Source organism: Streptomyces sp. NPDC025806 (assembly GCF_055558275.1).
This window is the reverse complement of sequence record NZ_JBVHMU010000003.1, coordinates 414,741-471,302: the sequence shown is the minus strand read 5'-3', so window position 1 is coordinate 471,302 and position 56,562 is coordinate 414,741. Positions and strand designations below refer to the sequence as shown.

The window sequence follows — 56,562 nt, the reverse complement described above, 5'->3', positions numbered from 1 at the left end:
CGAGGAACGTGACGGCGCGGTGGGACAGCTTGAACCGGGACATGGTGAAGCTCCATTCGGGGTGCGGAACCGAAGCGTCGGAGGGAGAGAACCCTCCGCCCTGCCACGACCGATCCTGCTCGGCATCCGCCGCGCACACGTCAGTCACCGGTCGCGACCTCGTTCCGCCGCGCGGCCGAGCCTGCCGGTGGACCGGTCCCTCTCCCGACGTACGCGACGGCGGCGTCCTCCCGGCGGGCGGGGCTACTTCGGCGCCGGCTCCGAGGCCCCCGGTCTCGAACCCCGCCGCGCTGCCGCGTCGAAGAGCCCGGCCAGCGTCAACGTGAGCGCCAGCGCCACGCACCAGCCACCCAGGACGTCCGTCGGGTAATGCGCGCCCAGCGCGACCTGCGCCCACCCCATCGCGCCGCCGGCCACGAGCGCCGCACCGAAGACGACCCCGCGCCGCCCGGTCACGACCAGCGCCACCCCGACGGCCAGCGCCGTGAAGAAGGCCGTGTGCCCGCTCGGGTACGACAGGTTCCCGTCCCCGTGGATCGTGCGGCCCACCACGTGCTTGAGCAGGGTGGCCACAGCGACGGCCACACCACTTGCCGCGACGAGGAACACCGCGCCCCGCCGGCGCCCCCGCAGCAGGCACCAGCCCACGACGGCGCCCACCAGCACCACGGCCCCCACCGGCTCCCCGAGGAAGTCCAGCGTCAGGGCGACCCCGCGCCAGGGCTGCCCGACCGTGTCGTCCGTCGCATCGACGAACCACCGGTCCACCCGCCCCGGCTGCCCGTGCCCGGCGTACAACACCCCGATCACCGCGACGACCAGCACGGCCACCGCCCCGGTCACCGCCGCGAACCCCCGCAGCGCCGGAGGCAGTAGCACCCGCTCCCCCGCCGCACCGTCCCTCCCCGACTCGGACTCGGATTCCCCCACCGACGTGCCCCCTGTCATGTCCGCCGCCCTGGTCCTGGGCGACGGTTCCAGTATCGAGCCCGCTCCGGAGACCCGCATCCAGAGCGCCCGTGCGATCATCATGCCTCGCCGAAGATCAGGAGGAGTGCGTGAACTCGGGTGGGGACAAGGGCGGTTCGTCCGTTTCGGACGAGGAATGGGAGCGCTTCCTCAGGGAGTCCGAGGAGGGCGTGCACGACGCGCCGAAGGAGCCCTCGGCGCGGGCCCGGACGGTCACCCGCCGCCTCCAGGAGGAGAACCTCCGAAACAGCGACGGCGACGGCTGGCGGACGTACCGCCCCGACCACCCCCGCAGCCGCAGCCGCAGCCGCACCGGCTGGTACGTGGCCGGAATCCTCGCCGCCCTCGCCGCCCTGCTCTGGGCCCTGGCCCCGGACCGGGTGACGAACCTGCTCGGCGCGGGCGGCGCACCGGACGCCACCCCGCTCGGCGCGGAGACGGCACGCCCGTCGGGCCCGCCCCCGTCCGCCGGAACCCTGCGCGGCACACGCGCCGAACCGTTCCGGGGTTCGCCCGCCGCCCGCTGGGCCGACGGCGCGGCCGGCATCACGGTCCCCGCGCCCCGCGCGACGGCCTGGATGGACGAGGCGCAAGTCGCGAAGGCCCTGGACCGCAGCCGTGACTTCCTCGTCGCCTCCAGCCTCGACCGAGAGGTCCTGCGCGGCGAACGCCCGAGCGAGGCCGTCGCGTACATCAATCCGAAGCAGCCGAAGGAGCAGGAGTTCATCGAGACGGCCCTGCGCTCCCCCAGCGAGAAGTACAACCCGCTGGTGCTGTTCAGCCGCTTCGACCCCGACAGGACGTCGCTGGTCGGGGACGTCGTCAAGGTCCGCGGCCGGCTCTCGTACGAGGAGGGGCCGGGCCCGCACCACGCGCTGCGGGTGACCAGCGACGTGACGTACGTGTACCCGGTCGTGGCCACGGCCGGCGACCCGAACGAGGTCACCCGGGTCATCGTGCGGCGCCAGGTGGTCATGGACTGGCAGAACCCGGAGAAGGTCGTCACCAAGGACGGCACGTTCTCCGTGCACAGCAACATGGTCCACACCACGAACGCGGGCTGCCGCACCTACAACGGCTTCCTCACCCCGACCTTCGGCGAGACCGAGGCGTCGGACGGGCCGACCTCGGACCCGTACGACCGTAGCGCGCCGGTGGTCTCCGAGCAGCACGACGGCGAGTGCGGCACCGCCACCCGCTCCTAGGGCGTGTGTCGAAAGTCCCGTCGTCCGCCCGAAGGGCGGGCCCCGCGGTGTCCGGTGCGTGCGATCGCAAGGCGCCGGAGCGTCCTCATAGCGGAGCTATTAGGTCGTTTCGGCAACGCCGCGAGCGTGCGTGCCGGGCGCCGCGGGGCAGGCGGGACTTTCGACACACGCCCTAGGGCCCGTCCCCCTGGCCCCTACTCGTCCTCGAAGGCGCGCAGCAGATCGGCGGCGACGCTCACCGCGATCGTCGCCGGTTCCTTGCCGGTGATCTCGGTCAGGCCGATCGGGGTCTTGATCCGGGCGATGGCCTCGTCGGCGTGCCCGCCCTCGTCGGCGAGGCGGCGGCGGAAGCGGGTCCACTTGGCGGCCGAGCCGATCAGGCCGATCGAGCCGAGATGGCCGGTGCGCAGGGCGGCGTCGCACAGGGCGGCGTCCTCGGCGTGGTCGTGCGTCATGATCAGGACGTGTGTGCCCTGCGGCAGTCCCTCCAGGACCTCCTCGGGCAGCAGCGGTGTGTGGTGGGTGTGGACCTGGGCGACCGCGTCGGAGGTCAGCACGGCGAGCCGTTCCTCGGTGAGGAGCTCGGCGCGGCTGTCGACGAGGTGGAGGTCCAGGTCCTGACGGGCCAGGATCCGGGCCAGTTCGAAGCCGACGTGACCGACGCCGAAGACGGCCACCGCCCGGACCACGGGCAGCGGTTCGAGCAGGACCTGGACGGTGCCGCCGCAGCACTGGACGCCGTGCCGGTTGGTGACCTTGTCGTTCAGGGCGAAGTCGATCAGTTCGGGCGCGGTCGCGGCGCCGGTGATCATCTCCCTGGCGCGGTCGATGGAGACGGCCTCGACGTTGCCGCCGCCGATCGACCCCCAGGTGGCGCCGGCGCCCACGACGAGTTTGGCGCCGGCGTCGCGCGGGGCGTGGCCGCGCACGGCCGTGACGGTCACGAGCACGCCGGGCTCCCGGCGTGCCCGCAGCCGCGCGACCGCGGCGACCCAGGCCATGTCAGGCACCGACCGGCGCTTCCGCCTCGGCCCGGACCTCTCGCGGGCCGCCCGCGCGGGCGGCCTCGATCGCCCAGAACACGGCCTCCGGCGTGGCGGGCGAGGCCAGTTCGACCGCCGTGCCCGGCGTGCCGAACGCGGCGGCCGCCTGGCGCAGCGCCTCGCGCACCGAGAACGCGAGCATGAGCGGGGGTTCGCCGACCGCCTTGGAGCCGTAGACGGCGCCCTCCTCGGTCGCGTTCTCCAGCAGCTCGACGTGGAACTCCTCGGGCATCTCGGAGAAGCTGGGCAGCTTGTAGGTGCTGGCGGCCTGGGTCTGGAGCCGGCCCCGGTGCGGTCCGTCGCCGGTGTCCCAGCGCAGGTCCTCCAGGGTCAGCCAGCCCGCGCCCTGCACGAAGCCGCCCTCGACCTGCCCGATGTCGATCATCGGGGAGAGGCTGTCGCCGACGTCGTGCACGATGTCCACGCGCCGTACGCGGTACGCGCCGGTGAAGCCGTCGACCTCCACCTCGGCGGCGGCCGCGCCGTGCGAGAAGTACTTGAACGGCGAGCCGTGGAACGACTTCGCGTCCCAGTGCAGGCCCTCGGTGCGGTAGAAGCCGGCGGCCGACAGCTGCACCCGCTGGAAGTACGCGGTGCGCACGAGGTCGTCCCAGGCGAGCTCACGGTCGCTGCCGAGGACGCGGGCGACGCCCTCGACGATGCGGACGTCGGCGGCGCTCGCGCCGAGCTGTGTGCCGGCCACCTGGCGGAGGCGTTCGCGCAGTTGCTCGCAGGCGTTCTTGACGGCGGCGCCGTTGAGGTCGGCGCCGGCGCTGGCGGCGGTGGCCGAGGTGTTGGGCACCTTGTCGGTGCGGGTGGGGGCGAGCCGGACCTTGTGCAGGGGGATGCCGAGCGTGGTCGCGGCCACCTGGAGCATCTTGGTGTGCAGGCCCTGGCCCATCTCGGTGCCGCCGTGGTTGATCAGGACGGAGCCGTCCTTGTAGATCAGTACGAGGGCGCCGCCCTGGTTGAAGGCGGTGAGGTTGAAGGAGATGCCGAACTTGATCCCGGTGACGGCGAGGGCCCGCTTGGTGTGCGGGTGCGCGGCGTTGAACGCCTCGATCTCGCGCCGCCGTTCGGCGACGGCCGCGTTCTCCCGCACCTTGTCCCAGACGGCCCCGATGCGTTCGGGCTGGGCGAGCGGCTGCCCGTACGGGGTGGTGTGGCCGCGCCGGTAGAAGTTCCGCTCGCGCAGCTCCATCGGGTCGAGGCCGAGCAGCGGCGCGCACCGGCCCATGATGTCCTCGATGACGAGCATGCCCTGGGGTCCGCCGAAGCCGCGGAAGGCGGTGTTGGAGACCTTGTGGGTGCGGGCGATGCGGCCGGTGACGCGGGCGTGGGGGATCCAGTACGTGTTGTCGATGTGGCACAGGGCGCGGGCAACGACCGGTTCGGACAGGTCGAGGCTCCATCCGCCGTCGGCGGTGAGTGCGGCGTCCAGGGCCTGGATGCGGCCCTCGGCGTCGAAGCCGATGCGCCAGCGGGCGTGGAAGCCGTGCCGCTTGCCGGACATGGTCAGGTCCTGGGTGCGGGTGAGGCGCAGCCGGACGGGGCGGCCGGTGAGCTTCGCGCCGAGCGCGGCGACGGCGGCGAAGCCGTGCGGCTGCATCTCCTTGCCGCCGAAGCCGCCGCCCATGCGCAGGCACTGCACGGTCACCTCGTGGCTGCTGAGCCCGAGGACGTGCGCGACGATCTCCTGGGTCTCGGAGGGGTGCTGGGTGCTGCTCTGTACGAAGACCTGGCCGGCCTCGTCGATCTGCGCGAGCGCGGCGTGCGTCTCCAGGTAGAAGTGTTCCTGGTCGGAGAACTGGAACTCGCCGCTGAACACGTGGGCGGAGTCGGCGAATCCGGCGTCGATGTCGCCGGTCTCCATGACGGGCCGGGCGCCGTGGAAGCTGTCGGCGGCGATCGCCTCGTCCAGCGTGATCACGGAGGGCAGTTCGTCGAGGTCGACCTCCACGGCCTCGGCGCCGAGCCGGGCGGCTTCCAGGGTCTCGCCGAGCACCCAGGCGACGGCGTGGCCGTGGAACATGACCTCGTCGGGGAAGACCGGCTCGTCGTGCTTCATGCCGGCGTCGTTGACGCCGGGCACGTCGGCCCCGGTCAGGACGCGGACCACGCCGGGCACGGCGAGCGCGGGCTCGGTGCGCAGGGCGGTGATCCGGCCGTGGGCGTGCATCACCTGGACGGGGTGGGCGTGCAGGACGTCCTTGGTGCGGGCGACGAGGTCGTCGGTGTAGAGGGCGGTGCCGGTGACGTGCTGGACGGCGCTCTCGTGCGGCAGCGACAGGCCGACGACGGCCTGCTCCGGGCGCTCGGACAACTGGCTCATGCCGACACCTCCGCGGTGGTCTGTGCGTACAGCTTCTTCAGGCTCTGGCCGAGCATCGCGGAGCGGTACAGGGCGCTGGCCCGGTGGTCGCTCATGGGGGTGCCCTCGCCGCGCAGCACACGGGCGGCGGCCTCGACGGTCGCCTCGGTCCAGGGCTCGCCCTCCAGGGCGGCCTCGGTGGCGAGCGCGCGGACCGGGGTGGCGGCCACCCCGCCCAGGCCGATGCGTGCCTTGCGCACGGTGCCGTCCCGGACGTCGAGCGCGAAGGCGACGGCGACGCTGGAGATGTCGTCGAAGCGCCGCTTGGCGATCTTGTGGAAGGCGGTGACGGGCGACAGCGGCAGCGGCACGCGCACGGCGCGGATCAGCTCGCCGGGGCGGCGCACGCTCTGCCGGTAGCCGGTGAAGTACTCGGCGAGCGGCACGACGCGCTCGCCGTCGGCGTCGGCGAGCACGACCGACGCCTCCAGGGCGAGCAGCGCGGGCGGGCTGTCGCCGATGGGCGAGCCGGTGCCGAGGTTGCCGCCGAGGGTGGCGCCGTTGCGGATGAGGCGGGACGCGAACTGGGGGAACAGGTCGCCGAGGAGCGGTACGGAGCCGTCGAGTCCGCGCTCGATCTCGCTGAGGGTGAGGGCGGCGCCGATCTCGACGTGGCCGGACTCGGCGCGCAGTTCCCGCAGTTCGGGCAGTCGGTCGACGGCGATCACGCAATCGGCCCTGCGGGAGCGGATGTTGACCTCGACGCCCCAGTCGGTGGACCCCGCGACGACCGTGGCGTCGGGCCGCTCGCGCAGCAGCCGCAGCGTCTCGGCGAGCGTGTCCTTCCGTACGAAGGTCCGCTCGCCCTGCGTGTAGGCGGTGGCGACGGGCGCGGGCGGCGCCTCGTCGCGGCGGCGGGCCAGGGTGTCGTCCTCGCCGGGCGCGCCGACGGCGAACGCGGCGTCGCGGATGGGCCGGTAGCCGGTGCAGCGGCACAGGTTGCCGCTCAGGGCGTGCAGGTCGAAGCCGTTCGGGCCGTGCTCGGCGTCGCTGTCCGCCGCGGGGTGCTCGCAGCGGCCCGGCCGGTAGTACTCGGCGGCCATGCTGCACACGAACCCGGGGGTGCAGTATCCGCACTGGGAGCCGCCGCGGACCGCCATCTCCTCCTGCACGGGGTGGAGTTCACCGTCGGCGGCGCCCGCGGCGAGGCCCTCCGCGGTGACGATCTCCTGGCCGTCGAGCGCGGCGGCCGGGATCAGACAGGCGTTGACGGCGACCCAGTCGGTGGGCCGGTCCGTGCCGGGGCGGGCCACGAGCACGGAGCAGGCGCCGCACTCGCCTTCCGCGCAGCCCTCCTTGGTGCCGGTGAGGCCGCGCTCGCGCAGCAGGTCGAGGGCGGTGGTGTGGGGCGGGGCCGGTGCGAGCGGGATGTCGGCCCCGTTGACCGTGAGTTGAACGTGGTTCGCCAAGGTCCAGGCAGCTTTCTGTGTGCGCGCCGGATGTCGGGGAAGGGCGCGGGAGGGCACGCGGGAACGGCGTGCCGAAAGGCGGTGGAGACGGGAGACCCGGAAGGAGTGAGGGGGTGGGCCGGCGACGGGCACCCCAAACGGCCGGCAGGCCGGAAGGGCGCGGTCAGCAGCCGTGCGCGATGCGGCCCGGCGCCCAGGCGGTGCGCTGGGCGAGACGACCGAGATCGGAGCAGGTGTTCATCCGCCGGTCGCCTCCCTTCGTTCCGCCACATGTTCGCCGTGCGCGTTCCGTCACGCACGGGCCGATGGCACCCGGACGCTAATCGCTCGGGCCGCGAGGGGTCAAGACCCCTCCGCACTTCGGACACACGCGCGCTAGCAGCGCCGCGACCTGCGCACAAGACCCGATCGGCCGACACCCCTGTCCCCCGCCCGGCCGGTCCCCCGCTCCTGCGGTGGCTCAAAGATGGCCGGTTAGAGGCGTGCAGGACAACGAGTTCGAAGGGCCATCCCCATGAATAACCCACAAGTGGCTGACGTTCCCTGTCACCCCGTGGATGAGAAACTCCCCGCACGAAAGCTCCTTCCGTCGGCGCTCCAGCACATCGCCGCGATGTACTCCGGGGTGGTCGCCGCTCCTCTCGTGATCGGCCCGACGGTCGGTCTCAGCGCGGGCAACCAGGTGCTGCTCATCTCGGTGAGCCTGTTCATCGCCGGTCTCTGCACGCTCACCCAGACGCTCGGCGTCGGCAAGGTCCTCGGCAACCGGCTGCCGTTCGTCAACGCCGCCGCGTCCGGCGGCATCGCGCCGCTCCTCGCGATCGGCCAGAACACGGCCGAGGGGCACGAACTCCAGACGATGCTCGGCTCACTGCTCGTGGCCGGTGCCGTGTGTCTGGTCATCGGCCCGTTCTTCGGCAAGCTGATGCGCTTCTTCCCGCACCTGGTGACCGGCGTCGTCATCACGCTCATCGGCGTCTCGCTGATGCCGGTTCCGGTGCGCTGGGCGCAGGGCGGCGCGGGTGCCGAGAACTTCGGCTCGACGTCCAACCTGACGCTCGCCGCGTTCACGCTCGTCATCATCGTGGCGATGCAGCGCCTGTTCACCGGGTTCCTGCGGCAGCTCTCGCTGATCCTCGGCATGGTGATCGGCACGCTCGCCGCGATCCCGTTCGGGATGCTGAACACGAAGACGTTCGAGTCCGCGCCGCTGGTCTCGATCCCGACGCCGTTCCACTTCGGCATGCCGGAGTTCCAGGTCGCCGGGATCATCTCGATGACCATCATGATGCTGGTGCTGATGACGGAGAGCGCGGCCGGCATGCTCGCCGTCGGCGAGATCTGCGACCGTCCCGTCGACGGCCGCACGATCAGCAGCGGTCTGCGCGTCGACGGCCTCGGCACGATGATCGGCTCGCTCTTCGGCGGCTTCGCCATCAGCGCGTTCGCCCAGAACATCGGCGTCGTCTCGCTCACGAAGGTGCGCAGCCGGTTCGTCGTCGCCACGGCGGGCGCCGTCCTGCTCGTCCTCGGCGTCTTCCCGGTGCTCGGCGCGGTCGTCTCGCTCGTCCCGATGCCGGTGCTCGGCGGCGCGGGCCTGGTCCTGTTCGGCACCATCGCGATCAGCGGCGTGCGCACCCTGTCCCGCGCCCACCTCGACGAGGGCGCCAACATCGTGATCGCCGCGGTCTCCCTCGGTGTCGGCCTCATCCCGCTCGCGGCCCCCGAGATCGTCGCGAACGGCAAGGTCGTGCAGCCGGGCATCTACCACGCGTTCCCGGACTGGGCGCAGACGATTCTCGGTACGGGCATCTGCGCGGGCGCCATCACGGCGGTGCTGCTCAACATCGCCTTCAACCACCTCGGCAGGAAGAAGCCGCAGCCGGAGACGGAGGTGCAGGCCGGGGAGCCCGCCACGACCGCCGAGACCGTACCGGCGGCCGGCGAAGCGGTGGCCGGCAGGAGCTGAGAGGCGAAGGGGGGAGGGACGGACGCGGCACGGACCGCCGCGCCCGCCCCTGAGCGTCCACAGCACCTGAGAAGCACCTGAGCACCACACGCCCCTGACCACGGCGTGCCGAAGGCCCCGCCCGCTCCGACCGGAGCGGGCGGGGCCTTCACCCTTCGCCGGGCACGATGCCCCCGGTCAGCCCCAGAAGGCCTCCGCCAGCGTCGCGCCCAGGAAGGCCGCGCCGAGACCCCCCGCGATGCTTCCGAGCACGTTCACCGCCGCGTAGAAGCGCGCCCCCGTCTCCGCGAGCCGCAGGGTCTCGTAGGAGAAGGTGGAGTACGTGCTGAGGGCGCCGCACAGGCCGGTGCCGAGGAGGAGTTGGACCTGGGAGGACGCGGCGCCCGCGGCCACCGCACCGGTGACGAGGCCGAGGATCAGGGATCCCGCGACGTTCACGGCGAAGGTGCCCCAGGGGAACACGGAGTCGTGCCGGGTCTGGACGGTGCGGTCGGTGAGGTAGCGCAGCGGGGCGCCGACCATGGCGCCCGCGATGACGAGGAGCCAGTTCACGCCGTGTCCTCCCCGGTGCGGCCCACGTAGCGGTGGACCTCGCAGTCGTCGAGGATCACCAGCCCCTCGGTGACCAGCTCGTCGAGCTGCGGCAGGAACGCGCGGACGCGCTCCTCCGTGTCCACGATGAAGATCGCGACGGGGAGGTCCTCGCTGAGCGAGAGCAGTCGGTGGGTGTGGATGAGTGACCCGGCGCCGAAGCCCTCGATGCCGCGGAACACGGAGGCTCCGGCGAGGCCCGCCTTGTGCGCGCGGTGCACGATCTCGGCGTAGAGCGGCTTGTGGTGCCAGGTGTCGTTCTCGCCGACGAAGATGGTCACGCGCAGCGCGGGGCCGCTCAGCGGGCGGGCGGCGCGGGCGGGCTCCGGTGCGGTCATCGTGGGGTCCTCCGTTCGACGGCACGGCGGGTCAGGTGGGCGGCCGTCCACACCGCGGCGAGCGCGGTGACGGCGGTGAGGGCCAGGTAGCCGAGCGCGGTGCGGGCCGCGCCGGCGTCGGTGAGCTGCCGGATGTCGACGGCGTAGGTGGAGAAGGTGGTGAAGCCGCCGAGGACGCCGGTGCCGAAGAAGGGGCGCACGAGCCGGTGGGCGGCCCACACGTCGGTGATCAGAACCATGAAGACGCCGATGACGGCGCAGCCGATCACATTGACGACGAGGGTGGTCCACGGGAAGGCGCCGGGGGCGGTGGGCCAGATCAGGGCGGCGCCGTAGCGGGCGCAGGCGCCGATCGCGCCGCCGGCGGCCACGGCCGCGAGCACCGGTCCCTGGCCGCGCAGGATCGCGGGCCGCCGGGCGGCGGGCGCCGGCGCGGCGTCGGGATCGACCGGTTCCTCGGTCATGGACGTGCGGGCCTCTTCCACGGGTGCGTCTCCTACTCGCCGGACGCCCGCGCCCGGTGCGGGCGGGGCGTGCGTGGTCGCAAGTAGGGGCCGTCGGCGGCGCCTGTGCCGCGGTGGGGTACGGCGGGCCCCACCGCCGTACGGTGCGCGCCCGGCCGCGTGGGCCGACGTGATCACCGCCCGAAAATCCTACCCCGCCCGTCCCGGGGGCCGCCTGCCGGAGGCCCGCTCACAGGTCGGCCCCGAGTCCGCCTCCCCCGGCCACGACGTAACTGCACTGCGTGTACGTGTAGCCGGGCTGGATGCGGCCGCCGGCGGCCCGGCCGCGCGCGGTGGTGCTCGCGCCGCCCGGCTTGTGCAGGAAGTGGTAGGTGCCGGCGGGCAGCCGCAGGGTCTTCTTCGGGTACGCCCGGCCGCTCGCTTTGCAGGCCTTGCCGCGTCCGGCGGCCTCGCTGGAGTACGTCGAGCAGGAGCCGCAGGCGCCGACGGTGATCCGGCCGGTGACGGGTCCGGTGTAGAGGATCTCGACGGGGTCGGGGCCGTCGTTGCTGATGACGAGTTCCATCCGGGCCCCGCCGGGTGTGCCGGTGGGCGGCAGGCGGTCGCCGGCCGCGGGGCGCAGTTCGGCGATCTCGGCGGCGGTGGCGACCTGCCGGGCCCGCGCCCCGCGCCGGTCGCTCTTGTAGGTGCCGGCGAAGTCGGTGAGCGTCTTGCGCGCCTCGGTGAACTTCTTGTCCTTGAACTGGTCGATGCCGCACGCGTACGTGCCGTCGCGCACGGCGTCGGCGACGCGGGCGCGCAGATGGCCGGGCACGGGCGCGGGCAGGGCCTTCGCGGTGTCCCCGATGCGCCGCAGTCGGTCGGCGGCGCGGCAGGGCTCGGCGCCCCTCAGGTCGCCGACGCGCCGGTCGACGGCGGCGCGGAGGGCCGGTTCGACCCGGTCGGCCTGCGCCGAGTCGGGGAACGTGCGCAGGAGTCGGCCGAGTTCGCCGCCCTCGCTGTCGCTCTCGGCGGTGCCGAGCTTGCCGGTGCCGCAGTCGAGGAGGGAGGTGGCGAGGGGCTGGTCGGGCCAGGTCGCGAGGTCGCCGAGGACGTCGCGGTCGATGGTGTCGGGAACGTCCCGCAGGTGTTCGAGCGGGGCGATCGCGGCGCAGCGGTCCTTCTTGCGGTAGGGCGCGGAGACGGCCTTGTAGTAGGCGTCGAGGCTGGCGTGGACGCGGTGGGCGGCGCGGGATCCGGGGTGGTCCTCGGTCAGGTCGCGGTAGCGGCCGAGGGCGGTGAGGTAGGTGCTCCTGGACCGGGCGAAGTCCTGGCCCGCGGCGCCCTGGACGAGGGCGTCGGTGGCGGCGAGCCGGTCGAGCAGCATGTCCTCGACGGCGTCGTCGCGCAGTCCGTCGTACGCGTAGGCGCCGCCGGCCGGGACGGCGAGCAGCACCAGGCCGAGTGCGGCGGCGAGGAGGGGCCGGACGGCGGGGGCCGTGGGCCCGGAGCGCAGTCCGCGGCGGGCCCCGTCGAGGGCGGCGAGCAGCAGCAGCGCGCCGTAGCCGGCGAGGGCCCAGGCGGGCACGCCGTCGGGGTCGGCGGGCAGGGCGACCACGGCGAGCGCGACCGTCGCGGCGAGGCAGACCAGGGCGGGCAGCCATCGGCGCAGCAGGACGTAACCGAGGCCCAGGCCGCAGAGGTTGAGCAGCGCCACGGCCACGGCGCGCAGCGGCTCGGCGGGTCCGGGCGGCGCGGGAGGCGGGGACGGCGGAGGCGGCGGCCCCCAGGACGGCGGTGGCCCCGGCGGCACGGGCGGGGTGCCGGGCGGCATCGGGGGCGAGGCGTCGGGTGGGGGTGGAGGCGGAGGCCCGAAGCCCGTAGCGCCCACCGGCCCTCCGGCCTGACCCTCTGCTCTGTCGGACGCGTCCCCCGGCCACCTCATAGCGGTCCCCCAACCGTCAGGTGTCACACCCAGGTTGTCACGATCCGGGGTGTTTCGGCGCCTGTCAATCAGCCGGAGGGCACCACTTTCCCGCCGCCCGCGGGCCACTTTTCGGTCACCGGAAGAACAGCAGCTCAGGGCACTCTGCACCCCGGGTATACACGCGGCGTATACACACTATGTATAGTGCGCGCATGTCTGCCGCACCCGTGAAGACGACGAAGATACGAAGGGGGTTGCGCGCGGCCGCGTTCGCGCTGACCGCCTCCACCCTGACCCTCGCCCTGAGTGGCTGCACGCAGTACGACACGACGAAGCCGAGCGCCGCCCGCAAGGCGGCCCCGGTCGACGTCGGTGACGCGCGGGCGGTCGATCTCGGCGACCGCGCGCGGGACTTCGGCACCGTCGACTGCCGGCGCGCGAAGTGCGTGGCGCTCACCTTCGACGCGGGCCCGAGCGAGAACAGCCCCCGCCTGCTGGACATCCTGAAGGAGCGCAAGGTCCCCGCGACGTTCTTCCTGCTCGGCAAGAACCACATCGCGAAACACCCGGAGCTGGTGCGGCGCATGGCGCGCGAGGGCCACGAACTGGCCAGTCACACCTGGGACCACAAGATCCTGACGGACCTCGGGGACGACGAGATCCGGGACGAGCTGCGGCGCACCGACGACGCCGTCGAGCAGCTGACCGGCCGGCGGCCCACGCTGATGCGGCCGCCGCAGGGCCGCACGAACGACCACGTGAGCGCCCTCGCGAAGGAGGAGGGCCTGGCGCAGGTCCTGTGGGACGTGACCTGCAAGGACTACGCGACCACGGACTCGGCGCTGATCCGCGAGCGGGCCGTGGACCAGACCCGGCGGGACAGCATCATCCTGCTGCACGACCTCTACAAGGGCACCGTGCCGGCCGTCCCCGGCATCATCGACGCGCTCAAGGAGAAGGGCTACGTCTTCGTGACGGTGCCCCAGCTCCTCGCACCGGGGAAGGCCGAACCGGGCCGGATCTACAAGCCCTGAGCCCTGAACGGGCGTGCCGCAGCGGCTACTTCAGCCGGACCGGCAGGCTCCCGTACCCGTAGCCGATGAACGACTCGACATGCGCGGCGCCGTCCTCCAGGGCGAGGCCGGGGAAGCGGTCGAAGAGGGCCGGCAGGGCGATCGCCGCCTCCAGCCGGGCCAGCGGGGCGCCGAGGCAGAAGTGGACGCCGTGGCCGAAGGCGAGGTGCTCCTTGTCGGCGCGGGCGATGTCGAAGCGGTCCGCGTCCGGGCCGTGCCGGCGCGGGTCGCGGCCGGCCGACGCGTACGAGGCGAGGATCGCCTCGCCGGCCGCGATCCGGGTGCCGTCGGGCAGGTCGATGTCCTCGACGGCGTAGCGCAGCGGGAGATTGGCGATCGAGGGCGCCCAGCGCAGGGTCTCCTCGATGACCTCGCTCCACGGGATCTCTCCGGAGCGGACCCGGGCGAGCTGCTCGGGGTGGGTGAGCAGGGCGTGCGCGGCGTTCCCGATGAGGTTCACGGTCGTCTCGTGGCCCGCGCCGATGACGAGGAGGAGGGTGTCGATCAGCTCCTGCTCGGTGAGGCCCGAGCCCGCGTCGTCGCGGGTGGCGATGAGGGCGCTGGTGAGGTCGTCGCCGGGCTGCGCGCGCTTGGCCTCGACGAGGGCGCCGAGGAGCCGCTGCACCTCCTGGAGGATGGCGAGGGCCTGTTCGGGCGTCACCGTGGTGTCCATGATCCCGGCGACGAGCCGGGCGGCGTCGGCCCGCTGTTCCTCGGGCACGCCGAACAGTTCGCAGATGACCTGCATCGGCAGCGGGTGCGCGTACGCGGAGCGCAGGTCGGCGCGGCCGTCGGGGGCCGCCGCCATGGCGTCGAGCAGTTCGGCCGCGATCTGCTCGATCCGCGGGCGCAGCACGTCGGTGCGGCGCTTGGTGAAGGCGGGCGCGATCAGGGTGCGCAGCCTGCGGTGGTCGGCGCCGTAGGCGTTGAACATGTTGGAGACGCCGACCCAGTTGACGATCCAGGACTGGCGGTGCTCGCCCGCGATCCACTCGGGCCAGTGCTGGTTCGGGTCCTTGGACACGCGCGCGTCGGCGAGCAGCCCCTTGAGGACGTCGTACGAGGTGGGGGCCCAGGCCCGTATGCCGCCGGGCAGTTCGAGCAGGGCGGCACAGGGATGGGCGGCGCGCAGCCGGTCGTTCTCGGCGTGCAGGTCGCGGCCCGCGGGGTCGAGGACGGTGGGGGTGACGGGTGCGGTCATGAGGTGTCTGCTCCTGTGGGGGCGTGGCGGGGCGGGCGCCGGCTGACGGGGCGCCCGGCTTGCTTCATGATCGTTTACATAACTGACCGTAGGGGCCCACCAGTTGATGCCCCGCCGTGCGACACGCTCACCCGTTCACGGACGTGGCGCAGCTCACCGGGCGCGGCGCGTCTACCATCGCGCCATGGCCGCCGATATCCGGATCGTCCGCGAAACGCCGCTTTCCCCCGCCGAGGCCTGGCGCCGGATCACCGACTGGGAGCGGCACGGCACGGTGGTGCCGCTGACCCGGGTCACCGTCCTCACCCCGCCCCCGACCGCGGCCGGCACCGCCTTCGTGGCCCGCACCGGCCTCGGCCCCCGCTTCGCCTTCGACGACCCGATGGAACTGGTCGCCTGGCAGCCGCCGCGCCGCTGCCGCATGGAGAAGCGCGGCCGGGTGGTCCTGGGCTGGGCCGAGTTCGAGGTACGGGCCCTGGTGGGCGGCGGGGCGCAGGTGGAGTGGCGCGAGGAGCTGCGGGTGCGCGGGGTACCGGCCGTGACGGACCCGCTCCTGGCCGCGGCGGGCCGCCTGGTCTTCGGCCGGGCGCTGAACGCCCTGTTGTCCGACATGAGTTGACGCCCCGCGCCCCGTGGGGGGCGCGGGGAACTGCGCGATCAGCCACGACGACGCGGCACCCGGCGACGGCGTTCGCCGCCTGCGGCGCCGGCCGCGCCGGCGCGGCCCGCACGGACGCGCTCAGGCCACCGAGTCGATGCGGCGGGGCTCGGTCGGGTCGTGGTGGATCGGGGTGTGGGCGCCGGTCAGGGAGACGCCGGTGCCGCCGCGGCGGTTCGCGACGATCTCCGAGGCGATGGAGAGGGCCACCTCCTCCGGCGTGCGGGCGCCGAGGTCGAGGCCGATCGGGGAGCGCAGGCGGGCCAGGTCCAGTTCGGTGACGCCGACCTCGCGCAGGCGCTCGTTGCGGTCGAGGTGGGTGCGGCGCGAGCCCATCGCGCCGACGTAGGCGACGGGCAGGCGCAGCGCGAGTTCGAGCAGCGGCACGTCGAACTTGGCGTCGTGGGTGAGGACGCACAGCACGGTGCGGCCGTCGACCTCGGTGCGCTCCAGGTACCGGTGGGGCCATTCGACGACGAGTTCGTCGGCCTCGGGGAAGCGCGCGGCGGTCGCGAAGACGGGCCGGGCGTCGCAGACGGTGACGTGGTAGCCGAGGAACTTGCCCATCCGCACGAGCGCGGAGGCGAAGTCGATGGCGCCGAAGACGATCATGCGCGGGGGCGGGACCGAGGACTCCACGAGGAGGGTGAGCGGGGCGCCGCAGCGCGAGCCCTGTTCGCCGATCTCCAGGGTGCCGGTGCGGCCGGCGTCGAGGTAGGCACCGGCTTCGGCGGCGACGGTGCGGTCGAGCTCGGGATGGGCGCCGAAACCGCCGTCGTACGTGCCGTCGGGGCGGACCAGGAGGGCGCGGCCGAGCAGGTCGGCCGGGCCCGCGACGATCCGGGCGAGGGCCGCCGCCTCCGCCGAGGCGGCGGCCCTCAGCGCGGTCTCGACCACGTCCCGCAGCGCCGGGTCCCCGGCGCGTACCGGCGTGACGAGGATGTCGATGACGCCGCCGCAGGTCAGCCCCACGGCGAAGGCGTCGTCGTCGCTGTACCCGAAGCGCTCCAGGCGGGTGACCCCGTCCGCGAGCGCCTCCTGGCACAGCTCGTAGACCGCCCCTTCCACGCAGCCGCCGGAGACCGAACCGATCGCGGTGCCGTCGCTGTCGACGGCGAGCGCCGCGCCGGGCTGCCGGGGCGCGCTGCCGCCGACGGCCACCACGGTGGCCACGGCGAAGTCGCGTCCCCGCTCGACCCATCGGCTGAGTTCTGCCGCGATGTCCAGCATGTCTCGGTCTCCTTCGGCGATGACGTGGAAGGGGCGGCGGGCGTCAGTGGACGCCGAGCCAGCCCTCGATCGGGTTGAGGGCGAAGTACACGAGGAAGATCGCGGTCAGGCCCCACATGAAGGCCCCGATCTCCCGCGCCTTGCCCTGGGCGATCTTGATGGCGACCCAGGAGATGACGCCCGCGGCGACACCGGTGGTGATGGTGTACGTGAAGGGCATCAGGACCACGGTGAGGAACACCGGGATCGCGGTGGCGCGGTCGGCCCAGTCGACGTGCCGGGCGTTCATCATCATCATGGCGCCGATGACGACGAGCGCGGCGGACGCGACCTCCTGCGGGACGATCGCGGTGACCGGCGTGAAGAACAGGCAGGCCGCGAAGAACAGGCCGGTGACGGCGGAGGCGAGACCCGTGCGGGCCCCCTCGCCGACGCCGGTGGCGGACTCGACGAAGACGGTCTGGCCGGAGCCGCCCGCCACACCGCCGATGGCGCCGCCCGCACCGTCGATGAACAGCGCCTTGGACAGGCCCGGCATGCGGCCCTTGTCGTCGGCGAGCTTGGCCTCGGTGCCGACGCCGATGATGGTGGCCATCGCGTCGAAGAAGCCGGCGAGCACCAGGGTGAAGACGATCATGCCGACCGTCATGGCGCCGACCTGGCCCCAGCCGCCGAACTCGACCTTGCCGAAGAGCGAGAAGTCCGGGGTGGAGACGGCACTGCCGTGCAGTTCGGGCGCTCCGTTGGCCCACTGCTTGGGGCTGATGACACCGGCCGCGTTGAGGATCATCGCGACGACGGTGCCGGAGACGATGCCGATCAGGATCGCGCCGGGGGTGTTGCGCGCCTGCAGCATGAAGATCAGGAGGAGCGTGCCCGCGAAGAGCAGGACGGGCCAGCCGGCGAGTTCGCCCGCGGGGCCGAGCGTGAGCGGGGTGGCCTTGCCGACGTGCACGAAGCCGGACTTGTAGAGGCCGATCAGGGCGATGAAGAGGCCGATGCCCATGGTGATGCCGTGCTTGAGCGCCAGCGGGATCGCGTTCATGATCATCTCGCGGAGGCCGGTGACGACCAGGAGCATGATCACGACGCCGTACATCACGCACATGCCCATGGCCTGCGGCCAGGTCATCTGGGGGGCGACCTGCGAGGAGATCACACCCGAGACGGACAGGCCCGCGGCGAGCGCGAGCGGCACCTTGCCGACGAAGCCCATGAGGAGCGTGGTGAACGCTGCGGCGAAGGCGGTCGCGGTGATCAGGGCCTTCTGGCCCAGGGTGTCACCGGCGGCGTCCTTGCCGGACAGGATCAGCGGGTTGAGCAGCAGGATGTACGCCATGGCCATGAAGGTCGTGACGCCACCGCGCACCTCGCGTGCGACGGAGGATCCTCGTTCGGATATGTGGAAGTACCGGTCGAGCCAAGACCTGCCGGCGGGCTGGCGCGTTCCCGCGCCCGCGTCGTCGGCGGTGGTCTTCGGCTCCACAGACTGCTGGGTCATGGTGCCTCGTTTCCCAAGGTTCAAAGGGGCACCCGCGCGATACTCGTGTTCAGGCGGGTTTTGGGATGGCTGCACGACCCGGGGGACGGCCCGAGGCGCAAGGGGTTCTGGAGGACTGCGTGCTGCCGGGTCCTTCAGGGGTTCACCGGTCCGGCCCCCGCGGGGGCCGGACCGGCCGACGGATCAGGCGGAGACCGTGCCCGTCAGGTGCTCGGGGCGGACCGGGGTCCGGTCGAGCGCGAGACCCGTCGCGTTCCGGATCGCCGCGAGGACGGCCGGGGTGGACGACAGGGTGGGAGCCTCACCGATGCCGCGCAGCCCGTACGGGGCGTGCTCGTCGGCGAGTTCGAGCACGTCGACCGGGATGGTCGGCGTGTCGAGGATGGTGGGGATCAGGTAGTCCGTGAAGGACGGATTCCTGACCTTGGCGGTCTTCGGGTCGACGATGATCTCTTCCATCACCGCGACGCCGAGGCCCTGGGTGGTGCCGCCCTGGATCTGGCCGACCACGGAGAGCGGGTTGAGCGCCTTGCCGACGTCCTGGGCGCAGGCCAGTTCGATGACCTTGACCAGGCCGAGCTCGGTGTCTACCTCGACGACGGCGCGGTGCGCGGCGAACGAGTACTGGACGTGCCCGTTGCCCTGCCCGGTGCGCAGGTCGAAGGCCTCGGTGGGCCGGTGGCGCCACTCCTCCTCCAGCTCGACGACCTCGTCCTCCAGGACGTCGACCAGGTCCGCGAGGACCTCGCCGCCGTCGGTGACGACCTTGCCGCCCTCCAGGAGGAGTTCGGCGGTGGCCCACGCGGGGTGGTAGGTGCCGAGCTTGCGGCGTCCGATCTCCAGGACCTTCTCGCGCACCAGCTCACAGGCGTTCTTGACGGCGCCGCCGGTCACGTACGTCTGACGCGAGGCGGACGTCGAGCCGGCCGAGCCGACCTGGGTGTCGGCGGGGTGGATGGTCACCTGCGTGACGCCCAGCTCGGTGCGGGCGATCTGCGCGTGGACGGTGACGCCGCCCTGGCCGACCTCGGCCATCGCGGTGTGCACGGTGGCGACGGCCTCGCCGTTGATGACCTCCATGCGCACCTTGGCGGTGGAGTAGTCGTCGAAGCCCTCGGAGAAGCCGACGTTCTTGATGCCGACGGCGTAGCCGATGCCGCGGACGACGCCCTCGCCGTGCGTGGTGTTGGACAGACCGCCGGGCAGCTGGCGCACGTCGGCGCCCTCGCTGGACTCCCACTGACGCTCGGGCGGCAGCGGCATCGCCTTGATGCGGCGCAGCAGTTCGGCGACCGGCGCGGGCGAGTCGACGGGCTGGCCCGTCGGCATGATCGTGCCCTGCTCCATGGCGTTCAGCTGCCGGAACTCGACCCGGTCCATGCCCAGCTTGTCGGCCAGCTTGTCCATCTGGGCCTCGTACGCGAAGCAGGCCTGGACCGCGCCGAAGCCGCGCATGGCGCCGCAGGGCGGGTTGTTCGAGTAGAGGGCGATCGCCTCGATGTCGACGTCGTCGATCACGTACGGGCCGACCGACAGGGACGAGGCGTTGCCGACGACCGCCGGGGAGGCGGAAGCGTAGGCGCCGCCGTCCAGGACGATCTTGCACTTCATGTGCGTGAGCTTGCCGTCCTTGGTCGCCCCGTGCTCGTAGTAGAGCTTCGCGGGGTGGCGGTGGACGTGTCCGAAGAAGGACTCGAAGCGGTTGTAGACGATCTTCACGGGCTTGCCGGTGCGCAGGGCGAGCAGGCACGCGTGGATCTGCATCGAGATGTCCTCGCGACCGCCGAAGGCACCGCCGACGCCGGAGAGCGTCATCCGGACCTTCTCCTCGGGCAGGCCGAGGACCGGGGCGATCTGCTTCAGGTCCGAGTGCAGCCACTGGGTGGCGACGTACAGGTCGACGCCGCCGTCCTCGGACGGCACGGCGAGACCGGACTCGGGGCCGAGGAAGGCCTGGTCCTGCATGCCGAAGGTGTACTCGCCCTTGACGATGACGTCGGCGCGCCGGGCGGCCTCGTCCGCGTTCCCGCGCACGATGGGCTGGCGGTGCACGATGTTCGGGTGCGGGACGTGCCCGGCGTGGTGGTCGTCGCGGCCCTCGTGGACGAGGATCGCGTCCGGCGCGGTCGCGGAGGCCTCGTCGGTGATGACGGGCAGCTCGCGGTACTCGACCTTGATCTTGGCGGCGGCGCGGCGCGCGGTCTCCGGGTGGTCGGCGGCGACGATCGCGACGGGCTCGCCGTGGTGGCGGACCTTGCCGTGGGCGAGGACGGGCGTGTCCTGGATCTCCAGGCCGTAGTTCTTCACGTCCGTCGGCAGGTCGTCGTAGGTGAGGACGGCGTAGACGCCGGAGGTGGCGAGGGCCTCGCCGGTGTCGATCGAGACGATCTCGGCGTGCGCGACCGGGGAGCGCAGGACCTGACCCCACAGCATGTCCTCGTGCCACATGTCGGACGAGTACGCGAACTCGCCGGTGACCTTGAGGGTGCCGTCCGGGCGGAGCGTGGACTCGCCGATGCCGCCCTTGGTCTGCGATCCCTGCGTGACCTTCGCGGGGATACCGGTGGTACGGGTGTCAGCCATGTCCTCAGACCTCCTCGGACTGGCGCGCGGCGGCGAGCCGGACCGCGTCCATGATCTTCTCGTAGCCCGTGCAGCGGCACAGGTTGCCGGAGAGGGCCTCGCGGATGTCCGCGTCCGACGGGTTGGGGTTGCGCTCCAGCATCTCGTCGGCGGCGACGAGCAGGCCCGGGGTGCAGAAGCCGCACTGGACGGCGCCGGCGTCGATGAACGCCTGCTGGATGGGGGCCAGTTCGGCGCCCTCTCCGGTCTGCGAGTCGGTGCCCTTGGCGGACCAGCCCTGGGCCTCCTGGAGGGAGGTGCCGCAGGAGCCGCCCTGCTCGTGGGAGCCGCAGGAGCGCTGCGCGGCGAAGTCGGCGAGGCCTTCGACGGTGACGACGTCGCGGCCCTCGACCTGACCGGCGGCCACGAGGCAGGAACAGACGGGGACGCCGTCGAGGCGGACGGTGCAGGAACCGCACTCGCCCTGCTCACAGGCGTTCTTGGAGCCGGGCAGGCCCATGCGCTCGCGCAGGACGTAGAGCAGGGACTCGCCCTCCCACACGTCGTCGGCTTCCTGCTGACGGCCGTTGACCGTGAAATTGACGCGCATTACGCGACTCCCTCCGTGCCGGCGGCGGTGCCGCGGTAGGCCTCCCAGGCCCAGGTGAGCGTGCGGCGGGCCATGATGCCGACCGCGTGGCGGCGGTACGAGGCGGTACCGCGGACGTCGTCGATCGGGTTGCAGGCGGCGGAGCACAGGTCCGCGAACTGCTTGGCGACCGACGGGGTGATGATCTTGCCGTTGTCCCAGAAGCCGCCCTCGTCGAGCGCCGCGTTCAGGAACTGCTCGGCCTCCTTGGCGCGGATCGGGGTCGGGGCCGCCGAGCCGATGCCGGTGCGCACGGTGCGCGTCTCGGGGTGGACCGCGAGGCCGAAGGCGCACACGGCGATCACCATCGCGTTGCGCGTGCCGACCTTGGAGTACTGCTGCGGGCCGTCGGCCTTGGGCAGGTGGACGGCGCGGATCAGCTCGTCGGCGGCGAGCGCGTTGCGCTTCACGCCGGTGTAGAACTCGTCGATCGGAATCATGCGGCTGCCGCGCACCGACTCGACCTCGACCTCGCAGCCGGAGGCGAGCAGGGCCGGGTGGGCGTCACCGGCCGGGGAGGCGGTGCCGAGGTTGCCGCCGACGCCGCCGCGGTTGCGGATCTGCGGGGAGGCGACCGTGTGCGAGGCGAGCGCCAGACCCGGCAGCTCGGTCCGCAGGTTCTCCATGATCTTGGTGTACGGGACGGAGGCGCCGAGCCGGACCGTCTCTTCGCTCACCTCCCACTCGCCGAGCTCACCGATGCGGTTGAGGTCGAGGAGGTACTCGGGGCGACGGTGGTCGAAGTTGATCTCGACCATCACATCGGTGCCACCCGCAATCGGCACGGCTGTGGGGTGCTCGGCCTTGGCGGCGAGCGCCTCCTCCCAGCTGGCGGGGCGAAGGAAGTCCATGAGTGGCTCTCTTCTGGGTCTCGTTCGTGGATCGTGCGGTGCGTGGATCGTGTCGTGCTTCGGATCGTGTGCGCTGCGTTCGAGCCACGGGATGTGCGGATCGCAGGGGCTCGTTCATGTGCTGTTCACGTGGAGTGGCCCCAGTACACCGCCGCGTGCTCCGCCAGGGTCAGTCACGGAAACCATGAAGGAGTTGGCTGACCACGACAGGTGTCTTGTAGATTCGTATGAACGGAGCACATCAGTAACCCCTCCGACTTCCTCCGGACACCGTGGGCACAGGCTTCCGGACCCGGGAAGGCATCACTTCGAGACAGATCGGCGGCGACGACGACATGCGGCTGCGCGCATTGCTGGACACGGACGCGCTGGGCCTCAGGCTCCTCGGCGGCGAGGACGAGCTGGACCGCTCGGTCCGCGGCGTGATGACCACGGATCTGCGCGATCCGAGCCGCTATCTGTCAGGCGGCGAGCTGGTGCTCACGGGCCTGGCCTGGCGGCGCGGGCCCGACGATTCCGAGCCGTTCGTGCGCATTCTCCAGTCTGCCGGAGTCGTCGCCCTGGCGGCGGGCGAGGCCGAGCTGGGCGATGTGCCCGAGGACCTGGTGCAGGCCTGCGCCCGGCACCGGCTGCCGCTGTTCGCGGTGAACGAGTCGGTGGCGTTCGCGACCATCACCGAGCACGTCGTACGGCAGGTCTCCGGCGAGCGGGCCGGCGACCTCGCGGCCGTCGTGGACCGGCACCGGCGCCTGATGACCTCGGGTCCGGCGGGCGGCGGCCCGGACGTGGTCCTGGACCTGCTCGGCAGCGACCTCGACCTGAACGCGTGGGTGCTCTCCCCCGCCGGGCGGGCCATCGCGGGCGCCGGCGCGGCGGCGCCCGACCTGCCGGCGTCCGTGTGCGCGCGGCTGGCCGCCGAGCACCTGTCGGCGACCCGGGCGGGCCGGCGCGCGCCGCACCGGGTGGCGATCGACGGCACGACGTACTCGCTGTTCCCGATCGGGGGCGGCCGGGGAGCGGCAGGCGCGGCCGGCGGGCGGGACGTGCGCGCGACGGTGCTCTCGGACTGGCTGCTCGCCGTCGAGGCGGACGCGGGCGACTGGCCCGACGAGCGGCTCGACCTGCTGCAGGGCGTCACCCAGCTGATCTCCGTCGAGCGGGACCGGCGGGACGCGGCGCGCACCGTGCGGCGCCGGCTCGCCCAGGAGGTCCTGGAGCTGGTCCAGACGGGCGCGGCGCCCGCCGAGATCGCGGCCCGTCTGCGGGTGGCCGCGCCGGTGCTGCTGCCGGGGCTCGGGACGGCCCCGCACTGGCAGGTCGTCGTGGCCCGCGTCGAGTGGCAGGACAGCGATCTCGAGGGCGGCCAGGTGGCCCAGTCGCTGCTCGAGGAGATCCTCGTCGACCCGCTGTCGGCGGGCCCCGAGCCCTCCGACCGAATCGCGGTGGCGCACAGCGGCGACGAGGCGATCGCCCTGGTCCCGCTGCCCGCCGTGCCCACCGACCACGACGGCGCCGCCGAACAGGGCCTGATCGCGGACGCGCTGCTGACGGCCGTCCGGGATCCGCTGTCGGCGGGGCTCGCGGACGACGGACGGCTCACCATCGGCGTCAGCGCGGCCGTGCACTCGGCGGAGGGGCTGCGCGGCGCCCTGGAGGAGGCCCGGCACGCACGACGCGTCGCGGCGGCCCGTACGGGCCTTGTCTGCGCGGCCGGGCACCAGGAGCTGGCCTCGCACGTGCTGCTGCTGCCGTTCGTGCCGGACGACGTGCGGCGCGCGTTCACGGCCCGGCTGCTCGACCCGCTGCGCGAGTACGACCGCAAGCACCGCGCCGAGCTGATCCCGACCCTGGAAGCGTTCCTCGACTGCGACGGCTCCTGGACGCGCTGCGCCTCCCGCCTCCACCTGCACGTGAACACGCTGCGCTACCGCGTGGGCCGGATCGAGCAACTGACGAACCGTGATCTTTCCCGCCTGGAGGACAAGCTGGACTTCTTCCTGGCCCTGCGCATGAGCTGACACGGCGTCATGGCCCTATCGGTTACGGGACCCGTCCGGAACCCCACCCCTTTGTGAAATCTTTCACCCACCCCCTTGGCCGGGCACCGTGATCCGTGCTGAGATTCCGCCACGGCAACTCGGCTCGATGGCGTGCTCGGGGAGGGCAACGTGGCGCATACCGCCATGTCTGGTACCGGAACGAACCCAGCGGACGATCCACTCCAGACCGCGGTATGGCGGCTGCGCTCGCGCGGCTGCTGGGTCGACGCGGCGGCCCTCCTGGACCCGCACGCGGCGGACGATCCCGGCGCCGCGCTGCAACGGGCGGCGCTGTTCGTGGAGCGGTGTCTGTACACGGAGCAGGGCTGGGCGGACGCGGAGGACGCGCTGCGGGCCGCGGAGGCGCTCGCCGGGACGGACGAGGAGCGGGGCGCCGCGGCCTGCGAGCGCGGCCAACTCGCCTACGCCTCAACGCTGTTGAAGGTACGCGACCGGGTCGACGAGGCGCGCTCCGCGTTCGGGCGGGCGGCCGCGCTCATCGCGCCCGGGGCGGCGCGGCGGGCGGCGCTCGACTTCCGGCGGGGGCTGATGGCGGAGAACCTCGCGGATTCGCCGCAGGCGGCGCGGGCGGCGTACCGGCGGGCCCACGCCGGGGCGACGGCGCACGGCGACACCCTGCTCCTGTCCTTCACGTGGCGGCACCTGGCGGGCCTGTCCCTCCGCGAGGGCGAACTCAAGGAGGCCCGCCACGGCTTCGCCGAGTCCCTGCGCCTGCGCGAGGAACTCGGCTACCTCGTCGGCACGGCGCCGGCCCTCGTCTCCCTCGCCGAGGCCGAACCCGAACCGGAGACGAAGGCGCGGCTGCGCGAGGAGGCGACCCGCCTCTTCCGCCTCCTGGGGGGCGTCCCTACGTGGCTGGCCAGCGCGTTGCCTGCGGCGGCCTGACACGTTCCACGCAGCGCCGTTTCAGCACCCGCTTGTCGGGCGACCACCGGCCCGGCGGGGGCTGGTCGCGCAGTTCCCCGCGCCCCTGAAATGCAGACGCTTCGCGTCGCATTTCCCCGATGAGGCGCAGCCTCATCAGGGGCGCGGGGAACTGCGCGAGAAGCCCCACCGGGCCGCAGTCGGCGGCGAACCGGCACGTGGCAGACGGGACCCGTCAGATCGTGGAGGCGTGGGGGCCGTAATGGGCGGACAGGGTCAGGGAGACCGCGGCCAGGTCATGGGACTCCAGCGCGTCCAGCAGCGCCACGTGCTGCGCCGCGTCACCGACCAGATCGACCCCGGCCCACACCACCCGGCGCCGAAGGTCGTCCGCGACGCGTACGAGCTGCTCGTTACCCGAAAGGCCCAGTACCGCCCGATGAAAAGCGCGGTCCGCGTCGGCGTACCGCGCGACGTCCCCGGCCCGGGCAGCGGCCAGCGTCTCGAGCGCGGCGGCACGCAGGCCACCCCACCGCGCGGGCGCCACGGTGCGGGCCAGTCGCGACACCACCGGCACCTCGACGAGCGCCCGCACCTCCGCCAGCTCCGCGAGCTCGCGGGCCGTCCGTGCCGTGACGCGGAAGCCCCGGTTCGGCACGACTTCGACGGCCCCCTCGCGGGCCAGCTGCTGCATCGCCTCCCGGACCGGCGTGGCCGAGACCCCGAACCGCTCCCCCAGGGCCGGCGCCGAGTACACCTCGCCGGGCGCCAGCTCGCCGGAGAGCAGCGCGGCCCGCAGCCCGTCGAGCACCTGCCCCCGCACGGAGGACCGCTCCACGGTCCCGCGCAGGGCGACCCGGGGCGCGGGGGGCTCACTGTGCGTGTGCTCGCCCCGGCTCTGCTCCGGCACCGTCGGCACGGGCTCCGCCGAAGCCGAAGCCGCAGCCCCGCGGCCGTCGAGCGAACCCGGCGAACCCGCAGACGCGTGCGCCGCGCGCCCCCCGATCTGCTCGACCCCGGTCATCCGCTTCCCCGCCGTTCCTTGCCGTTCCTCGCCAATTTGTCCGAACCCAACCCAGAACCATAGGCCGCCCGGCCCGCAGTTCAAACCCCGAAACCTTCGGGTAAGGTAAGGCTTACCTGCAAACGATCGTGATTCGGTGGTCCCTGCATGACCCTCGTCACCCCGGCGCCCGCCGCGGCGCAGAGCGCGGTCTCGACCGCGTACGCCCGTCTCACCGAGGTGTTCCCGAGCCTGCGTGTCATCGAGCTCGACGCCGGCGCCCCGCTCCCCGCGGAGCCCGGCTGGGTCCGCACCGAGCAGCTCGCCGAGGGCGGCGCCGCACTGGACGGCTTCCTCGCCTGGGACGACGCGCAGGTCGTCAAGGACTACGGACAGCGGGCCCGCCCGGACGTCGTCGCGAGCTTCGGCCTGCACCGCTACGCCTGGCCCGCCTGCCTGCTGATCACGGTCCCCTGGTTCCTGCACCGCCGGGTGCCCCGCTTCCCCGCAGCGCACGTCTCGTTCCAGCGCGCGCTCGGCCGGATGGCCGTACGGGTCACCGATTTCGCCTGCCTGCCCGACGACCCGGCGGCGGCACAACCCGGCGCCCGGGTCGTCCCGGACGAGGAGGCGCTGCGCGCCGAGGTCCGGGCGGCGGTCGCGGAGCACCTCCAGCCCGTCCTGAACGGGTTCGGCCCCCGGATGCGGCGCGGCCCGCGCGCCCTGTGGGGCATGGCGACGGACGAGATCGTCGAGGGCCTCTGGTACGTCGGCCATCTGCTCGGCAAGGAGCGCCGCGCGATGGCCGAGCTGGCCGAGCTGCTGCCGGGCGCGACCAAGCCCTACGTCGGCAAGGCGGCGTTCCGTGAGCTGACCGGACCCGACGGCCGGCCGCTGCCGACCCGCGACCGGGCGAGCTGCTGCCTCTTCTACACGCTGCGGCCCGAGGACACCTGCGTGACCTGCCCGCGGACCTGCGACGCGGACCGCGTCACGAAGCTGACGGCGACCGCCGCGGCCTGAAGCGCACCCCCCCTCACCCGAACCACCCGTTCGGGTGAGGAAAATCGAACTCAACTCTCATCCCTGCGAGGGGAGTTCGAGCGTACGGCCATTTTGCGCGCCCCCTTGCACTCCAATGGCGTTCTCTTGTCCCGAATCCCCCCTGCGGGCTCGGACGGCTGGGCCACTATGGCGCCCGAAAAGCCCTATCGCGACGCAAGGGACCCCAGATGAGACTGACCGACATATCGCTGGACTGGCTGCTTCCCGGCGCCGTACTGCTCCTGGGCATGCTGGCGGCGGTGGCGGTGCTCGCGCGCGGCAGGCGCGCCGGGGACGGCAAGAAGGGCGCTTCGGCCGACGAGTCGTGGGAGCGCAGCGAGGAGCGCCGCAGGCGCAAGGAGGCCCTCTACGGCTCCGCTTCCTATCTGCTCCTGTTCTGCTGTGCGGCGGTCGCCGCCGCACTCTCCTTCCACGGCCTGGTCGGCTTCGGCCGGCAGAACCTGAGCCTGTCCGGGGGCTGGGAGTACCTCGTCCCCTTCGGGCTCGACGGCGCCGCCATGTTCTGCTCGGTGCTCGCGGTGCGCGAGGCCAGCCACGGTGACGCCGCGCTCGGCTCGCGCATACTCGTGTGGACGTTCGCCGGCGCCGCCGCCTGGTTCAACTGGGTGCACGCCCCGCGCGGCCTCGACCACGCGGGCGCGCCGCACTTCTTCGCGGGGATGTCCCTGTCGGCGGCGGTGCTCTTCGACCGCGCCCTGAAGCAGACGCGCCGCGCGGCGCTGCGCGAACAGGGCCTGGTGCCGCGGCCGTTGCCGCAGATCCGGATCGTCCGGTGGCTGCGCGCGCCCCGGGAGACGTACAGCGCCTGGTCGCTGATGCTCCTGGAGAACGTGCGGACGCTCGACGAGGCCGTGGACGAGGTGCGCGAGGACAAGCGGGAGAAGGCCCAGGAGCGGACGCGGCGGCGCGAGCACGAGAAGCTGGAGCGCGCGCAGCTGCGGGCGCTCAGCCGCGGGCACCGCACGTATCTGAGCCGGGCCGACGCCCCGGAGGCCGAGGCGGCGGCGGTACCGGCCGTGACGGCGGGCGGCGGCGCCCCGCAGGGGGGCACGGAGCCCGCCATATCGCCGGGAACCCAGCCCTCCCAGGAGCAGCTGCCGCTGCGCGCGCGGCCCTCGCTGCAAGCCGTCAAAGGAGGCGCTGACCAGAAGCCGGCGGTGACCGTCGACCTCACGGCGGAGGACGACACGCAGGCGCTGCCGCGGCTCGACACCCTGGAGCAGAAGCTCAAGGACCTGGAGCAGCAGTTCGGCTGACGCCCGGTCCCATACCGCGCGCCCCGGCGACGCCGCCCGACCCCGTGGTCAGGCGGCGTCGCCGGTGAGCTCGAACCACACCACCTTGCCCGGATCGCCGGCGCCCGGCGTGCTCACGCCCCACGCGTCGGCGAGCGACTCCACGAGGAACAGGCCCCGGCCGTGCGTCCCGTCGTCGGCGGGCCGGGTGCGCGGTTCGGGTCTGCGTCCCGTGTAGTCCCTGACCTCGACCCGCAGTCCGCCGGGCCGCACGGTCGCGGTGATCTCGGCCTCGCGGTCCGTGTGCACCAGTGCGTTCGTGACGAGTTCGCTGGTCAGCAGCTCGGCGATCTCCGACTGTCCGGGGTCGCCCCAGTGCCGCAGCAGTTCGCGCACCGCCCGGCGGGTCTCGGGCACGGCCCGCAGGTCCGCCCGGCCCAGGGTGCGTCTGAGCTGGTGCGCTTCCTCCTCGTCCGCCGCTTTCGCGTCCTGTATGGCTGTCGTCGTGGTGCTCCCGACACTCACCGGTGAGCCCCCTCGTGCCTGCCGTCCCATTCCCCCGCCCACACGCCGATCCCGGTGCCTTCCTCGCTCTGGACTCGTCCCACCCGGTCTGTTCTCGAACGCGTACACGCAATGCATGCCCATGTGCCCTGTCCGCACTCTTGTTGATTCGTCCACCACTTCGTCCGGGTAGGGAAGCCGGGGAAGCATCCGGGCCTCGGGAAGATCGGAAGAAGGAGCCGCCGTGCACGACGACCGACACCTCGTGGAAGGCCGCCTGGAGCGGGCGATGCGCCAGTTCGTGCGCCCGGCCCGGTACACCGACAGGGTTCCGCTGTCGCTGAGCGTGTGGCACGCGCCCGGTGAGCCGGTCCCGGTGGCCGAGGCGCTGGCGGGGACGTACGCGCCCTTCGAGCCCGGCACCGCCTGGGGCGCGCCCTGGTCGACGAGCTGGTTCCGGCTGGCCGGTGAGGTGCCGCAGGCGTGGGCGGGGCGGCATGTCGAGGTGGTCGTGGACCCCGGATTCAGCGGCGACGGCCCCGGTTTCCAGGCCGAAGGGCTGCTGTACGACGCCTCGGGCGTCCCGCTCAAGGGCATCCATCCGCGCAACCGCCATCTGACGGTCGCCGAGCGGGCCACGGGCGGCGAGCCGGTGCACCTGCTGCTGGAGGCGGCGGCCAATCCGGCGGTCCTGCGCGACTTCGAGCCGACGTTCCTCGGTGACGTGCGGACGGCCGGCGACCGCCCGCTGTACCGGTTCCGCTCCGCCGACCTCGCGGTGCTCGACGAGACCGTGTGGCATCTGGTGCTCGACGTCGAGGTGCTCACGGAGCTGATGCACGAGCTGGACCCGGACCGGGCCCGCCGCCACGAGATCCTGCGCGCCCTGGAGCGGATGCTCGACGCGCTCGATCTGCACGACGTGCCGGGTACGGCGGCCGGCGCCCGCGCCGAGCTGGCCGAGGTGCTGGCCCGGCCCGCGCACGCCAGCGCCCACCGGGTCTCGGCGGCCGGGCACGCGCACATCGACTCGGCGTGGCTGTGGCCGCTGCGCGAGACGGTCCGCAAGGCCTCGCGTACGTTCGCCAACGTCACGGCGCTGGCCCGCGACTACCCGGAGCTGGTCTTCGCGTGCTCGCAGGCCCAGCAGTACGCGTGGGTGAAGGAGCACCAGCCGCACATCTGGGAGCGGATCAAGAAGGCGGTGGCGGACGGCAACTGGGCGCCGGTCGGCTCGATGTGGGTGGAGTCGGACGCGAACATGCCGGGCGGTGAGGCGCTGGCCCGGCAGCTGGTCCACGGCAAGCGGTTCTTCCTGGAGGAGCTGGGCGTGGAGACGGAGGAGATCTGGCTGCCGGACTCCTTCGGGTACACGGCCGCGTTCCCGCAGCTGGCGAAGCTGGCGGGCGCGAAGTGGTTCCTCACGCAGAAGCTCAGCTGGAACCAGACGAACAAGATGCCGCACCACACCTTCTGGTGGGAGGGCATCGACGGCACCCGCGTCTTCACCCACTTCCCGCCCGTGGACACCTACAACTCCCAGTTCCACGCGGCCGAACTGGCCCACGCGGAGCGGAACTTCGCGGAGAAGGGCGCCGCCTCGCACTCCCTCGTGCCGTTCGGCTGGGGCGACGGGGGCGGCGGTCCGACCCGCGAGATGCTGGAGAAGGCGCGCCGGCTGCGCTCCCTGGAGGGCTCCCCGCGCGTCGAGATCGAGAAGCCCGGCGCGTTCTTCGAGACCGCGTACGCGGAGTACGGGGAGCGGGCCCCGGTGTGGTCCGGCGAGCTGTATCTGGAGATGCACCGGGCGACGTACACGACGCAGGCCAAGACGAAGCAGGGCAACCGGAGGTCCGAACACGCGCTGCGGGAGGCGGAGTTGTGGTGCACGGCCGCCGCCCTGCGCGATCCCTCGTACGTCTATCCCTACGAGGAGCTGGACCGGATCTGGAAGACGGTGCTGCTGCACCAGTTCCACGACATCCTGCCCGGGTCCTCGATCGCGTGGGTGCACCGGGAGGCGCGGGAGACGTACGCGCGGGTGCTGGCGGAGCTGGACGGGATCACGGCACAGGCGGTGGGGCGGCTCGGCGGGGGCGGCCCCGCGGTGCTGAACGCTTCGCCGTATCCCCGCAGTGAAGTCGTCGCGTACGACGGGCAGTTGGTGCGCGTGGATGTCGACGGGCTGGCCGTACGGTCGCTGGACGGGGAGGTCACGGCCCCGCAGGGGCCGGGCGCGCACGCGGCGGCGACGGTCGACGACGGGGCGATCGTCCTGGCCAACGAGCATCTGGCGGTCGCCGTGGACCGTGACGGGCTGCTCGCCTCCGTACGGGATCTGGACCACGGCGGCCGGGAGGTCCTCGCGCCCGGCGCGCGCGGCAACCTGCTCCAGCTGCACCCCGACCATCCGACGCAGTACGACGCCTGGGATCTGGACGCGCACTACCGGCACACCCGCACCGATCTCACCGAGGCCGAGTCGGTGGGGCTGGTGGAGGAGGGGCCGCTGCGGGTCGCGGTACGGGTGGTGCGGAGTTTCGGGGCGTCGCGGATCACGCAGGAGTACCGGCTCGCGGCGGGCAGCCGGCGGCTCGACGTGGTCACGGACGTGGACTGGCAGGAGTCGGAGAAGGTCCTGAAGGCGGCGTTCCCGCTGGACGTGCACGCGGAGCGCTCGACGGCCGAGATCCAGTTCGGCCACGTGAACCGGGCGACGCACGCCAACACCGGCTGGGACGCGGCCCGTTACGAGATCTGCGCGCACCGCTGGCTGCGGGTCGCGGAGGACGGCTACGGGGTGGCGCTGCTCAACGACTCGACGTACGGGCACGACGTGACGCGCACCCCGCACGAGCGGGGCCTCGGCACGACGGTGCGGCTCACGCTGCTGCGGGCGCCGCACAGCCCCGACCCGGAGACCGACCTCGGCACGCACCGCTTCACGTACGCGCTGCTGCCGGGGGCGGGCACGGGCGACGCGGTCGCGGAGGGGCTCGCGCTCAATCTGCCGCTGCGGATCGCGCCGGCGCCCACGCTCGCACCGCTCGTGTCGGTCGACGACCCGGCGGTGACGATCGAGTCGGTGAAGCTCGCGGAGGACCGGAGCGGCGAGGTGATCGTGCGGCTCTACGAGTCGCGCGGCGGGCGCGCCGCGGCGACGCTGACCGCGTCGTTCCCGGTGGCGGGCGCCGACGAGACAGACCTGCTGGAACGGCCGCTGCGGCCCGCCGCCACCTCGGACCGCGGGCTCACGCTCGACCTGCGGCCGTTCCAGATCCTGACGCTGCGGCTGCGGCCGGCGTGAGGAGGGTCAGGGCCGGGGCACGTTGCGGAGGTTGGAGCGGGCCATCTGGACCATCCGGCCCACTCCCCCGTCGAGCACGATCTTGGAGGCGGACAGGGCGAAGCCGGTGACCATCTCGGCGCTGATCTTCGGCGGGATGGACAGCGCGTTCGGGTCCGTGACGATGTCGACGAGGGCCGGGCCCTCGTGCTTGAAGGCGTCCTTCAGGGCGCCCGCGAGCTGCTTGGGCTTCTCGACGCGGACCCCGTAGGCGTCGGCGGCGCGGGCGACGGCGGCGAAGTCGGGGTTCTTGTTCGTGGTGCCGTACGACGGGAGCCCGGCCACCAGCATCTCCAGCTCGACCATGCCGAGGGAGGAGTTGTTGAACAGGACGACCTTCACCGGCAGGTCGTACTGGACGAGGGTGAGGAAGTCACCCATCAGCATGGAGAAGCCGCCGTCGCCGGACATCGAGATCACCTGGCGGCCGCGGTCGGTGAACTGGGCGCCGATGGCCATCGGCAGCGCGTTCGCCATCGAGCCGTGCGAGAAGGAACCGATCACGCGGCGGCGGCCGTTGGGCGAGATGTAGCGGGCGGCCCACACGTTGCACATGCCGGTGTCGACGGTGAACACGGCGTCCTCCGCGGCGAGTTCGTCGACGACGGAGGCGACGTACTCGGGGTGGATCGGGACGTGCTTCTCGACCTTGCGGGTGTAGGCCTTGATGACGCCTTCGAGGTGGTCGGCGTGCTTCTTCAGCATCTTGTCGAGGAAGCGCCGGTTCTCCTTCGGCTTCACGCGCGGGGTGAGACAGCGCAGGGTCTCGCGGACGTCGCCCCACACGGCGAGGTCGAGGGTGGAGCGCCGGCCGAGGTGCTCGGGCCGCACGTCGACCTGGACGATCTTGACGTCCTTGTGCGGCAGGAACGCGTTGTAGGGGAAGTCGGTGCCGAGCAGGATCAGCAGGTCGCACTCGTGGGTGGCCTCGTAGGCGGCGCCGTAGCCGAGCAGGCCGCTCATGCCGACGTCGTACGGGTTGTCGTACTGGATCCACTCCTTGCCGCGCAGGGCGTGGCCGACCGGGGACTTGATCTTCCCGGCGAACTCCATGACCTCGGCGTGCGCGCCCGCGGTGCCGCTGCCGCAGAACAGGGTGATCTTCTCCGCCTCGTCGATCATCTCGACGAGTTTGTCGATCTCGGTGTCGCCGGGGCGGATGGTGGGCCGTGAGGTGACGATCGCGGTCTCGACGGACCGCTCGGGCGCCGCCTGGTCCGCGACGTCGCCCGGCAGCGTGACGACGCTGACACCCGACCGACCGACCGCGTGCTGGATGGCGGTCTGGAGCACGCGCGGCATCTGCTGGGGGCTGGAGATCATCTCGCTGTAGTGCGAGCACTCCTGGAAGAGCCGGTCGGGGTGGGTCTCCTGGAAGTAGCCGAGGCCGATCTCGCTGGAGGGGATGTGCGAGGCGAGCGCCAGGACGGGCGCCATCGAGCGGTGCGCGTCGTAGAGGCCATTGATGAGGTGCAGGTTGCCGGGCCCGCAGGACCCGGCGCAGGCGGTCATCTTTCCGGTGATCTGGGCCTCCGCGCCGGCCGCGAACGCGGCGGTCTCCTCGTGCCGTACGTGGATCCAGTCGATGGCGCTGTTGCGGCGGATGGCGTCGACGACCGGGTTGAGGCTGTCGCCGACGACTCCGTACATGCGCCTGACGCCCGCGCGGACGAGGATGTCGACGAACTGCTCGGCGACGTTCTGCTTGGCCATGACTCACGCGCCCCTTCGGAACCCAGATCGCTGTATGCCCACTTCTGTCCAGGTTCCATGAATTCATACGGGGCGCCGTCCCGCCTCCCGGTCACGCCTCCCAGACGGCCGCGGCCGTGCGGTCGTCGGCGTAGCCCTTCACCCTGACCTGGGCGTCCGCGAGGAACGCGGTGAGGCCCGGGGGCTCGTCGGGCGCCCAGCGGCCCGCGAGGTGCCGGGCCAGTTCGGGTTCGCCGCGCAGCGGTTCGGCGAGGCCCGCCGTGCACAGCAGCAGGGTGTCACCCGGTCGGGCGACGGAGGCCCGGAACAGGAAGGGGGCGCGGGGCGGTTCCGGGGCCGGTTCGTAGGGGCTGGGCGGGGTGGTGATGCCGAGGTCCATGGTGAGCCGGTCGCCCTCGGGGGTCGCTTCGGGGGGCGCGGCCCCGAACCCGACGACGGGGGCGCCGGTGCTCTGCTCGGCGACGCTCGGCTCGATGTCCTGCCAGTCGCCGTCGCGCAGCCGGAACAGTCCGCCGCCGCCCACCCCGAAGAAGACGCGGGTGCGGCACCGGGGGTCGGCGGGGACGAGCAGGCAGCGCAGGGTCGCGGCGTACGCGTCGGGGTCCAGGCCCTGCTCGGCGGCGCCGGCCCGCAGCTTGCCGAGGCTGCGGTCGGTGAGCCGGTGCAGCCCCGATTTGAGGTCGCCGCGGCGTCCGGTGCGGATGTCGTCGGCGAGCCGGGCGTGGCTGAGCCCGACGGCCCGCCCGATCCAGTCGACGGCCTCGGCGGCGGCGCGGTGGGCGCCCGGGACGGCGCGGGTGCCGGTGGCCATGGCGACGAGGATCAGCGCCCCGGTGCCGCTGCCGAACCGTGCGGTGAGCAGGCTGTCCCGTCTCGGCTCGCCCCGGTAGCGGGCGGAGTCCCCCCGCACGGAGACGGCCCGCAGGGTGCAGGCCCCGTACCGGGCGCCGTCCAGGACCGTGTCGGCGACGAGGTCGTCGAGGTCCTCTGGGTCGGCGGCGGGCAGCGCGGTGGGTTCGGCGTCGTAGGTGGGCGGGCCGTCTCCTACGTAGGCGACCCCGACGGGCTCGGGTTCAACGGGCTCGGCTTCGGCTTCGACCGGATCGGCGGCCTCCGGTACGGCACGGGGCGCCGGGACCGGGCCGGGCACGAACGTGCGGACCCCGAAACCGCCCCCTTCCGGCGCGGGCTTCCCGGGCTCGTCGGACGCATCGCGCTCCTCGGGCTCGCCCGGCGACGGAGCCGCGAGCGCGCCGGCCGAGGCGAAGCGGTCGTCGAGGGTGTCGGCCGCCGGGGTGGGGCCGGTGTCGTCGACGGCGCGCTCGTTCTCGTACAACTGCCCCCACCAGTCGTCCTCCTGGAGCGGTCGACCGACGGGCCTGTCCCCCTGCTGACTCATGCCCTTATTGTCCACAGCACGGGGCGTACGAAAACGGGGCATCAGGAAATTCGGGCACGAAAATGGTCCGCCGGGCGGCCCCACCCCCCACGGGAGGGCCGCCCGGCGGACCGGTTCAGGTGACGCGTCGAACCTTCGAGCTAGCGCGCTAGCGCACGTCGTAGGCGCGGCGGACGGTCTGGGTGACCGCGTTGCCCTTCGCGTCGGTCAGGGTGACCTTCACCGTGACCTGCTTGCCGGTGGCGCCGGTGTGGTCCACGGTCGCGGTCCAGGCGCCGTCCTTCTGCGCCGTCGTGGCCTCGGTCCAGGTCTGGCCGTCGTCGTACGAGTAGGAGAGGGCGACCTGCGTGAGCCTGCCCGGCGTGTAGCCGGTGTGGCCGGTGACCGAGAGGCCGATCCGCTGACCGTCCTTCGCGGGAAGCGTCTTCAGTCCGTCCTCGGGGAGCGTGAGGTGCGGGAAGAGGAGCGGGATGCCCTGCGAGTAGACGTTCTCGTCGCGGTGGGAGCGGAAGGACCAGGTGGTCGTGGTCTGCGCGGACCGCTTCCAGACCCCGCTGTTGTCCAGCTTCATCGTGTTCAGGGTCATGTCGTACGCGGCGTCCTCGGCCGGCACGTCGAAGACCCCGGACGGCCAGGCGCTCTGCCCGATCAGCTTGCCGTCGGCCTTGAGCGTCATGCTGCCCAGGTCGCCGAACGAGCCCTGCATGCCGAAGTGTTCACCGTCACCCCAGAAGCCGGGCGCGACGCCGATCAGGTCGCCCTGGCGTTCGGCGGCGAGCACCTGCTTTCCGTCGCCGTCGAGCGGGGTGGTCGGGGCGACGACCCCGCCGTACCACTCCTCCGTGCGCCGCTCGCCCTTCTCGTACGTGCGCACCGGGTCGACCATGAACTCGCCCCAGGGGAAGCTGCTGGACACCATGTGGCCGTAGCCGGTGTCACCGGCCGAGAACAGCTCGGTGCGGGTGAACGGGGCGGGGACGGTGGCGAACTCGCCGAAGCTCGCGGTCAGTCCGCTCGGGCGGACCATCGAGGGCAGGTCGACGTAGTCGGCGGTGGTGCCCATGCCGCGGTAGGTGGCGCGGTTCGTGGCGAGGTCGCGGTCGCGAACCCGGTAGACGCGCTCTTCGCGGACCTGGGTCTCGGGGAAGGCCAGTGTGTAGACGTACGGGCTCTTGGCCGTGGCCTTCCAGCGCAGGGTGGTCTCTCCGGCGGCGACGCGCGCGGCGAGGTCCGTGCCCTCGGCGGTCTCCAGGGCGAGGACCGGGAGGGGTCCGCCGACGAAGCCGACGCTCGGGTACCAGCGGCCGGCCGCCTCGCGGTAGAGGACGAGGCCCTTGACCCCGGCCTTGGCGGCGGTCCGCGCGAGGGTGCTCACGGAGCCGCCCTCGGGCAGCTTGACGAGCGCCAACTTGCCCTTGGCCGCCGCGAGTTCCTCGGCGGTGCCGCTCTTGCCGTCGACGAGGGGAGCGGAGTCCTCGCCGTCGAGGTTCATGGAGCTGGTGGAGCCGGTCGTCGGGTGCAGCACGGGGCCGCCCTCGACGGCGAGTTCGGTGATCTGGGGCGCGGCGGCGCGCCAGAAGCTGTCGAACTCGAAGTCGCCGTCCTGGGCGCGGCCCCGGACGTCGGCGTAGTAGGCGTTCAGGCCGCGGCCGCCCTGGATGGTGGCGCCGTGCAGCCAGTTGTCCCAGGTGCGGGCGAACCCGAGGGTGGCGCCGCGGACTTCGGTGGGCCGTTCGGTGCGGATGCCGAGCCGGTGCGCCTCGCGGGCGTCGAGGACGACGGTGGTGTCCTTGGTGATGTTCACCTGCGGGCGGCCGAGGAAGGTCGCCGAGTCGGCGGCGGTGCCGGTCGCGGTGGGCGTCTCCACGAAGCTCGACAGGAAGTAGGCGCCGGGGCGGATGCGGTAGGTCTGCTCGGTGGCGCCGTCGTTGAAGCGGCGTTCGCCGGAGGCGTCGTCGGTGCCGATGAGGTCGACGGAGGTGCTGCCGGCGGCGGGTTCGCCGCGCCGGTCGAGGATCTTGACCTTGAGGGTGACGGTCTCGGGCTCCACGTACAGGGAGAACGGTGTGCTGATGTGCGTCCCGCCGGGGCCGGTGGCGAGGACGCGGCCGGTGACGTCGCCGTACTGGGCGGCCTTGAGCTCGGCGCTCGGGTCGACGGTCAGCGGGACCTTGACGGTGTCGCCGGTGGGGACGGTGACGGTGCGCTCGCCCAGCTTGGCGACCTGGCTGCGGACGGTGGAGCCGTCGTTGCCGGTGACGCGGTCGACGGAGAGCTTCAACTGCACCGGCTTGTCGGTGGTGTTGGTGTACGGCACGGTGACGTCGGTGCGGTCGGCGCTGCTCTGCGGCCAGGTGAAGGTGCCGCCCTGGACGGCGTCCGTGCCGATGACCTTCTGGTCGACGGCGGCCTTCACGTCGAGCCGTCCGCCGCCGGTCTCCCGGACGTCGCCGGGGATGTCGGACTTCGCGGAGGAGACGAGCGCCTCCTTGATCTGCCGTGCGCTCCAGTCGGGGTGGCGCTGCTTGACGACCGCCGCGGCGCCCGCGACGTGCGGGGTGGCCATCGACGTACCGCTCATGGACTGGTACGCGTACACGCCCCGGCCGCCCGCGGCGGCGGCGGAGATGGCGACGCCGGGGGCGGCGATCTCCGGCTTCAGGGTGTGGGTGCGCTGCACAGGGCTGCGGCTGGAGAAGTCCGCGGTGGTGTCGTCGCGGTCGACGGCGCCGACGGTGAGGACCTCGGGGACGCAGCCGGGCGAGGACACGGTGTTGTTGCTCGGGCCGGAGTTGCCGGCCGCGATGACGAAGAGGGTGTCCTTCGCGGACCGCGCGAGTTCCTGGGTGGCCTGCGCCATGGGGTCGGAGCAGTCGAGCTCGGACGGGTTGCCGAGGCTCATGGAGACGACGTCGGCCTTCTGGTCGACGGCCCACTGCATGCCGGCGATGATCCAGGAGGTGGCGCCCTCGCCGTAGTCGTTGAGGACCTTGCCGTGCAGCAGGGACGTGCCGGGGGCGACGCCCTTCTTCTTGCCGTCGCTCGCGGCGCCGGAGCCGCCGACGGTGGACGTGGTGTGGGTGCCGTGACCGTGGTGGTCGTCGGTGTCGGCGGAGTCGGTGAAGTTCTTCGACTCGGCGATCCGGCCCTTGAGGTCGGGGTGTTCCGCGTCGACGCCGGTGTCGAGGACGGCGACCTTGGTGCCCTTGCCGTCGTATCCGGCGGCCCAGGCCTGGTCGGCGTTCACCTGCTTGGTCGACTTGTCGAGCAGGGCCTCGACCTTGGCGTCGAGCCACAGCTTCTTGAGGTCGCCGGTGCTGCGGGACTTCGGGTTCGTGAGGTCGGCCCAGAAGGAGGCGGCCTTCTTCTTGTCGGCCTTGAGGGCGACGCCGTCGACCGGTTCGAGGACCTGGCCGCGTTCGGCGCCGCGCGGGGTGGCGGGCACGGCGCGCTGTACGTCGACCGACCGGTCGTAGGTGGCGATGAGCGGCAGCGTCTCGCTGTGCGCGTCGTCGTAGCCCTGCCGGATCAGGCCGGTGACGTTGAAGAGCTCCTCGTCGACGCGTCCGGCGGCGAGCGCCTCGACGGCGCCGGCCGGGTACACGTAGAGGTTCTTGCCGGACTGCCGGGTCTGGAGCAGCGGGGTGCTGCCGTCGTCGGCGGGCAGGGCCGTGGCGGTGGTGGTGCCGTCGGCCGCGGTGACGACCTGGACGCGGTCGCCGGTCACCAGGGTGACGGTGGCGGTCGTGCCCTTCTTGGCGGCGGCCTGGCTGCCCACCAGGGGCCGTCCGCCGTCCGGGGCCGCCCCCTCCGCGGCCCCGGACGGAACGGCCGCCGTGACGGCCAGGACTACGGCGGTCGCCGTGCCCAGGACCCCACGCGATATCGGACGCATCGCTCGCTCTCCCCACATGAATGCGCAGGTGAATACGGGGCAAACCACGTATTCCCGGCGGGTGTTGATGCTGCGGTGGCATGACCTTGGCAGAGTCACCGCCGGTACAGGGGAAGATGGGCGCGGCGGGTTTGTGCCGTGGCTCTTTCCCGCCACGGGGGTGACGGAACGGACGGCCGGGGAGGGGCGTCACACGGATGTTGGGTGCGATAGGTCTGGACGAGGTGCACGAGTCGGCGTACCGCGCGCTGGTGGCGGTGGGCGCGGCCGAGGTGCCGGACCTGGCGCGGCGGCTCGCCCTCGCGGAGTACGACACGGAGCGGGCGCTGCGCCGGCTGGAGCGGCACGGGCTCGCGGCCCAGTCCTCGGGGCGGCCCGGGCGCTGGGTGGCGGCGCCGCCGGGGGTCGCGCTCGGCGCGTTGCTCACCCAGCGCCGGCACGAGCTGGACAAGGCCGAGCTGGCGGCGGCGATGCTCGCCGAGGAGTTCCGGGCGCAGGACGCGCAGCCGGCGGTGCACGACCTGGTCGAGGTGGTGACGGGGGCGGCGGCGGTCTCGCAGCGCTTCCTGCAGATCCAGCTGGGCGCGGCCGAGGAGGTGTGCGCGCTCGTGACCGGGAACCCGATCGCGGTCTCGGGGATGGAGAACGAGGCGGAGCCGCAGGCCGTCAGCCGGGGCGTGCGCTACCGCGTGGTGGTCGAGCGGGGGGTGCTGTCGCTGCCGATGGGCCTGACGGAGCTGTCCGCGGCGATCGGCCGGGACGAGGAGGTGCGGGTCGTGGACCGGGTGCCGACGAAGCTGGTGATCGCCGACGGGGCGCTCGCCCTGGTGCCGCTGACCTCGCAGACCTCCGAGCCGGCCGCGCTGGTGGTGCACGCGAGCGGGCTGCTGGAATCGCTGAGCGGTCTCTTCGAGGCGGTGTGGCGCCAGGCGCTGCCGCTGCGGCTCGGGGCGGACGGCCACGTGACGGAGGAGGGCGTCGACGGCCCGGACGGCGCGGACCTGGAGATCCTCTCCCTCCTCCTGGCCGGTCTCACGGACGCGAGCGTGGCCAAGCAACTGGACCTGGGTCTGCGCACGGTCCAGCGCCGCGTGAAACGCCTGATGGAACTGGCGGGCGTGACGACGCGACTGCAGCTGGGCTGGCACGCGTACGAGCGGGGCTGGGTGTCCCGCTGACCGCCTCCGGCGGGTGGCGGGACACACGTGGGGGCTGAGGCGACGGATCCGGCAAGCCGTCGCCTGCGGGGCGCCGACCAGGGCCGGGTCCAGCGGATCCCGGCGGGAGCCCGGCTCCGGCGCCCCCGAGGGGCGCCGCCTGATGCGACGGTGACGGCTGGCTGGCGGCGCGGCGTCTGGCGGTGCGTATCGGCGCGTGCCGCCGGGGCCGGGCGCGAGCCGGGATGGCGGGGGCGGCGGAGGTCGGTGGGTCCGGCGAACCGTCCGCGCCCGGGTACCGGCAGGGCGGGTTCCGGCGGCGCCGCGCACGCCCCGGTCGGCTTCGGCCGCGGCTTTCGGCACACGCCCTAGATCGCCGGGGGAGCTTGATCATGGCAACCTGACCTCATGGGAGCGTGGGAACTCCTGCTGGTCGGAGCCGTGATGGCGCTCGGCGTGTGCGGAGTGCTGGTGCCAGGTGTGCCCGGCTCGTGGCTGGTGTGGGCCGCGGTGGCCGTGTGGGCGCTGCGTGACCCGACCGGGCTCGCCTGGGGCGTCCTGGTGGGCGCCACGGCGGTGCTGCTCGCCTCCCAGGTGCTGCGCTGGCAGCTGCCACCGCGCCGGCTGCGGCAGGCGGGCGCGACCCGCAGACTCTCGGTCTGGATGGGGCTCGGGGCGCTCGTCGGCTTCTGCGTGATTCCGGTGATCGGAGCGATCCCGGGGTTCGTCGGCGGGATCTATCTGTCCGAGCGGCTGCGGCTCGGCGGGCACGGGGACGCGAAGGCGTCGACCCGGACGGCCATGCGGGCGGGCGGCTCCAGCGTGCTGGCCGAGTTGTTCGCGTGCCTGTTGATCGTGGCGGCGTGGCTCGGTGCGGTGATCTGGGGCTGAGCCGGAGCCCGGACGTCGACGGCGGACCCCGCACTACCTCGACAGCCATCGGATCTATCCCGCTGTATTGACGTGCCCACGTCCCATCTCTACCTTGCGGCAGTGGACAGCTCCGATGAATTCGGCCGCCAGGAGGCGTCATGCCCAGACCGTCCCGCCGCACCGTGCTCGCCACCGGATCCGCGCTGGGCGGTGCGGCCCTGGTCGGTGCCGCGGGCGCCCTGCCCGCCCAGGCGTCCCCCGCCGGAGCGGGCACCACGGACAGCGTGACCGCCGCCCCCGACGCCTGGCGCACCGTCCTGGACGACGCCGACCTCGTCTGGCAGCGGATGCCGAAGACCTGGTACGAGGGCCCGTACCTCGGCAACGGCTTCCTGGGCAGCGGTATCTATCAGGAGCCCGGCAAGAACGCCGTACGGTTCAACGTCCAGCACTCCGAGGTGCAGGACCACCGCCCCGAGTTCGGCTCCCTCTTCGGACTGGCCCGCCTCCCGATCGGCCACTTCACCCTGGAACCGGTCGGCACGATCACCGGCCTCGACTGGCGGCTCGGCCTGCGCGACGCCGAGCTGACCGGCACCCTCACCACCGACCGGGGCACTCTGCGGCTGCGCGCCCACGTCCACACCAGCCGCTCCGTGCTCGCCGTGGAGGTCGTCCCGAGCGAGGGCGAGCGCGGCTTCCGCTGGGTCTTCCACCCGGCCGACGCGAAGAGCCCCCGCACCGCGTTCCAGCCGACCCCCGCCGGCTACCAGGGCAATCCGCCCGCACAGGTCTCCACGTACGAGGACGGCACGGAGGCCGCAGTGCAGTCGCTGCTGTCCGGCGGCGAGCACGTCACGGCCTGGCGGGAGGTCACTCAGGGTGAGCGCCGCACCCTGTACGTCGACGTGCGGCACTCGTTCCCGTCGGCGACGGCCCGCGACCGCGCCCTGGCGAACGTACGGGCCGCCGCGCAGCTCCCGTACGACACCCTCGCCGCCCCGCACCGCGCCTGGTGGCGCGCGTACTACCGCAAGAGCTTCCTGTCGGTGCCGGACGCGCGGATCCAGCGGTTCTACTGGATCCAGCTGTACAAGACGGCGTCGGCGGCCCGCCGCGACGCCCCGGTCATGGCGACCTGCGGGCCCTGGCTGGAGTCGACGCCCTGGCCCGCGACCTGGTGGAACCTGAACGTGCAGCTGGAGTACTGGCTGATCCACGGCTCCAACCATCTGGAGCTCGACGCGGTGACCCGCGCGCTCGGCGAGTTCCGCGAGAACCTGACCGCCGAGATGGCGCCCGCCTACCGCGCCGACTCCCTCGGCATCCCCCGCACCACCGACGCCCGCCTCGTCAACGGCGGCGCCACCAGCAACGCGCAGGGCTACGGCGTCGGCATCCCCGGCCAGAACCCGCCGACCCCCGAGGTCGGCAACCTCACCTGGGCGCTGCACAACGTGTGGCTCAGCTACCGCCACACCATGGACGAGGCGATCCTGCGCGACGTCCTGTACCCGCTGCTGCGCAAGGCGGTGAACTACTACCTGCACTTCCTGGAGCCGGGCGCGGACGGCAAGCTGCACCTGCCCGCGACGTTCTCCCCCGAGTACGGCGGCACCACCCGCGACTGCAACTACGACCTGATGCTGCTGAGCTGGGGCTGCCGCACCCTCCTCGAAGCGGTCGAGACCCTGGGGGTCGACGACGCGCTGGCGCCGCGCTGGCGCGAGGTGCTCGCCAAGCGGGTCCCGTACCCGACGGACGCGAACGGCTTCATGATCGGCGCCGACATCCCCTTCGCGAAGTCGCACCGCCACTACTCGCACCTGCTCGCCGTGTACCCGCTGTACGAACTGACGGGCCGCACCGCCGACGAGCGGGCCCTGATCGAGAAGTCCCTCGCGCACTGGGTCGGCTTCGAAGGCGCCTTGCAGGGCTACACGTTCACGGGCGCGGCGTCCATGTCCGCGCTGCTCGGCAAGGGCGACGACGCGCTGAAGTACCTGGGGCAGCTGATGAGCCGCTTCATCCAGGCGAACACCATGTACAAGGAGACGGGGCCGGTGATCGAGACGCCGCTGTCGGCCGCCCAGTCCCTGCACGACATGGTGTGCCAGTCCTGGGGCGGCACGATCCGTGTCTTCCCGGCGCTGCCCGCCTCCTGGGCGGACCTGGCGGTGCACGACTTCCGCACCCAGGGCGCCTTCCTGCTCAGCGCGGTCCGCGAGAAGGGGGTCACGCGCTGGGTGCGGCTGGTCAGCGAGGCGGGCGCGCCGTGCGTGGTGCGGCACGGCATCGCGGGCCCGGTCGAGGTCCGCGACGGCGCGGGCGAACCGCTGCCGTACGAGGACGCGGGCGACGGCGCGATCCGGATCCGGCTCGCGAAGGGCGCCTCCGCGCTGGTGACGGCGGCGGGCGACCGGCCGGACCCGACGGTCGCCCCCGTCGCGCCGAACGCGGCGGCCCCGCGCTGGGGCCTGCCCGCGTAGAAGCGGCTACTCCGGCTGGGGCGCGCGGATCGCCGAGATGTCGAACTGGAGGCGGACCTTCTCGCTCACCATCGTGCCGCCCGCCTCCAGGCGCTGGTTGTAGACCAGGCCCCAGTCGGTGCGGTCGATGGTGGTGGTCCCGTCGAACCCGGCCCGCTCGAAGCCGAACGGGTCGAGGACGGAGCCGAGGTAGTCGAGCTGAAGGTCGACGGGGCGGGTGACGTCCCGGATGGTGAGGTCGCCCCGCATGAGGAAGGTCTCGCCGCCGTTGTGCACCGTGGAGGTGCTGCGGAAGGACATCTCCGGGAAGCGGCGGGCGTCGAAGAAGTCGGTGCCCGCGATGTGCGCGTCGCGCTGCTCGACGCCCGTGTCGACGCTGGCGACCCGGATGACGAGCTCGGCGCGCGACTCCTCGGGGCGGGCCCCGTCGAAGTACATGCTGCTGTCGTAGTCCGCGAACGCGCCGCGCACCGTGGTCACCATGGCGTGCCGGACGGAGAAGCCGATGCGGCTGTGCGGGCGGTCGATGACCCAGTTCCCGGTCAGCCTGCGCAGCGCGGGATCGAGGTCGAGCGTGGCGACGCCGCCACCGGCCGGCGTGTCCGGTGCGAGCGTCTCGGTCCGACGACGGCTGAAGATACCCATTGAGCGCGAGGCCCCCTTCGGAATTGGTCACTCCGTGTTATCACGGGGGGCTGCGGTGGCTCTCAGCGAGATGGGCGCCCTCGTCCGGCTTCCATCCCCTCGCCTGCAAAAATGCACAGAACCACCATGAGTGTGGATGTACGGCGGGGTGGCCGCCCCTCACTCATGGTGAGGCCGCGCTCAGATGCCGCCTTCCAGGGTCAGCAGCTGGACCTTCCGTTCGAGACCGCCGGCGTACCCGGTGAGGGAACCGTCGGCGCCGATGACGCGGTGGCAGGGCCGCAGGATGAGCAGCGGGTTCGCGCCGACGGCGCCGCCGACCGCGCGGACGGCGGCGCGCGAGGCGCCGATCCGGGCGGCGACCTCGCCGTAGGTGGTGGTGGCGCCGTAGGGCACGTCGTCGAGCGCGTCCCACACCTTGCGCCGGAACTCGGTCCCTTCCGGCCTCAACTCCAGGCGGAACTCCTTGAGTTCGCCGGCGAAGTAGGCCGCGAGCTGCCGCCCCGCCTCCGCGAACCGCGCCTGGTCCCGCACCCACCCCTCCCCCACGCTCCGCCCGCCCTTCTGCCCGGGCACCGACAGCGAGGCCAGCGCCCCGCCCGCGTCCCCGGTGAGCAGCAGCTCCCCGAGCGGGCTCGGAAAGGTCGCGTAGTACACGGTCGGATGCAGGTTCTGGTGGACGTCCTGGTGCACGCTCTGGTCAGTCACGATGCTTCCCACTTTCCTTCTACGAGCTTTCTACGAGGAGGTGCTGACGGGCGTAGGAACGCCACGGCCGCCAGGCGTCGCCCCGGGCCCGGCCGGTCAGGTCGTCGCCCGGCACCGCCACATCGGGGTCGCCGAGGGCGCGCATCCTGATCAGGGCGACCGTGCGGGCGTCCATCCCGGGCAGGGACCGGAGCACGGCCTCGGCGTCGTCGCGGTCAGCCCCGGGGTCGAGCCGCAGGGTCCCGTCGGCGAGCACGCGGGCGAGGGCGCCGAGCGTGCCGCCTTCGTCGACGAGGGCGTCCGGGGCCGGGAAGACACGGTCGAGCCCGCCGCAGGGCGCGTCGAGCCGTTTCCCGTACCGCTCGACGAGTCGCGCCGCCTCCCTGGGCCCGACGACGGCCCGCACGGCGCACTCCTCGGCGTCAGCGGCCCCGGGCGAGCGCAGGCCGGGCCGGGCGGCGACCAGCGGGGCGAGGTCCGGATCGGCGCCGAGCCGCTCGTCGATCGCGTACGGGTCGGCGTCGAGGTCGAACAGACGGCGCAGGCGCCCGACGGCGGTCGTCAGGTCGCGCAGGTCGGTGAGGTGGATGCGGGCGTCGAGCCAGCCGCCGCGGTGCTCGGCGCGGGTGCCGGGCTGTTCGTGGGCGGCCTCGTCGACCGACACGATGCCCGTGCCGTACGGGAGCCGCAGCGTGCGCCGGAACACGCGCGCCCCGGGCGCTCCCGTCAACTCCTCGATCCCGTCGACGCGTTCACGGGCGAGGTGGTCGAAGACCGGCCCGGCGCGGTAGGGGCCGCGGTGGGCGAGCCGGAGCGGGATCCCGGCGACCCCGGCGACGGCACGCCCGCGCTCGGGGGCCTCGGCCCGCAGCTCGGTCGGGGTGCGGGCGTAGACCTCGCGGACGGTGTCGTTGAACTGCCTGACGCTGGCGAAACCGGCGGCGAACGCGATCTCGGTGACCGGCAGCGGGGTCGTCTGGAGCAGGAGGCGGGCGGTGTGGGCGCGCTGGGCGCGGGCGAGGGCGACCGGCCCTGCGCCCAGCTCGGCGGTCAGCTGGCGCTGGACCTGCCGGGCGCTGTAGCCGAGCCGGGTGGCGAGGCCGCCGACGCCCTCCCGGTCGACGACCCCGTCGCCGATCAGCCGCATCGCGCGTCCGACGACGTCGGCCCGCACGTTCCAGGCCGCCGATCCGGGCACGGCGTCCGGCCGGCACCGGCGGCAGGCCCGGAAACCCGAGCTCTGGGCGGCGGCGGCCGTGGCGTAGTACCGCACGTTCTGGCGTTTCGGGGTGACGGCGGGGCAGCTGGGCCGGCAGTAGATCCCGGTGGTCCGCACGGCGAAGAAGAACTCGCCGTCGAACCGTGCGTCGCGGCTGCGGACTGCTTCGTAGCGGGTGTCTTCTTCGGTGCCCATGCGTCCCATTTTGCCGGGCCCTCCGGGGTGGGGCTGGCGGAAATCGGACACGGGGGTGGGGGGGCGGGTTCGTGGCCGGGTGCGGGCCGGTGGGGCTTCTCGCGCCCCGCGGCGGAGCCGCTGATAGACACAGCCCCGCGCCCCTAGAGGCGAACGGCTTCGCCGCTCAGCCTCTATCGGGGAAATGCGACCCGAAGGGTCTGCATTTCAGGGGCGCGGGGAACTGCGCGACCAGCCACGACGAAAGCCGCACCCGGCGACGATCCCGCGACCAGCCCCTACAGAGGCCGGCCCTGCTTCAAGCGGACCGCGGCACGGCCCTGGGCCCCCCGCGCCTTCCACTCCCGGCGCAACTCACCCCGAACCCGCGCATCGGCCCGAGCGACCAGCCGCCGATTCTCCCGCAGCAGCTTCCGGTAACTGTCGAGCCGCCGCTGATGCAACCGCCCGTCGGCCAGCGCAGCGACCACCGCACAGCCGGGCTCCGCCTCGTGCGCGCAGTCGTGGAACCGGCACTGCTCCGCCAGCTCGGTGATCTCCGCGAAGACCTGCTCGACCCCGGCCTCGGCGTCGTAGAGCCCGACCCCGCGCAGCCCCGGCGTGTCGATGAGGACGCCGCCGCCGCTGAGCACGAACAGGTTCCGGGTGGTGGTGGTGTGCCGGCCCTTGCCGTCGATGTCGCGTACGGCCTGGACCTCCATGACGTCGGCGCCGACCAGCGCGTTGGCGAGGGTCGACTTCCCGGCGCCCGAGGCGCCGAGCAGGACGGACGTCCCGCCGGCCACGACGGACCGCAGCACGTCCACACCCTCGCCGTCGCGGGCGCTCACGGGGAGCACCTGGACGCCGGGCGCGGTGTTCTCGACGTCGGAGACGAGGTACGACAGGCCGAGGGGGTCGGGCACAAGGTCGGCCTTGCTGAGCACGACGACCGGCTGCGCCCCGCTCTCCCAGGCCAGCGCGAGGAACCGCTCGACGCGGCCCAGGTCGAGCTCGGCGGCGAGGGAGACGGCGATGATCGCGTGGTCGACGTTCGCGGCGAGGATCTGCCCCTCGGACCGCTTGGACGAGGTGGACCGCACGAAGGCCGTGCGGCGCGGCAGGTACGCCCGCACGTAGCGCGGGTCGGCGCCCTCGGGATCGACGACGGCCCAGTCCCCCGTGCAGATGACCTTCATCGGGTCACGGGGAACGACGAACTCGGTGTCGGCGCGGACAACGCCGTCGGCGGTGACGACGTCGCACTGCCCGCGGTCGACGCGCACCACACGCCCGGGCAGGAGCCCCTGCTCGGCGTACGGAGCGAACTCCGCGTCCCAGCCGGTGTCCCAGCCGTAAGGGAGCAGCGAAGAAGACAGGGAGGAAGAAGAAGAGGTGGAGCTGGAGGAAGACAAGGGGTGACCCTTCACATGGGTGGCCCCGGCATCGCGCACGCACAGGCGTGCACGGAAAGAAGAGGGTGAGGTCAGCCGGCGGCCACGGAGGTGGAGTTGACGAACTTCCGGATGCGGGCAACGCCCGTCGCAGCGACAGTCATCGGTCGACACCTCCCGGGTCACACATGGGTCAGAGGCAGCGGCAGCCGCCTGAACGAGCACGACCTTAACCACCCGCACCGACCGCGCGCCACTGAATTTCGACGGGGCGGCGGCCGGGCACGCCACAGCGCCCCAGTAGCCTGCAACGGCAGTCGGCGGCGAAGGAAAGAGGCGGTTCTCATGTGGGGCAGGCGGCGGAGCGACGGTACGGGTCCCTTGGTGCGGGCGGCGGTCGTCGGCGCGCAGGGGCACGGGAAGAGCACGCTGGTGGGCGCGCTGCCCGGGGCGCTGTCGGCGGAGTTCGGCCCGTCGCCCGATCCGGAGGGCCAGTTCCTCACCTCGCGCGGCCCGTATCACCTGCACGACTGCCCCGGCCTGGACGACTTCAGGTCCCGACTCGCGGTCGGCGCCGACCAGTTGACGGGCGTCGTGCTCGTCGTCTCCGCCGAGGACGGGCCGCTGCCGGAGACCCGTGCGTACGCGGCGGCGGCGCGGGAGGCTGGCGTGTCCCGGATCGCGCTGTACATCAGCAAGTGCGACCGGGTCGAGGCCGAGGAGCTCGCGGAGCTGGTCGGCCTGGAGGCCTGCGAGATGCTCCGCGAGGAGGGCTACCCGGGGAACAAGGTACCCATGATGTTCAGCCACGCGCTGGACGCCGCCCGCGACCCCAAGTCCAAGAAGGCCCGCCGCGGCCTGGTCCAGCTGGCCCAGGCCCTGGACACGCCGTTCCGCTGACCTGCGCCGGATGCGGCGGGCGAGGGGGACGAGCAAGCCGCGTCTCCCCCTCGCCCGGTTCACCCCTCCCGCATCGCGGCCGGAGTCCGCGCCGGCTCCGGGGCCGCGATCTGCCGGGTGAGGGCGTCGCGCAGTGCCGTCAGTCTGCCGATCTCCGCGTCGAGCGCGTCGATCCTCAGTCGGACGACGCCCGGGGCCTGCCCCGGCGCGGGGGCGGTGCAGCGGCGGCCGGGGTCGGTGATCAGCAGGTCGATGCGGTCGGCGCAGGCGTGGACGTCCTCGACGGTCAGGCCGAGGGAGAGCAGGTGCCGGATGACGCGGACCCGGGCCACGTCCCGTTCCGCATAGAGCCGCTGGCCGGTCGCCGTGCGGCGCGGAGCGGGCAGCAGGCCCCGTTCCTCGTAGAAGCGCAGTGCGCGCGGGGTGGTGCCGGCGGCGGCCGCCGCGTCTCCGATACGCATCCGAAGTCTCCCTCGTCACCTGGTCGGTCGGGCCGGGTCAGATCTGCACCACCAGGGTTCCGAAGTGCCGTCCCTGGTGCAGTTCCTGCAACGCTCCCGGGGCCCGATCGATGCCCGGCAGCGTCACGTACGGGTGGACGAGTTCCCCGGTCCGCAGCCAGTCGGCCAGGCGCTCGTGCCACTCCTCCTCCACGCCGGGGTGGTCGCCGCCCTGGTAGCCGAGCAGCGCCACCGACTTCCTGACGAGCAAGTAGGTGTCGATCGCGGCGGGTGCGGTGCCGCCCCCGAGGGCGGGGTCGAACTGGCCCGACAGCGCTCCGACCAGGCCCACTCGCGCGCCGGGCCGCGCCGCCACGAGGGCCTCCGTGAGCTGTTCGCCCCCGACGTTGTCGATGATCACGTCGTAGCCGTCCGGCGCCGCCTCGGCGAGCCGTCCGGCCAGATCCCCGTCCCCGGGCACCACCACGGCGTCGTAGCCGAGTTCCCGCCGCAGCCGTTCGGCCTTGCCCGGGCTGCGGGTCGTGCCCACCACCCGTCCGGCGCCGAGCAGCCGGGCCACCTGTCCGGCCAGCGACCCGACGCCGCCCGCCGCGCCGGTCACCAGGACCGTCTCGCCCGCGCGCAGCTTGGTCAGCCGGGTCAGCGCCCCGTACACGGCGGAGGCCGTGGACAGCAGCGCCACCGGGTCCGGATGCCCGTCCGGCACGACCCGCACCGTGTCCGCGCCGACCACCGCGTACTCCCGCCACCCGAGCAGGTGGGTGACCAGCGTCCCGACCGGTACGCCGGTGGTCCCCGGTCCCGTGGCCACCACTTCACCGAGCGCCGGGCCGAACAGGGGCTCGCCGGGCTTCAGCGGCGGCATCGGGAACCCTTCGGCCTCCTGCGAGACGAGGGTGCGCAGCCCCGCGAAGACCAGGAACTGCCGGTTGCGCACGAGGAGCTGACCGGCTCCGGGGCGTGGCACCGGCACATCGGCGACCCGGAAGTGCTCCGGGGCCGGCAGACCGGCGGGGTTGCTGACCAGCTGGACTTCGCGACCGAGAGACGGTGTGGACATGGGTGACCTCCGGGGCCGTGGCCGTAGTGCCTGAACGGGCGCCGGGACGCTAACCCCTGACGTACGGGGGAGAGGCAAGGGCAGGACCGCGGACGGGCGTGGACATCTGCGCGCCCGACACCGCATCCTGATCCACAGACCGAACGATGCACACTGCGGGCGTACGGTATATCGAACGCAAGCTGGAGAGAAGGGGGAGCGGCGTGAGCGAGTCCGGGAACTCGATCCGGGGGATGCTGGCCACCAATCTGAGACGGGCCAGGACCGAGCGGGGACTGTCGATCTCCGAGCTGTCCCGGCGTTCGAAGATCGGCAAGGCGACGCTGTCGCAGCTGGAGTCCGGCACGGGGAACCCGACGATCGAGACGGTGTTCAGCCTCTCGCGCGTACTGGAGGTGGCCGTCTCCGACCTCCTGGACGCCCGCCCGCCCGGCGGCCTGACCGTGGTCCGCGCGGAGGAGGTGGAGGTGCTGAGCGGCGAAGGCGTCGACCTGCGCCCGCTGCGCCGCATCGAGACGGGCGAGGCCGTCTTCGAGGTCTTCGACCAGCGCGTTCGCGCCGATCGCCGCCAGGAGTCGCTCGGCCACGTCGGCACCGAGCACACCATCGTGCAGACCGGCCGGCTCGGCGTGCAGGTCGACGGGCACGAGGTGGAACTGGGCCCCGGGGACTACGTCGGCTTCGACGCCGCCTCCCCGCACAGCTACACGGCGCTCGACGGCGACGTGCACTCGGTGCTGCTGCTCCAGTACCGCGCGGACCAGCGACTGCACCTGTCGGACCCGGCACTGGACGCTCCCTCCCCCGAAGAAATCCGTCCGACGTGACCGTTGACACGTTCTGAACCCCCGCCGTACGTTCCCAGTGTTCGCTTTACCGAACGCGGAGGGTTCGATGTACGGAACACGGGTGGCGGTGCTGGGTGCGGGCATCGTCGGCGCCGCGTGCGCTCGCGAGCTGGCTCTGGCCGGGCTCGACGTCACCGTCGTGGACCGCGGCGGCGCGGCGTCGGCGACCACCTCGCACGGCGAGGGCAATGTGCTGGTCTCCGACAAGGGCCCGGGCCCCGAGCTCGAACTCGCCCAGCTCTCCCGGGCGTTGTGGCCGCAGGTGCTCGCCGCGGTCGCCGAACGATCCGGCCAGGCGGCGCACGCCGTCGAATGGGAGCCCAAGGGCGGCATCGTCGTCGCGACCACCGGCCCCGGGGCCGAGGCACTGGCCCGGTTCGCCGCCGGGCAGCGCGCGGCGGGCGTCCGCGCCGACGTCCTCGACGCGGAGCAACTCGCCGAGGCCGAGCCGTATGTGACCCGTGAGCAGACGGCGGCCCTGCACTACCCCGAGGACGCCCAGGTGCAGCCTGCCGGTGCGGCCGCCGCACTGCTCGGCGACGCGCTCGCCGCGGGCGCCACCCTGCGCACCGGCCGCGAGGTGCTCGGCGCGGTCTGCCGGGGCGGCCGGATCACCGGGGTCCGCACCTCGGCCGGCCTGCTGGAGGCCGACTGGTTCGTGAACGCGGCGGGCCCCTGGTCCGGCGAACTGTCCGCGCGGCTCGGCGCCCCCGTGGACGTCCGGCCCCGCCGCGGCGACGTCCTCGTGACGACGCCGCTGCCGCCGACGGTCTTCCACAAGGTGTACGACGCGGACTACGTGGGCGCGGTCGGCAGCAGCGCCGAGGACCTGCAGACCTCCGCGGTCGTGGAGTCCACACGCGGCGGCAGCGTGCTCATCGGTTCCTCGCGCCGCCGGGTCGGCTTCGACGACCGACTGCGTCCCGAGGTGCTGTCGGCCGTCGCCACGAAGGCCCTGCGCCTGTTCCCGACGCTGGCCGGGGTCCCGGTCATGCGCGCGTACGGCGGCTTCCGGCCCTACGTCCCCGATCATCTCCCCGTCATCGGCGCCGATCCGCGCCTCGACGGCCTGTGGCACGCGGGCGGTCACGAGGGCGCCGGGATCGGCCTGTCCGTGGGCACGGGGCGGCTGCTGCGGAATCTGATGCTGGGCGAGCCGACGGACCTGGACGCGTCCCCGTTCCGCGTGGACCGGCCGGCCGTGCTGGGTACCGGAGCCCGCCCCCTGACCGAGGAGTCGATATGAGCCCCCGACGTGTCCGTGCCGGGTCCGACGCGGTGCGCCGGACGGACCGGCCGCTGCGGATCACCGTCGACGGCGAGCCGGTGGACGGGATCGCCGGGCAGACCGTCGCGGGCGTCCTACTCGCCGCCGGCCGCCTCGCCTGGCGCGAGGGCCGCTCCGGTGCGCCGCGCGGCGTGTTCTGCGGGATCGGCGTCTGCTTCGACTGTCTGGTGACGGTCGGTGGGGAGCGGGACGTACGGGCCTGCCGCCGCCGCGCCCGGGACGGCGACGTCGTCACGACGCAGAGCCGGCACGCCCCCGAGCCGCACCGCGCCCCGGCCGGCCCCTCCGCCTCCACCGCCTCCTCCGCCGCCGCCTCCGCCCCCGCCGCCGAGACGCCTGACGCCCCGCGAACGGAGAAGTCATGACGGTCCGTCATGTCGTGGTCGTCGGCGCGGGCCCCGCGGGTCTCGCCGCCGCCGGGACCGCCCTGGCCGCCGGCGCCCGGGTCACCCTGATCGACGCCGCCGACCGGCCCGGCGGCCAGTACCACCGGATGCTGCCCGAGGCGTACGACGCGGCCCGGCCCGAGGTGCTGCACCACGGCTGGCGGGCCTTCGACCGGAGCCGCCGCCGGGTGCTCGCCCACCCCCGGTGCGCCTGGTGGTCCGACACCTCGGTGTGGGCGCTCGAACGCCCGGACCCCGAGCGGCCCGGACCCCCGCGCGTCCACGTCCTGCGCGGCCCGGTCGACGCCGGCGGCCGGCGCCGCACCACCCTGGACCCCGACGCGCTGGTCCTCGCGGTCGGCGCCCACGATCGCGTACTCCCCTTCCCCGGCTGGGAGTTGCCCGGGGTGTTCACGGCCGGCGCCGCGCAGGCGCTCGCGAAGGGGGAGCGGGTCGTGGTCGGTGACCGGGTCGTCGTCGCGGGCACCGGGCCGTTCCTGCTGCCCGTGGCCGCCTCGCTCCTCGAAGCGGGCTCGCGGGTCCTCGAAGTCCTGGAGGCCAACCCGCCGGGCACCGTCGCCCGCGGCTGGTCACGGCGACCCTGGCAGCTGGCCGCCCAGGCCGGCAAGGGCGGTGAACTGGCCGAGTACACCGCCCTGTTGCTCCGCCACCGGGTCCCGTACCGCACCGGCCGCACCGTGGTCGAGGCGCGCGGCGACGGCCGGGTCGAGGAGGTCGTCACCGCGCGGCTGCGCGCGGACTGGTCGGTCGTCCCGGGCAGCGAGCGCACGCTGGCGGTGGACGCGGCGTGCGTGACGCACGGCTTCAGCCCCCAGCTGGAGCTGCCCGTGGCCGCCGGATGCGCGCTGCGCGGCGGGCCCGGCGGGGAGTTCGTGGAGGTCGACGCCGACCAGGCCACCACCGTCCCCGGCGTCTACGCGGCCGGGGAGATCACCGGTGTCGCGGGCGCCCCCGCCGCCCGGGCCGAGGGCGCGCTCGCCGGGTGGCTCGCCGCCGGGGGCGATCCGGGGGCGGCCCCGCTGCGGCCCCTGCGGCGCGGCCGGGACCAGGGCCGCGCGTTCGCCGCGCGCCTGGCCGACGCGCATCCGATCGGTGCGGCCTGGCCCGGGTGGCTGCGCCCCGAGACCGTCGTCTGCCGCTGCGAGGAGGCCGACTACGCCTCCCTGTGCCGGGCGGCAGCGCGTCCGGAGAGCGCTTCGGCGCGGGTCGCGAAGCTGGAGACCCGGGCGGGGCTCGGCCCCTGTCAGGCCCGGATCTGCGGGCCCACGGTCGCGGAGCTCAACGCCCGCTTGTCCGGGGCGCGTTCGGAGGGAGCGGTCGAGGGTCTACCGGCGCCCGCGCCGCATCGGCGCCCGATCGCCCAGCCCATCCGCCTCGGCGACCTGGCCGCGCCGCCCGAGCCGCACCACCCCTGAACCACCCCTGAGCCACCCCTGAGCCACCCCTGAGCCACCTCTGAGCCACCTCTGAGCTTTCTGAACAGCCATCAGATCCCTTTCCCAGGAGCAGAGTTCATGAGCGACACCCAGAAGCAGCAGTCCCTGTCCCTCGGCGGCGTGGTCGTGGCCACCGCCCTCCCCTACTACGAGGACGCCTCCGCCCCGGCCGGTCTCGCCGTGGACTACGACCAGTACGCCGACCACTGCCGCTGGCTCGTGGAGAACGGCTGCCGCGGCGTCGGCCCGAACGGCTCGCTCGGCGAGTACTCCTCGCTGACCGACGAGGAGCGCCGCAAGGTCGCGCGGACCGCGAAGGAGGCGGTCGGGGACACGGGCGTCGTGGTGGTCGGCGTGCACGGTGTCGGCTCGCACCAGGCCAGGCACTGGGCGGAGATCGCCGCCGAGGACGGCGCGGACGGTCTGCTCTGTCTGCCGCCGACCATGTACCGCGCCAACCGGGGCGAGGTCCTCGCCCACTTCGAGGCGGTGGCCTCCGTCGGACTGCCCGTCATGGTCTACAACAACCCGATCGACACCAAGGTCGACCTGACACCCGACCTGGTCGCCGAGATCGCGCGGATCGAGAACGTGGTCGCCGTCAAGGAGTTCTCGGGCGACGTGCGCCGCGTCCTGGAGATCAAGGAGCGGGCCCCCGGCCTGGAGATCATCAGCGGTGCCGACGACGTCGTCCTGGAAAGCCTCCTCATGGGCGCCACGGGCTGGTTCGCCGGCTTCCCGAACGTGTTCCCCGCCGAGTCGGCCCGCCTGTACGAACTGGCCACGAGCGGCAAGCTGGAGGAGGCCCGCGCCCTGTACGAGCCGCTGGTCGCCGCGTTCCGCTGGGACTCGCGCACCGAGTTCGTGCAGGCCATCAAGCTGGGCATGGAGCAGGTCGGCCGGTACGGCGGCCCGTGCCGTCCGCCGCGCGGCCCGCTCACCGCCCGGATGCGCGAGCAGGTCGAGGCCGACATGGCCCGCGCGATCGCCGCGCTGGAAGCGGGGTCCGCCCGATGAGGTCGATCCGCACGCTCAGTGCCGTCGACTCGCACACCGAGGGCATGCCCACCCGCGTCGTCACCGGCGGGGTGGGCCCGATCCCGGGCGACACGATGGCCGAGCGTCGCCGGTACGCGATGGAGCACCTGGACGGGCTGCGCCGGTTCCTGGTCGACGAGCCGCGCGGGCACTCCGCGATGAGCGGCGCGATCCTCCAGCCGCCGACCCGGCCGGACGCCGACTGGGGCGTGCTCTACATCGAGGTCAGCGGCTTCCTGCCGATGTGCGGCCACGGCACGATCGGCGTGGCCACCGTCCTCGTCGAGACGGGCATGGTCGAGGTCACCGAGCCGGAGACCCGGGTCCGCCTGGACACGCCCGCCGGACTCGTCGAGGCCCAGGTCACGGTGCAGGACGGCCGCGCCGAGAAGGTGACCCTGCGCAACGTGGACTCGTTCGCCCTCGAACTCGACGCGTCCGTCAAGGTGCCCGGCCTCGGCGAGGTCCGGTACGACATGGCGTACGGCGGGAACTTCTACGCGATCGCCGAACTCGACCGGCTGGGGCTGCCGTTCGACCGGGCCCGCAAGGACGAGATCCTCGCCGCCGGTCTGGCGGTCATGAAGACGATCAACGAGCGGAATCGTCCCGTGCATCCGGCGGACCCGCTCATCGGCGGGTGCAAGCACGTGCAGTTCCTCGCCCCGGGCTCGGATGCGCGGCACTCGCGCAACGCGATGGCGATCCACCCGGGCTGGTTCGACCGCTCGCCCTGCGGCACCGGCACCTCCGCGCGCATGGCGCAGCTGCACGCGCGCGGTGAACTGCCGCTGGACACCGAGTTCGTGAACGAGTCGTTCATCGGCACCCGGTTCACCGGCCGTCTCCTGGAGACCGCCGAGATCGGCGGACTCCCCGGTGTCGTCCCCGAGTTCTCCGGCCGGGCCTGGATCACCGCCACGGCGAACTACCTGCTCGACCCGAGCGACCCCTTCCCCCACGGGTTCGTGCTCTAGCGCGTCCCCCGCGCCCCTACGTCTTCACGGAGGGAACCCCCGTGTCCCGTTCGACACCCGTCATCCGCCCGCCGAGAGCGGCCCCGCGCGGCGGCCTGTTCTCCCGGCAGGGCATCTTCCGACTCAAGCCCGTCTCCTCCTCGGAGGAGGAAGAGACGGGCGGCCTGCGCCGGACCATGGGGCTGTGGCAGCTCGTCGCCCTCAGTCTCGGTGGTCTGGTCGGCGCCGGCGTCTTCTCCCTCGCCGGCGTCGTCGCCCACGAGGACGCCGGTCCCGGCGTCCTGATCTCGTTCCTCGTCGCCATCATCGCGAGCACGGCCGCCGCGCTCTGCTACGCCGAGTTCGCCGGCGTCATCCCGAAGGCCGGCTCCGCGTACACATACTCGTACGCGGCGCTCGGCGAGGTCGTCGGCT

General features: G+C 73.1%; 46 protein-coding genes (2 of these 46 running past the window's edge). 20 read left to right on the top strand and 26 right to left on the bottom strand.

Annotated features, from left to right (window positions below):
* Both ACZ4E1_RS09145 and ACZ4E1_RS09140 read right to left on the bottom strand, forming a co-directional pair.
* On the bottom strand, window positions 1–43 hold the 5' end (the start) of the coding sequence (locus ACZ4E1_RS09145) for a hypothetical protein (protein WP_467537296.1). 593 nt of this gene lie to the left of the window's left edge; only the first 43 of its 636 coding nucleotides appear in the window; the start codon lies at window positions 41–43; its stop codon lies off the left edge, out of view.
* Window positions 44–243: 200 nt separating this feature from the next.
* Window positions 244–879 (bottom strand): phosphatase PAP2 family protein, encoded by a 636-nt coding sequence (locus tag ACZ4E1_RS09140; protein WP_467537294.1) that lies wholly within the window; start codon window positions 877–879, stop codon window positions 244–246.
* 179 nt (window positions 880–1,058) lie between these two features.
* On the opposite strand from ACZ4E1_RS09140, the gene ACZ4E1_RS09135 reads away from it, so the two are divergent.
* The gene (locus ACZ4E1_RS09135) at window positions 1,059–2,174 is read left to right on the top strand and encodes a hypothetical protein (RefSeq protein ID WP_467537291.1); all 1,116 of its coding nucleotides are present in this window, start codon (window positions 1,059–1,061) and stop codon (window positions 2,172–2,174) included.
* 194 nt (window positions 2,175–2,368) lie between these two features.
* On the opposite strand, the gene xdhC is transcribed toward ACZ4E1_RS09135, so the two are convergent.
* From xdhC to ACZ4E1_RS09120, 3 genes are read right to left on the bottom strand one after another with little or no spacing between them, the layout of a single operon-like run.
* Window positions 2,369–3,175, bottom strand: coding sequence for a xanthine dehydrogenase accessory protein XdhC (gene xdhC, locus ACZ4E1_RS09130; protein WP_467537289.1), 807 nt, complete (start codon window positions 3,173–3,175; stop codon window positions 2,369–2,371).
* A 1-nt stretch (window position 3,176) separates the two neighbouring features.
* On the bottom strand, window positions 3,177–5,549 hold the full coding sequence (gene xdhB / locus ACZ4E1_RS09125) for a xanthine dehydrogenase molybdopterin binding subunit (protein ID WP_467537287.1): 2,373 nt from the start codon (window positions 5,547–5,549) through the stop codon (window positions 3,177–3,179).
* Entirely contained in the window at window positions 5,546–6,997 is a 1,452-nt protein-coding gene (locus tag ACZ4E1_RS09120; RefSeq protein WP_467537285.1) for a xanthine dehydrogenase small subunit, read from the bottom strand. The genes xdhB and ACZ4E1_RS09120 overlap by 4 nt, the downstream gene beginning before the upstream one ends.
* Window positions 6,998–7,511: 514 nt before the next feature.
* On the opposite strand from ACZ4E1_RS09120, the gene ACZ4E1_RS09115 reads away from it, so the two are divergent.
* Entirely contained in the window at window positions 7,512–8,966 is a 1,455-nt protein-coding gene (locus tag ACZ4E1_RS09115) for a nucleobase:cation symporter-2 family protein (protein ID WP_467537284.1), read from the top strand.
* Between the two features lie 177 nt (window positions 8,967–9,143).
* Here the strand turns inward: ACZ4E1_RS09115 and crcB (ACZ4E1_RS09110) are convergent, their stop codons facing one another.
* The 4 genes from crcB (ACZ4E1_RS09110) to ACZ4E1_RS09095 form a co-directional block, all read right to left on the bottom strand.
* A complete protein-coding gene (gene crcB, locus ACZ4E1_RS09110; protein WP_467537282.1) occupies window positions 9,144–9,518 on the bottom strand; it encodes a fluoride efflux transporter CrcB in 375 nt (124 codons plus the stop codon).
* Entirely contained in the window at window positions 9,515–9,895 is a 381-nt protein-coding gene (locus tag ACZ4E1_RS09105) for a DUF190 domain-containing protein (protein WP_467537280.1), read from the bottom strand. The genes crcB (ACZ4E1_RS09110) and ACZ4E1_RS09105 overlap by 4 nt, the downstream gene beginning before the upstream one ends.
* The gene (gene crcB / locus ACZ4E1_RS09100) at window positions 9,892–10,359 is read right to left on the bottom strand and encodes a fluoride efflux transporter CrcB (protein WP_467537610.1); all 468 of its coding nucleotides are present in this window, start codon (window positions 10,357–10,359) and stop codon (window positions 9,892–9,894) included. The genes ACZ4E1_RS09105 and crcB (ACZ4E1_RS09100) overlap by 4 nt, the downstream gene beginning before the upstream one ends.
* Window positions 10,360–10,588: 229 nt before the next feature.
* Window positions 10,589–12,061 (bottom strand): hypothetical protein, encoded by a 1,473-nt coding sequence (locus ACZ4E1_RS09095; RefSeq protein ID WP_467537278.1) that lies wholly within the window; start codon window positions 12,059–12,061, stop codon window positions 10,589–10,591.
* 416 nt (window positions 12,062–12,477) lie between these two features.
* On the opposite strand from ACZ4E1_RS09095, the gene ACZ4E1_RS09090 reads away from it, so the two are divergent.
* Complete coding sequence (locus ACZ4E1_RS09090) at window positions 12,478–13,299, top strand: polysaccharide deacetylase family protein (RefSeq protein ID WP_467537276.1); 822 nt, start codon at window positions 12,478–12,480, stop codon at window positions 13,297–13,299.
* Window positions 13,300–13,324: 25 nt separating this feature from the next.
* On the opposite strand, the gene ACZ4E1_RS09085 is transcribed toward ACZ4E1_RS09090, so the two are convergent.
* On the bottom strand, window positions 13,325–14,539 hold the full coding sequence (locus ACZ4E1_RS09085) for a cytochrome P450 family protein (RefSeq protein ID WP_467537274.1): 1,215 nt from the start codon (window positions 14,537–14,539) through the stop codon (window positions 13,325–13,327).
* Window positions 14,540–14,723: 184 nt separating this feature from the next.
* Here ACZ4E1_RS09085 and ACZ4E1_RS09080 point away from each other — a divergent pair, with 184 nt between their 5' ends.
* Window positions 14,724–15,158 carry an SRPBCC family protein gene (locus ACZ4E1_RS09080; RefSeq protein ID WP_467537272.1) on the top strand — a complete coding sequence of 145 codons (435 nt, stop codon included), beginning with the start codon at window positions 14,724–14,726 and terminating at the stop codon, window positions 15,156–15,158.
* Window positions 15,159–15,278: 120 nt separating this feature from the next.
* Here the strand turns inward: ACZ4E1_RS09080 and ACZ4E1_RS09075 are convergent, their stop codons facing one another.
* The 5 genes from ACZ4E1_RS09075 to ACZ4E1_RS09055 form a co-directional block, all read right to left on the bottom strand.
* On the bottom strand, window positions 15,279–16,427 hold the full coding sequence (locus ACZ4E1_RS09075; RefSeq protein ID WP_467537270.1) for an XdhC family protein: 1,149 nt from the start codon (window positions 16,425–16,427) through the stop codon (window positions 15,279–15,281).
* Between the two features lie 43 nt (window positions 16,428–16,470).
* A complete protein-coding gene (locus ACZ4E1_RS09070; RefSeq protein WP_467537268.1) occupies window positions 16,471–17,928 on the bottom strand; it encodes an NCS2 family permease in 1,458 nt (485 codons plus the stop codon).
* A gap of 183 nt (window positions 17,929–18,111) precedes the next feature.
* On the bottom strand, window positions 18,112–20,511 hold the full coding sequence (locus ACZ4E1_RS09065) for a xanthine dehydrogenase family protein molybdopterin-binding subunit (RefSeq protein ID WP_467537267.1): 2,400 nt from the start codon (window positions 20,509–20,511) through the stop codon (window positions 18,112–18,114).
* A 4-nt stretch (window positions 20,512–20,515) separates the two neighbouring features.
* Complete coding sequence (locus ACZ4E1_RS09060; protein ID WP_467537265.1) at window positions 20,516–21,100, bottom strand: (2Fe-2S)-binding protein; 585 nt, start codon at window positions 21,098–21,100, stop codon at window positions 20,516–20,518.
* Window positions 21,100–21,990, bottom strand: coding sequence for an FAD binding domain-containing protein (locus ACZ4E1_RS09055; protein ID WP_467537263.1), 891 nt, complete (start codon window positions 21,988–21,990; stop codon window positions 21,100–21,102). Before ACZ4E1_RS09055 ends, ACZ4E1_RS09060 begins: the two co-directional genes overlap by 1 nt.
* A gap of 335 nt (window positions 21,991–22,325) precedes the next feature.
* On the opposite strand from ACZ4E1_RS09055, the gene ACZ4E1_RS09050 reads away from it, so the two are divergent.
* Together ACZ4E1_RS09050 and ACZ4E1_RS09045 are read left to right on the top strand one after the other, a co-directional pair.
* Window positions 22,326–24,008, top strand: coding sequence for a PucR family transcriptional regulator (locus tag ACZ4E1_RS09050; protein ID WP_467537608.1), 1,683 nt, complete (start codon window positions 22,326–22,328; stop codon window positions 24,006–24,008).
* Window positions 24,009–24,158: 150 nt separating this feature from the next.
* Window positions 24,159–24,935: a hypothetical protein gene (locus ACZ4E1_RS09045; protein ID WP_467537261.1), complete on the top strand. Its 777-nt coding sequence runs from the start codon at window positions 24,159–24,161 to the stop codon at window positions 24,933–24,935.
* A 214-nt stretch (window positions 24,936–25,149) separates the two neighbouring features.
* Here the strand turns inward: ACZ4E1_RS09045 and ACZ4E1_RS09040 are convergent, their stop codons facing one another.
* Window positions 25,150–25,938, bottom strand: a complete 789-nt coding sequence (locus ACZ4E1_RS09040; protein ID WP_467537259.1) for a GntR family transcriptional regulator — start codon at window positions 25,936–25,938, stop codon at window positions 25,150–25,152.
* 147 nt (window positions 25,939–26,085) lie between these two features.
* Between ACZ4E1_RS09040 and ACZ4E1_RS09035 the strand changes: the two genes are divergently transcribed.
* Both ACZ4E1_RS09035 and ACZ4E1_RS09030 read left to right on the top strand, forming a co-directional pair.
* Window positions 26,086–26,940 carry a (2Fe-2S)-binding protein gene (locus ACZ4E1_RS09035; protein ID WP_467537257.1) on the top strand — a complete coding sequence of 285 codons (855 nt, stop codon included), beginning with the start codon at window positions 26,086–26,088 and terminating at the stop codon, window positions 26,938–26,940.
* Window positions 26,941–27,149: 209 nt separating this feature from the next.
* Complete coding sequence (locus ACZ4E1_RS09030; RefSeq protein ID WP_467537255.1) at window positions 27,150–28,238, top strand: DUF2637 domain-containing protein; 1,089 nt, start codon at window positions 27,150–27,152, stop codon at window positions 28,236–28,238.
* Between the two features lie 48 nt (window positions 28,239–28,286).
* On the opposite strand, the gene ACZ4E1_RS09025 is transcribed toward ACZ4E1_RS09030, so the two are convergent.
* Window positions 28,287–28,772: an ATP-binding protein gene (locus ACZ4E1_RS09025; RefSeq protein ID WP_467537253.1), complete on the bottom strand. Its 486-nt coding sequence runs from the start codon at window positions 28,770–28,772 to the stop codon at window positions 28,287–28,289.
* Between the two features lie 193 nt (window positions 28,773–28,965).
* On the opposite strand from ACZ4E1_RS09025, the gene ACZ4E1_RS09020 reads away from it, so the two are divergent.
* Window positions 28,966–32,028: an alpha-mannosidase gene (locus ACZ4E1_RS09020; protein WP_467537251.1), complete on the top strand. Its 3,063-nt coding sequence runs from the start codon at window positions 28,966–28,968 to the stop codon at window positions 32,026–32,028.
* 6 nt (window positions 32,029–32,034) lie between these two features.
* Here ACZ4E1_RS09020 and ACZ4E1_RS09015 read toward each other — a convergent pair whose 3' ends face one another.
* From ACZ4E1_RS09015 to ACZ4E1_RS09005, 3 genes are all read right to left on the bottom strand, one after another.
* Entirely contained in the window at window positions 32,035–33,780 is a 1,746-nt protein-coding gene (locus tag ACZ4E1_RS09015) for a pyruvate dehydrogenase (protein WP_467537249.1), read from the bottom strand.
* Window positions 33,781–33,871: 91 nt separating this feature from the next.
* Complete coding sequence (locus tag ACZ4E1_RS09010) at window positions 33,872–35,179, bottom strand: protein phosphatase 2C domain-containing protein (protein WP_467537247.1); 1,308 nt, start codon at window positions 35,177–35,179, stop codon at window positions 33,872–33,874.
* Window positions 35,180–35,327: 148 nt separating this feature from the next.
* Window positions 35,328–39,074, bottom strand: a complete 3,747-nt coding sequence (locus tag ACZ4E1_RS09005; protein WP_467537246.1) for a S8 family peptidase — start codon at window positions 39,072–39,074, stop codon at window positions 35,328–35,330.
* A gap of 197 nt (window positions 39,075–39,271) precedes the next feature.
* Between ACZ4E1_RS09005 and ACZ4E1_RS09000 the strand changes: the two genes are divergently transcribed.
* The 3 genes from ACZ4E1_RS09000 to ACZ4E1_RS08990 all read left to right on the top strand — a co-directional run bounded on the left by ACZ4E1_RS09000 (window position 39,272) and on the right by ACZ4E1_RS08990 (window position 43,593).
* Window positions 39,272–40,252 (top strand): helix-turn-helix domain-containing protein, encoded by a 981-nt coding sequence (locus ACZ4E1_RS09000; RefSeq protein WP_467537245.1) that lies wholly within the window; start codon window positions 39,272–39,274, stop codon window positions 40,250–40,252.
* 387 nt (window positions 40,253–40,639) lie between these two features.
* Entirely contained in the window at window positions 40,640–41,122 is a 483-nt protein-coding gene (locus tag ACZ4E1_RS08995; protein ID WP_467537243.1) for a DUF456 domain-containing protein, read from the top strand.
* 140 nt (window positions 41,123–41,262) lie between these two features.
* Window positions 41,263–43,593, top strand: coding sequence for a glycosyl hydrolase family 95 catalytic domain-containing protein (locus ACZ4E1_RS08990; protein ID WP_467537241.1), 2,331 nt, complete (start codon window positions 41,263–41,265; stop codon window positions 43,591–43,593).
* A 6-nt stretch (window positions 43,594–43,599) separates the two neighbouring features.
* Here the strand turns inward: ACZ4E1_RS08990 and ACZ4E1_RS08985 are convergent, their stop codons facing one another.
* From ACZ4E1_RS08985 to rsgA, 4 genes are all read right to left on the bottom strand, one after another.
* Window positions 43,600–44,238 carry a YceI family protein gene (locus tag ACZ4E1_RS08985; RefSeq protein ID WP_467537239.1) on the bottom strand — a complete coding sequence of 213 codons (639 nt, stop codon included), beginning with the start codon at window positions 44,236–44,238 and terminating at the stop codon, window positions 43,600–43,602.
* Between the two features lie 180 nt (window positions 44,239–44,418).
* Window positions 44,419–44,895, bottom strand: a complete 477-nt coding sequence (locus tag ACZ4E1_RS08980; protein WP_467537606.1) for a methylated-DNA--[protein]-cysteine S-methyltransferase — start codon at window positions 44,893–44,895, stop codon at window positions 44,419–44,421.
* Window positions 44,896–44,965: 70 nt separating this feature from the next.
* Complete coding sequence (locus ACZ4E1_RS08975) at window positions 44,966–46,360, bottom strand: DNA-3-methyladenine glycosylase 2 family protein (RefSeq protein ID WP_467537238.1); 1,395 nt, start codon at window positions 46,358–46,360, stop codon at window positions 44,966–44,968.
* Between the two features lie 278 nt (window positions 46,361–46,638).
* On the bottom strand, window positions 46,639–47,754 hold the full coding sequence (rsgA, locus tag ACZ4E1_RS08970; protein ID WP_467537236.1) for a ribosome small subunit-dependent GTPase A: 1,116 nt from the start codon (window positions 47,752–47,754) through the stop codon (window positions 46,639–46,641).
* Between the two features lie 324 nt (window positions 47,755–48,078).
* Here rsgA and ACZ4E1_RS08965 point away from each other — a divergent pair, with 324 nt between their 5' ends.
* Complete coding sequence (locus tag ACZ4E1_RS08965; protein WP_467537234.1) at window positions 48,079–48,633, top strand: GTP-binding protein; 555 nt, start codon at window positions 48,079–48,081, stop codon at window positions 48,631–48,633.
* Between the two features lie 59 nt (window positions 48,634–48,692).
* On the opposite strand, the gene ACZ4E1_RS08960 is transcribed toward ACZ4E1_RS08965, so the two are convergent.
* Window positions 48,693–49,094 (bottom strand): MerR family transcriptional regulator, encoded by a 402-nt coding sequence (locus ACZ4E1_RS08960; RefSeq protein WP_467537232.1) that lies wholly within the window; start codon window positions 49,092–49,094, stop codon window positions 48,693–48,695.
* Window positions 49,095–49,131: 37 nt separating this feature from the next.
* Window positions 49,132–50,154 carry a zinc-binding dehydrogenase gene (locus ACZ4E1_RS08955; protein ID WP_467537230.1) on the bottom strand — a complete coding sequence of 341 codons (1,023 nt, stop codon included), beginning with the start codon at window positions 50,152–50,154 and terminating at the stop codon, window positions 49,132–49,134.
* Window positions 50,155–50,357: 203 nt separating this feature from the next.
* Here ACZ4E1_RS08955 and ACZ4E1_RS08950 point away from each other — a divergent pair, with 203 nt between their 5' ends.
* The 7 genes from ACZ4E1_RS08950 to ACZ4E1_RS08920 all read left to right on the top strand — a co-directional run.
* On the top strand, window positions 50,358–50,981 hold the full coding sequence (locus ACZ4E1_RS08950; RefSeq protein ID WP_467537228.1) for a helix-turn-helix domain-containing protein: 624 nt from the start codon (window positions 50,358–50,360) through the stop codon (window positions 50,979–50,981).
* Window positions 50,982–51,048: 67 nt separating this feature from the next.
* Window positions 51,049–52,248 (top strand): NAD(P)/FAD-dependent oxidoreductase, encoded by a 1,200-nt coding sequence (locus ACZ4E1_RS08945; RefSeq protein WP_467537226.1) that lies wholly within the window; start codon window positions 51,049–51,051, stop codon window positions 52,246–52,248.
* Window positions 52,245–52,655, top strand: coding sequence for a (2Fe-2S)-binding protein (locus ACZ4E1_RS08940; protein WP_467537224.1), 411 nt, complete (start codon window positions 52,245–52,247; stop codon window positions 52,653–52,655). The genes ACZ4E1_RS08945 and ACZ4E1_RS08940 overlap by 4 nt, the downstream gene beginning before the upstream one ends.
* Complete coding sequence (locus ACZ4E1_RS08935) at window positions 52,652–54,112, top strand: FAD-dependent oxidoreductase (RefSeq protein ID WP_467537223.1); 1,461 nt, start codon at window positions 52,652–52,654, stop codon at window positions 54,110–54,112. Before ACZ4E1_RS08940 ends, ACZ4E1_RS08935 begins: the two co-directional genes overlap by 4 nt.
* A 99-nt stretch (window positions 54,113–54,211) precedes the next feature.
* Window positions 54,212–55,150, top strand: coding sequence for a dihydrodipicolinate synthase family protein (locus tag ACZ4E1_RS08930; protein WP_467537221.1), 939 nt, complete (start codon window positions 54,212–54,214; stop codon window positions 55,148–55,150).
* Window positions 55,147–56,148, top strand: a complete 1,002-nt coding sequence (locus ACZ4E1_RS08925) for a proline racemase family protein (RefSeq protein ID WP_467537220.1) — start codon at window positions 55,147–55,149, stop codon at window positions 56,146–56,148. Before ACZ4E1_RS08930 ends, ACZ4E1_RS08925 begins: the two co-directional genes overlap by 4 nt.
* Before the next feature lie 41 nt (window positions 56,149–56,189).
* Window positions 56,190–56,562 carry the 5' end (the start) of an amino acid permease gene (locus ACZ4E1_RS08920; RefSeq protein WP_467537217.1) on the top strand. The gene runs 1,118 nt beyond the window's last position, so the window shows 373 of its 1,491 coding nt (coding positions 1–373); it begins with the start codon at window positions 56,190–56,192; the stop codon falls past the right edge of the window.

What these genes read in the sequence shown, in the direction of transcription:
- xdhC (WP_467537289.1), bottom strand. Translation starts at nt 3,175, where the DNA reads ATGGCCTGGGTCGCCGCGGTCGCGCGGCTGCGGGCACGCCGGGAGCCC.
- xdhB (WP_467537287.1), bottom strand. Translation starts at nt 5,549, where the DNA reads ATGAGCCAGTTGTCCGAGCGCCCGGAGCAGGCCGTCGTCGGCCTGTCG.
- ACZ4E1_RS09115 (WP_467537284.1), top strand. Translation starts at nt 7,512, where the DNA reads ATGAATAACCCACAAGTGGCTGACGTTCCCTGTCACCCCGTGGATGAG.
- ACZ4E1_RS09105 (WP_467537280.1), bottom strand. Translation starts at nt 9,895, where the DNA reads ATGACCGCACCGGAGCCCGCCCGCGCCGCCCGCCCGCTGAGCGGCCCC.
- crcB (WP_467537610.1), bottom strand. Translation starts at nt 10,359, where the DNA reads ATGACCGAGGAACCGGTCGATCCCGACGCCGCGCCGGCGCCCGCCGCC.
- ACZ4E1_RS09090 (WP_467537276.1), top strand. Translation starts at nt 12,478, where the DNA reads ATGTCTGCCGCACCCGTGAAGACGACGAAGATACGAAGGGGGTTGCGC.
- ACZ4E1_RS09085 (WP_467537274.1), bottom strand. Translation starts at nt 14,539, where the DNA reads ATGACCGCACCCGTCACCCCCACCGTCCTCGACCCCGCGGGCCGCGAC.
- ACZ4E1_RS09080 (WP_467537272.1), top strand. Translation starts at nt 14,724, where the DNA reads ATGGCCGCCGATATCCGGATCGTCCGCGAAACGCCGCTTTCCCCCGCC.
- ACZ4E1_RS09075 (WP_467537270.1), bottom strand. Translation starts at nt 16,427, where the DNA reads ATGCTGGACATCGCGGCAGAACTCAGCCGATGGGTCGAGCGGGGACGC.
- ACZ4E1_RS09070 (WP_467537268.1), bottom strand. Translation starts at nt 17,928, where the DNA reads ATGACCCAGCAGTCTGTGGAGCCGAAGACCACCGCCGACGACGCGGGC.
- ACZ4E1_RS09065 (WP_467537267.1), bottom strand. Translation starts at nt 20,511, where the DNA reads ATGGCTGACACCCGTACCACCGGTATCCCCGCGAAGGTCACGCAGGGA.
- ACZ4E1_RS09060 (WP_467537265.1), bottom strand. Translation starts at nt 21,100, where the DNA reads ATGCGCGTCAATTTCACGGTCAACGGCCGTCAGCAGGAAGCCGACGAC.
- ACZ4E1_RS09055 (WP_467537263.1), bottom strand. Translation starts at nt 21,990, where the DNA reads ATGGACTTCCTTCGCCCCGCCAGCTGGGAGGAGGCGCTCGCCGCCAAG.
- ACZ4E1_RS09050 (WP_467537608.1), top strand. Translation starts at nt 22,326, where the DNA reads ATGCGGCTGCGCGCATTGCTGGACACGGACGCGCTGGGCCTCAGGCTC.
- ACZ4E1_RS09040 (WP_467537259.1), bottom strand. Translation starts at nt 25,938, where the DNA reads ATGACCGGGGTCGAGCAGATCGGGGGGCGCGCGGCGCACGCGTCTGCG.
- ACZ4E1_RS09035 (WP_467537257.1), top strand. Translation starts at nt 26,086, where the DNA reads ATGACCCTCGTCACCCCGGCGCCCGCCGCGGCGCAGAGCGCGGTCTCG.
- ACZ4E1_RS09030 (WP_467537255.1), top strand. Translation starts at nt 27,150, where the DNA reads ATGAGACTGACCGACATATCGCTGGACTGGCTGCTTCCCGGCGCCGTA.
- ACZ4E1_RS09025 (WP_467537253.1), bottom strand. Translation starts at nt 28,772, where the DNA reads ATGGGACGGCAGGCACGAGGGGGCTCACCGGTGAGTGTCGGGAGCACC.
- ACZ4E1_RS09015 (WP_467537249.1), bottom strand. Translation starts at nt 33,780, where the DNA reads ATGGCCAAGCAGAACGTCGCCGAGCAGTTCGTCGACATCCTCGTCCGC.
- ACZ4E1_RS09010 (WP_467537247.1), bottom strand. Translation starts at nt 35,179, where the DNA reads ATGAGTCAGCAGGGGGACAGGCCCGTCGGTCGACCGCTCCAGGAGGAC.
- ACZ4E1_RS09005 (WP_467537246.1), bottom strand. Translation starts at nt 39,074, where the DNA reads ATGCGTCCGATATCGCGTGGGGTCCTGGGCACGGCGACCGCCGTAGTC.
- ACZ4E1_RS09000 (WP_467537245.1), top strand. Translation starts at nt 39,272, where the DNA reads ATGTTGGGTGCGATAGGTCTGGACGAGGTGCACGAGTCGGCGTACCGC.
- ACZ4E1_RS08995 (WP_467537243.1), top strand. Translation starts at nt 40,640, where the DNA reads ATGGGAGCGTGGGAACTCCTGCTGGTCGGAGCCGTGATGGCGCTCGGC.
- ACZ4E1_RS08990 (WP_467537241.1), top strand. Translation starts at nt 41,263, where the DNA reads ATGCCCAGACCGTCCCGCCGCACCGTGCTCGCCACCGGATCCGCGCTG.
- ACZ4E1_RS08985 (WP_467537239.1), bottom strand. Translation starts at nt 44,238, where the DNA reads ATGGGTATCTTCAGCCGTCGTCGGACCGAGACGCTCGCACCGGACACG.
- ACZ4E1_RS08975 (WP_467537238.1), bottom strand. Translation starts at nt 46,360, where the DNA reads ATGGGCACCGAAGAAGACACCCGCTACGAAGCAGTCCGCAGCCGCGAC.
- ACZ4E1_RS08965 (WP_467537234.1), top strand. Translation starts at nt 48,079, where the DNA reads ATGTGGGGCAGGCGGCGGAGCGACGGTACGGGTCCCTTGGTGCGGGCG.
- ACZ4E1_RS08960 (WP_467537232.1), bottom strand. Translation starts at nt 49,094, where the DNA reads ATGCGTATCGGAGACGCGGCGGCCGCCGCCGGCACCACCCCGCGCGCA.
- ACZ4E1_RS08955 (WP_467537230.1), bottom strand. Translation starts at nt 50,154, where the DNA reads ATGTCCACACCGTCTCTCGGTCGCGAAGTCCAGCTGGTCAGCAACCCC.
- ACZ4E1_RS08945 (WP_467537226.1), top strand. Translation starts at nt 51,049, where the DNA reads ATGTACGGAACACGGGTGGCGGTGCTGGGTGCGGGCATCGTCGGCGCC.
- ACZ4E1_RS08940 (WP_467537224.1), top strand. Translation starts at nt 52,245, where the DNA reads ATGAGCCCCCGACGTGTCCGTGCCGGGTCCGACGCGGTGCGCCGGACG.
- ACZ4E1_RS08935 (WP_467537223.1), top strand. Translation starts at nt 52,652, where the DNA reads ATGACGGTCCGTCATGTCGTGGTCGTCGGCGCGGGCCCCGCGGGTCTC.
- ACZ4E1_RS08930 (WP_467537221.1), top strand. Translation starts at nt 54,212, where the DNA reads ATGAGCGACACCCAGAAGCAGCAGTCCCTGTCCCTCGGCGGCGTGGTC.
- ACZ4E1_RS08925 (WP_467537220.1), top strand. Translation starts at nt 55,147, where the DNA reads ATGAGGTCGATCCGCACGCTCAGTGCCGTCGACTCGCACACCGAGGGC.